31 protein-coding genes are annotated in these 40374 nt (G+C 44.0%); 12 read left to right on the forward strand and 19 right to left on the reverse strand.

All coding sequences use genetic code 11. The features are described from left to right. The coding region (locus AS194_RS05370) for a transposase (RefSeq protein WP_200960326.1) at positions 1-343 on the forward strand (343 nt) is incomplete at its 5' end. A gap of 75 nt (positions 344-418) precedes the next feature. Here the strand turns inward: AS194_RS05370 and AS194_RS05375 are convergent. Next, positions 419-3352: a valine--tRNA ligase gene (locus AS194_RS05375; protein ID WP_058024445.1), complete on the reverse strand. Its 2934-nt coding sequence runs from the start codon at positions 3350-3352 to the stop codon at positions 419-421. A gap of 290 nt (positions 3353-3642) precedes the next feature. On the opposite strand from AS194_RS05375, the gene AS194_RS05380 reads away from it, so the two are divergent. Next, on the forward strand, positions 3643-4794 hold the full coding sequence (locus tag AS194_RS05380; RefSeq protein ID WP_227511581.1) for a formate/nitrite transporter family protein: 1152 nt from the start codon (positions 3643-3645) through the stop codon (positions 4792-4794). A gap of 166 nt (positions 4795-4960) precedes the next feature. On the opposite strand, the gene AS194_RS05385 is transcribed toward AS194_RS05380, so the two are convergent. The 6 genes from AS194_RS05385 to AS194_RS05410 all read right to left on the reverse strand — a co-directional run bounded on the left by AS194_RS05385 (position 4961) and on the right by AS194_RS05410 (position 10043). Then, a complete protein-coding gene (locus AS194_RS05385; protein ID WP_058024446.1) occupies positions 4961-5884 on the reverse strand; it encodes a bile acid:sodium symporter family protein in 924 nt (307 codons plus the stop codon). A 312-nt stretch (positions 5885-6196) separates the two neighbouring features. After that, positions 6197-6730: a YbjQ family protein gene (locus tag AS194_RS05390; RefSeq protein WP_058024447.1), complete on the reverse strand. Its 534-nt coding sequence runs from the start codon at positions 6728-6730 to the stop codon at positions 6197-6199. Positions 6731-6808: 78 nt separating this feature from the next. Next, complete coding sequence (locus AS194_RS05395) at positions 6809-7246, reverse strand: YbjQ family protein (RefSeq protein WP_058024448.1); 438 nt, start codon at positions 7244-7246, stop codon at positions 6809-6811. Positions 7247-7354: 108 nt separating this feature from the next. Continuing rightward, positions 7355-7912 carry a UPF0149 family protein gene (locus AS194_RS05400; RefSeq protein ID WP_058024449.1) on the reverse strand — a complete coding sequence of 186 codons (558 nt, stop codon included), beginning with the start codon at positions 7910-7912 and terminating at the stop codon, positions 7355-7357. 248 nt (positions 7913-8160) lie between these two features. Next, entirely contained in the window at positions 8161-8397 is a 237-nt protein-coding gene (locus AS194_RS05405; RefSeq protein WP_057761656.1) for a PA3496 family putative envelope integrity protein, read from the reverse strand. Positions 8398-8582: 185 nt separating this feature from the next. Then, on the reverse strand, positions 8583-10043 hold the full coding sequence (locus AS194_RS05410) for a hypothetical protein (RefSeq protein WP_058024450.1): 1461 nt from the start codon (positions 10041-10043) through the stop codon (positions 8583-8585). A gap of 380 nt (positions 10044-10423) precedes the next feature. Between AS194_RS05410 and serB the strand changes: the two genes are divergently transcribed. From serB to hemJ, 6 genes are all read left to right on the forward strand, one after another. Beyond that, complete coding sequence (serB, locus tag AS194_RS05415; protein ID WP_058024451.1) at positions 10424-11614, forward strand: phosphoserine phosphatase SerB; 1191 nt, start codon at positions 10424-10426, stop codon at positions 11612-11614. Positions 11615-11796: 182 nt separating this feature from the next. Beyond that, positions 11797-12804, forward strand: a complete 1008-nt coding sequence (locus AS194_RS05420; protein ID WP_058024452.1) for a DUF368 domain-containing protein — start codon at positions 11797-11799, stop codon at positions 12802-12804. Positions 12805-13087: 283 nt separating this feature from the next. Then, on the forward strand, positions 13088-13480 hold the full coding sequence (aciT, locus tag AS194_RS05425; RefSeq protein WP_227511582.1) for an AciT family ciprofloxacin tolerance protein: 393 nt from the start codon (positions 13088-13090) through the stop codon (positions 13478-13480). Positions 13481-13668: 188 nt separating this feature from the next. Next, positions 13669-14175 carry an SCP2 sterol-binding domain-containing protein gene (locus tag AS194_RS05430; protein WP_058024453.1) on the forward strand — a complete coding sequence of 169 codons (507 nt, stop codon included), beginning with the start codon at positions 13669-13671 and terminating at the stop codon, positions 14173-14175. A 256-nt stretch (positions 14176-14431) separates the two neighbouring features. Next, positions 14432-15544, forward strand: coding sequence for a biotin synthase BioB (gene bioB / locus AS194_RS05435; protein ID WP_058024454.1), 1113 nt, complete (start codon positions 14432-14434; stop codon positions 15542-15544). A 75-nt stretch (positions 15545-15619) separates the two neighbouring features. Beyond that, complete coding sequence (hemJ, locus tag AS194_RS05440; protein ID WP_058024455.1) at positions 15620-16054, forward strand: protoporphyrinogen oxidase HemJ; 435 nt, start codon at positions 15620-15622, stop codon at positions 16052-16054. A gap of 114 nt (positions 16055-16168) precedes the next feature. Here hemJ and AS194_RS05445 read toward each other — a convergent pair whose 3' ends face one another. The 5 genes from AS194_RS05445 to AS194_RS05465 form a co-directional block, all read right to left on the reverse strand. After that, on the reverse strand, positions 16169-16960 hold the full coding sequence (locus AS194_RS05445) for a hypothetical protein (protein ID WP_058024456.1): 792 nt from the start codon (positions 16958-16960) through the stop codon (positions 16169-16171). 265 nt (positions 16961-17225) lie between these two features. Next, positions 17226-17717, reverse strand: a complete 492-nt coding sequence (locus AS194_RS05450; protein ID WP_058024457.1) for a hypothetical protein — start codon at positions 17715-17717, stop codon at positions 17226-17228. A 119-nt stretch (positions 17718-17836) separates the two neighbouring features. Then, positions 17837-18553 carry a ribonuclease PH gene (gene rph, locus AS194_RS05455; RefSeq protein ID WP_058024458.1) on the reverse strand — a complete coding sequence of 239 codons (717 nt, stop codon included), beginning with the start codon at positions 18551-18553 and terminating at the stop codon, positions 17837-17839. A 182-nt stretch (positions 18554-18735) separates the two neighbouring features. Further along, a complete protein-coding gene (locus AS194_RS05460) occupies positions 18736-20535 on the reverse strand; it encodes an AMP-binding protein (protein ID WP_083499607.1) in 1800 nt (599 codons plus the stop codon). Positions 20536-20985: 450 nt separating this feature from the next. Then, the gene (locus AS194_RS05465) at positions 20986-22713 is read right to left on the reverse strand and encodes an AMP-binding protein (RefSeq protein WP_058024459.1); all 1728 of its coding nucleotides are present in this window, start codon (positions 22711-22713) and stop codon (positions 20986-20988) included. 781 nt (positions 22714-23494) lie between these two features. Between AS194_RS05465 and parC the strand changes: the two genes are divergently transcribed. Both parC and AS194_RS05475 read left to right on the forward strand, forming a co-directional pair. Beyond that, entirely contained in the window at positions 23495-25801 is a 2307-nt protein-coding gene (parC, locus tag AS194_RS05470; RefSeq protein ID WP_058024460.1) for a DNA topoisomerase IV subunit A, read from the forward strand. 73 nt (positions 25802-25874) lie between these two features. Then, the gene (locus AS194_RS05475; RefSeq protein ID WP_058024461.1) at positions 25875-26387 is read left to right on the forward strand and encodes a hypothetical protein; all 513 of its coding nucleotides are present in this window, start codon (positions 25875-25877) and stop codon (positions 26385-26387) included. 159 nt (positions 26388-26546) lie between these two features. On the opposite strand, the gene AS194_RS05480 is transcribed toward AS194_RS05475, so the two are convergent. The 4 genes from AS194_RS05480 to AS194_RS05495 all read right to left on the reverse strand — a co-directional run bounded on the left by AS194_RS05480 (position 26547) and on the right by AS194_RS05495 (position 29071). Next, complete coding sequence (locus AS194_RS05480; protein WP_058024462.1) at positions 26547-27026, reverse strand: BLUF domain-containing protein; 480 nt, start codon at positions 27024-27026, stop codon at positions 26547-26549. Positions 27027-27192: 166 nt separating this feature from the next. After that, positions 27193-27684, reverse strand: a complete 492-nt coding sequence (locus AS194_RS05485; protein ID WP_058024463.1) for a BLUF domain-containing protein — start codon at positions 27682-27684, stop codon at positions 27193-27195. A 232-nt stretch (positions 27685-27916) separates the two neighbouring features. Then, complete coding sequence (locus AS194_RS05490; protein WP_058024464.1) at positions 27917-28225, reverse strand: BLUF domain-containing protein; 309 nt, start codon at positions 28223-28225, stop codon at positions 27917-27919. Between the two features lie 252 nt (positions 28226-28477). Beyond that, positions 28478-29071 carry a hemerythrin domain-containing protein gene (locus AS194_RS05495; RefSeq protein WP_083499608.1) on the reverse strand — a complete coding sequence of 198 codons (594 nt, stop codon included), beginning with the start codon at positions 29069-29071 and terminating at the stop codon, positions 28478-28480. Between the two features lie 396 nt (positions 29072-29467). On the opposite strand from AS194_RS05495, the gene AS194_RS05500 reads away from it, so the two are divergent. Then, complete coding sequence (locus tag AS194_RS05500) at positions 29468-30307, forward strand: Cof-type HAD-IIB family hydrolase (RefSeq protein ID WP_227511583.1); 840 nt, start codon at positions 29468-29470, stop codon at positions 30305-30307. A 483-nt stretch (positions 30308-30790) separates the two neighbouring features. Further along, positions 30791-31918 (forward strand): ABC transporter substrate-binding protein, encoded by a 1128-nt coding sequence (locus AS194_RS05505; protein WP_058024465.1) that lies wholly within the window; start codon positions 30791-30793, stop codon positions 31916-31918. An 83-nt stretch (positions 31919-32001) separates the two neighbouring features. Here AS194_RS05505 and AS194_RS05510 read toward each other — a convergent pair whose 3' ends face one another. From AS194_RS05510 to gltB, 3 genes are all read right to left on the reverse strand, one after another. After that, positions 32002-33213: an FUSC family protein gene (locus AS194_RS05510; protein ID WP_058024466.1), complete on the reverse strand. Its 1212-nt coding sequence runs from the start codon at positions 33211-33213 to the stop codon at positions 32002-32004. Positions 33214-33418: 205 nt separating this feature from the next. Next, positions 33419-34840, reverse strand: a complete 1422-nt coding sequence (locus AS194_RS05515; RefSeq protein WP_058024467.1) for a glutamate synthase subunit beta — start codon at positions 34838-34840, stop codon at positions 33419-33421. A 236-nt stretch (positions 34841-35076) separates the two neighbouring features. Further along, a complete protein-coding gene (gltB, locus tag AS194_RS05520; protein WP_058024468.1) occupies positions 35077-39540 on the reverse strand; it encodes a glutamate synthase large subunit in 4464 nt (1487 codons plus the stop codon). Positions 39541-40374 lie beyond the last annotated feature (834 nt).

Below are 40374 nucleotides of genomic sequence, written 5' to 3' on the forward strand. Positions count from 1 at the left end.
CATCGGAGCTCTCTATGAAAAGATGCTATTTGCGCTTGATTACGTTGAGCAGAATATCAATAGCACCATATTCTACGACTGGTGCAAACACACTTTAATTCCAAGTCTCAAGACTAAATGCGTGATTGTCATGGATAACGCTCGGTTTCATAAAAGCAAACGTATTCAAAAGCTACTCAACAGACATGGCCATCGTATTCTTTGGCTACCACCGTACAGCCCTGATCTGAACCCTATCGAGAAGAAGTGGGCACAGGCTAAGCTTCTACGCCAAGGATGGATGGAGAATAATCTACCTAAACTGTTTTATGATATGGGCTGTATCGATTTTATAAAGATTTAACTATAATTTATACCAAAAAAAACACCCCCATCATGGAGGCATTTTCTTCACTATCAGGTTATTAAAAGCGTTTCATCATAACGCCTTTAACTGCTCCATCTGCGCTGTCATCGCCGTCAACTGCCCTTCTAGCTCAGCCAGTTTCGCTTTCTCAGCATCGACCACTTCCGCAGGGGCTTTACTGACAAAGCCTTCATTACCTAGCTTGCGCGCGATACCGTCGGCTTGATCTTTCAACTTATCATATGACTTACCTAAACGTGCCAGCTCAGCCGTTGGATCGATCAGACCTTTCATCGGTACGAGTACCCGTAGCTGACCGACCATACTTGATGACGATAATGGTACGTCATCGCCTTCTTTGACGATCTCTAGGCTCTCGACTTTGGCAAGCGCTTTAAACTGGTTTTTGATACGGGATAGACGCGCTTCTTCATCGGCAGAGACGTTTTGTAGGAGTACTGGCAGACGTACGGCATTACCCAGTTTCATCTCACCACGAATGTTGCGGACGCTCGCGATTAGTTCTTGTAGCCATGCCATATCCGCCTCAGTCTGCTCGCTGATTTGGCTATCATCGGTTTGTGGATAGTCAGCGACCACGATGCTGTCGGTATTTTTGCGACCCAGTAGCGGCGCGATGGTCTGCCAGATTTGCTCAGTCAGATACGGCATGATTGGATGGGTGAAGCGTAGCGCCGTCTCTAATACGTGCAGTAGTACATAGCGGATTTGCGCTTTACGCGCATCCGTCACCGAGTCATCATTTAGGCTGGCTTTGGCAAGCTCAACGTACCAATCACAGTACTCGTTCCAGATAAACTCATAGATATCTTGGCTGACCATATCGAGACGATACTGAGCAAAATGCTGATGAATGTCTTTGATACTAGAGTTGAGGCGACTTATGATCCATTTTTCTGGTAATTCCCATACATCAGGATTTGCCGTTTGGTCGATAGGCTTGGCATTGCTGTCACCATCGACACAGTTCATGAGGACAAAACGGCTGGCGTTCCAGATTTTATTACAGAAGTTACGATAGCCCTCGACACGCTTGAGATCAAAGTTGATATCGCGACCCGTACTGGCTAATGAGGTAAAGGTAAAGCGCAGTGCGTCGGTGCCATACGCTGGGATGCCTTCTGGGAATTCTTTGCGCGTTTGCTTCTCAATCTTGGCCGCGTCTTTTGGATTCATCATGTTGCTGGTGCGTTTTTCGACCAGCGCTTCCAGCTCAATACCGTCGATGAGATCGATCGGATCTAAGACGTTACCTTTTGACTTTGACATTTTTTGACCATTACCATCACGTACCAGACCATGCACATAGACGGTCTTAAACGGTACTTGCGGCGTGCCATCTTCGTTTTTGACAAAATGCATGGTCAGCATAATCATGCGCGCTACCCAAAAAAAGATAATGTCAAAACCTGTCACCAGCACGCTGGTTGGGTGGAAAGTCTCCATCACGCGTGGATCGGCATTGACGTCTGCCCAGTCAAGCGTACTGAACGTCCATAGACCCGAGCTGAACCATGTATCGAGCACATCATCATCTTGGCGCAGTTTGACATCGTCGCTTAGGTTATATTTAGTGCGTACTTCCGCCTCATCACGTGCGACATAAATCTCACCTGTCGCATCGTCATACCATGCAGGGATACGATGTCCCCACCACAGCTGACGGCTGATACACCAGTCTTGTAGATCGGTCATCCACGCCATATACATGTTTTTGTACTGGGCAGGGACGAACTCGATGCTGCCGTCTTCTACCGCATCAATCGCAGGCTTGGCAAGCTCCTTGACCGCGACATACCACTGATCGGTCAACCATGGCTCAACGATCGTACCGCCACGCTCAGCACGTGGGGCTTTAAGTGCGTAGTCCTCGATGTCTTCTAGCCAGCCCTGATCGCCTGCTTGCTCAACCAAGAATTTACGCGCGGCAAAACGCTCAAGTCCGGCATACTCGCTAGGCGTAGTCTCTAGCTCTGGCTCACGCGTTTGCAGGTCAGGATAGACTTCCATCGCTGGCAAAATGTTGGCGCGCTCATCGAGAATATTAATCAATGGCAAGCTATGACGACGACCCAATTCATAATCGTTAAAATCATGCGCTGGGGTGATTTTGACACACCCTGTACCGAAGTCGCTCTCGACATAGTCATCAGCGACGATAGGCACGACGCGACCCGTAATCGGTAAAGTAATGGTTTTGCCGACCAAATGTGCATAACGCTCATCACTCGGATTGACCGCAACAGCAGTATCACCAAGGAGTGTCTCAGGACGCGTGGTGGCGACGACCAGATAGTTTTTGCCATCTTGAGTGGTCAGCTCTGTGTCCGTGAAATGGTAGCGGAAATGCCACAAGCTGCCTTTTTCATCGTGGTTTTCGACTTCAAGATCTGACAGCGCAGTTTGGAATTTTGGATCCCAGTTGACCAAACGCTTACCACGATAGATAAGACCATCGTCAAACAGGCGTACGAATACTTCTTTTACCGCGTTAGACAGACCATCATCCATGGTAAAGCGCTCACGCGACCAATCAACCGAGCTACCCAAACGACGAATTTGGCTAGTGATACTGCCGCCTGACTCTTCTTTCCATTCCCACACTTTATCGATGAAGTCTTCACGTGTCATATCACGGCGCTTGAGTCCTTGCGCCTCCAAGCGACGCTCAACAACCATTTGGGTTGCAATACCGGCATGATCCGTACCTGGTTGCCACAGCGTATTATCACCATCCATACGGTGATAACGTGTGAGCGCATCCATGATTGCATTGTTAAAACCGTGACCCATATGCAGAGAGCCGGTGACATTTGGCGGTGGTAGCGCGATAGAAAACGACTCGTCTTTATCAAATGTTGGGGCAAAATAACCGCTTTCTTCCCAGCCTTGATACATGCCTGCCTCGACTTGTGCAGGGTTATAGGCGTTTTCTAATTGATTGAGTGCCGCTTGAATAGAGGCAGTTAGGTTGTGGTTACTCATAATGGCATTATCTTTTATTGATTGAATGTGATCAAAGTTAATTGAATTAAAGAGAATATAAAAATTAGGAAAATAATGAATAGAGTGATTTTAACGCAGATAGGCAGATTTTGTTAGATGGTAAGGCAATTTATAAAGCCTGAAGGTCATTTTTCATGCCATTATCGAACAATTAATAACCCCAATTGGTTAAACACTCAACAGAACCTACCACAGTCATACGCTAAAATAGCATCGATAGCGTTGTATCAGCTCTATCCATATACCAGCCGACCAACAGTGAGTCACCCTTGTCCCAAAATAACACACCTAACCAAAGCCGTCGTCAGGATGCTCAGGATATCCTACCAGATAGCGCGCGCGTGAGTACCACCAGTCATTCATCTCAGGATGATGATGCAAGCGATCATCATAAAAAAGACAATATGACGCACAGTCATACGCTACAGCACAGCCACACTCCTGAAAACAACGATACAGATATTCATACGCATAGCCACGCAGATGATCATATAAAAGCCACCGAAGATTTAGACAATGATGATTTGCCAGAAGAGATCAGCGAAGAAGACAAGGAAACCATCAAAAAGGTCGCCGGTGATGATAATCTAAGTCAAGCAAAAAGCTACGCCAGTATCTTGGTCGAGCAAGTCATCCATGCCAAAGAAACTTTTGAACGCTCGCTTGGCTCACTGTTTACCAGCGCCTTTACGGCTGGGCTTGAGATTGGTATCAGCTTTTTTGTGATTTTATCGGCGTTTGCCTTACTTAATGATGTGCTGCCGAGTCGCTATGCGATGGTACTGTCCTCCCTGCTCTATCCGATCGGCTTTATTATCGTGGTGATTGGTCAGTCGTTATTATTCACTGAGCAGACCTCCCTACTCAGTCTACCTGTGCTAAACAAGATTGAACCACTGCATAAGCTGCTGCGTCTATGGGGCATCGTTATAGCTGGTAATATCGTCGGTGGCTGTTTGTTTGCTGCATTGATGATTGGCTTAGGGCTGCATATGCATCTGTTTACCGACCATGCTATCGATGCTTACGCTGAGCATATCTTAGGGTTTGAGTGGTGGGTCATCTTTGGTAGTGCGGTACTGGCAGGTTGGATGATGGGCGTGGCGGCATGGCTAGTCACATCTGCACGCGATACCCTTAGCCGTATTGTTTTGGTTTCTATTATCACTGGTAGTATCGGGTTTTTGGGCTTACACCACAGTATCGTTGGCAATATTGAAGTGTTTTCAGCATTGCTGTATGGCAATACGGTCAGCCTATGGCACTATTTGATATTTTTAGTCGTGGTCTTAGTGGGTAATACGGTAGGCGGCGTGGTATTTGTCGCGGTACTCAAAAACCGCACATTCTTGTTTGAAATTGAAAGAGTCAAAGAACAAGCAGCTGAGGCACGAGCAGAAGTAGATAGGCGCAGATTTTAGCGTTGAACAATGCTATCCGTATTGAATCAACCCACACACTTTAAGAAACTATGATAAATATAAAAGCCCACAATAACTCTCATCATAAAAAGTATATTGTGGGCTTATTTTATTGGGTCGTGCAATGCGTACTTAGCAATGCACTGCGGCTTACATTCTGATTAAACTACATTCTTCTTGCAGCCAACACGCTATTTTCTCTTTCTACTCTATTTGCTTTATTGTGTTGCGCGGTAAACACTCTGACCATGATACCTGCGGTTAAGAACATGATTAGCGTATAAATAGCTGGAGTCAACGACATCTTATAGTTAGCGAGCAGCGTCAATGCCATAAACATCGACAGCGTACTGTTTTGTAGCCCCACCTCCATCGTGATTGATCTTCTCTGCGCAGGATTTAGACCGAACCATTTACTGGTGTAATAACCAAGCGCCATCGTCGATACGTTCAATATGAGCGATACAGGGCCAGTGGCAATTAGGGCCTCTACGATGATGTCTCTTTGTACATAGCTCAAGAAAAGTACCAAGAAGCTCAAAAAAATCACCCCAAAACGGGATACCATTACCTGTGCTTTATCAGCAAAGTTAGGCTTATAGTTTTTGATGAGCATACCAATACTAACTGGCAGTATCGTCAGAGCAATCAAGCTGATCATGGTCTTGGCGACTGGCAACTGAAACTCACTACCGGCACCCATGAAGTACACGAGCGAAAAACTCAGCACGATAGGAATGGTAAATACGGTGATAACACTGGCGATCGCCGTCATCGTGACCGAAAGCGCGACATCCCCTTTTGCCAAATAAGTAAATAAGTTAGATGTCGTGCCACCAGGACACAGTACTAGCAGCATAACGCCAACGGCATACTCAGGCTCGAGTGACATGAAAGTTGCCAAGGCAAAACCGACCAATGGCAAGAATAGTAGCTGATTGGTCAATCCGATTGCGACTGCTTTGGGATATTTGACGACTCTTTTAAAGTCATTGGTAACTAAGGACAACCCCATTCCCATCATGATCAAAAAAATACTAATGGGAATGACTTTTGAATTGACAAACGTGACTAACTCCACACCTTCCATAACTACATCCTTGTAGATAGAACCCTTACACGGGCAGGTTTATGACAACGTTATGATGCTCAATCAGCCAATCCTGCTGATATCTTGGGTAAAAGCCACCGACATTGTCAGCGTTTTTATACGACACTTTGTACACAACACTTTTTGGAATCATCACTACTGACATACACCCAAAAAATGTCGAAACATTGAAAGTCAGTATATCGTTGTAAAAGTGTATGTATTTGATTTTTCTGACTACTGGTCAGTCAGCGTTGGGTTTTGTGCTGCGACAACCACAGAGGAGAATCTAAATAGCAGTGCTACGAGGTATTAAGAGATGCTAGGAAGTGCAGAAGGTACACGTGCAGGCGATGTGTGTGTAGCAGAAACGATAGGTATGTGATCAGTACTGATGACCGCCGTGCCATAAGCAATGGCTTCTACCATACTGCCCAATTGGTTGATGTTAGTGACTTCTAGACGTACGCCATAAATATGGGTGTAGCCTTTGGCTTTTGCTTGTGTACGCATACGGACGATTGCCTCACGGCGCGCGCGATCAAGCAGGGTCTCATAGGTCGTTAGGTTTTTGCCAAAGAGACTAAGCACGCGAGCAATAATCATCTTAAAGTAATCTTGAGCAATAACGACGCTGCCAAGAACTAGCGCGCCCTCACTACCGACAGCCAGCTCAGGACGGTAGAAACGCTCGCTTGAAACCGTAATATCCTCTAGCGCCTGCTCTGCTACTGTTAGCTGTGCCAAATGCTGACGCTCGTGACGCGACCCAAAAAACCAACCAGCGGCGAATAAAAAGATAAACGGCCCATAATTGATAAGCACTTGCGTGAGTGAGTCATTCATGGGACCTTTCTCATTATAAAAATCATTACGGTTTTTAGCATTGTTGTTTTTAGTGCTACAGCTTTTAAAGCGCTAAGATCAACCAAAAGGATTAAAACGCGGTAGATCCTCTGGCGCAGTCTGGACTTGAGGGTTGGGTGTTTGACCGGACGGATAGTGATTATCGCTTGGTGGGTTCTGGAGCTGTTGCGATACTGGTACCGCTTTGACCGCTGTCCCATAAACAAACAGCTCAGAAGCCCCTTGTGCAATACTAGAGGTAGAGAAACGCAAGCCGACGACAGCATCGGCACCAAGCGCTTCTGCCTTGACAATCATGCGATCGATCGCTTCTTGGCGTGACTCTTCTAACAGCTCGGTATAGGCGGTCAGCTCGCCGCCAACGATGTTTTTTAGCCCAGCAAACAAGTCTTTGCCCACATGCTTTGAGCGCACCGTACTGCCATACACCACATCTAAGCGCTCGGTAATTCGATAATTAGGTAAGTGTTCAAGATTGGAGAGTTGCACAGCCATAGTAAGACCTTATCGGTGACTTATAATGTATCTAAAAGAATGACCAGAGCGACTTAACGCAGCACCAATAAAAGACAGTACAATTAGTCGTACTGTCTTTTAGAATGACTAGTCATTGGTATGAAACAATAAAAACAGCTCGGTCAAATTGCCTTCGATGCTATTGGCCATTTGTACCATTTTGTCTTCATCGCGACGCATTGCTTCTAGCTCTGGATCTTCATCATCGATGCCGCTTAATACAATCATTGGCAAGGTCAATACAGCCACGTCTTCTGCTGTCTCTTCGTCTTCAAACCAATCACTTGCTTCATCGCCATACATGGCATCAACAAAACCAATCGACCAAGCCACGATATCTGACTCATCTGAAAAATCAACTGCCACTTCTTCGTCACCAGCATCTTCACCAAATGGCAGCTCAATCGGAGTCTCATTTTTTAGCTCAGCCATGATCGAGTCGCGCCAGCGCTGAATACCATCGATGACGTTTTCTGGAATCTCACTCACATGACCCTCAAAAAGCGCGTCCATCCAGTTAGGGAGTGGGCGACCAATGACCGTCGCTGTCAAAAACCCATGCGCGGCGACACTATCGAGCACGAACTGGCTCTCTTGGTTGTCCAAATAATCGAGCAGTTCATCAAAACTTAATTGGTTATTCATGGCTTAACAGTCCTTGAGAGATAGCCAACGTCAATCGCAGTGATCGATCGGTTAAAGGCAAAAGGGTTTTAAAACAAAGGCTGCTTGAATAGTGAAAAACAAGCAGCCTTTACAACGTAAATATCATTCAATAGAGCGGGTTACACACGTTTATAAAAAGTAATAAACATCTGGCAACCTATATGACTGATTAGATGATGGTCAATCATTAGAGGACTTTAGTCAGCTTAGACAATGATGCCAATGAATTAAAAATCGTCGTCATCCCAATCATCACCATCTTCATCAAAATTGTCTATATCATCTAGATCATCTTTTAATTCTTTAGCCAAACGCTTCTCTTCTAGCAAATTATCGATCAGTCGACGCTTCTCAAGACTACTTAAACGCGTACGTACACTTGTCTCAGCTTCTTCAACCATCTTTGCGTCATCATCGTCGACAAAATCATCATCAAAATCGTCGTCAATATCAGCGTCACTCATGACAAACTCCTATCATTTTTAGGCAAGGGTATTAAATATACATCAATATATATATGCCTTATAAAGTCTCTATTGAAAGTTGTCAATCCTTTTTCTTAATATGTCACATTTCAGCCTGAGTACCAAGACTATGATACCAGTTATATAATGGACAATTGTAGTATAAATTACCCATATTAATACTGCTATGTCGCTGACTCATCTTCGTCTTCAATCATGAGCACGGCATTACGAACATCTGCCAAACGCTGAATCATCGAGTCGTTCCCGCCATCGAATATCGCACACTCGCGCTCATAGACAGTGGTTGGACGCATGATGCTATGGACCTGTACATGGTTACTGATTTGTTTGAGACCAGCAGCTGGCAGCAATATCAACAGTTGCTCTTTTTTGCCGATGCTCTGTAGTAGATGCGTCATGGGCTCTGATTGCGCCTCATCACTCACGCCTGCTTTGGCTGGCAGTGCAAAGCGCGACAGCTCGATATGCTTGTCATGAATGATTTTGTTGAGCATCAAGTACAGCTTGGCAAGCATGACCCCAGCCAGTGCTACTTTGGCATGGCTGTTGTCCGCTTTTAGCACCACGCTTGCACCATCGTCCTCAAAGTGTGCCTCATTGGTCGCACTGACACCCAGTAGTAATGGCTGTTTGAGTAGTTCGGTCACCGCTTGATTGAGCAGCTGCGTGCATAGCGCTAGATAAGGCAGGCGCTGCGCCGGTGCAAGGCGCTCAAGCATATTGAATTCATCATGAAAGACGATTTGCACTCTCACGCTATCGACTGCGCGCGTGGCAGACAATTTAGACGTCTGACCACCAGATTGCGAACTATGACGCTTTGCAGTGCCAACAACCTTGTCTTCAATATCGCCTTCAGACGTAGCTGTTAGACTGCCAGTTTCGTCACCAGTCTCTTGGTTCTGCTGATTTCTAAGATACTCGTTGACTTCATTGTGTACATTGAATGTGCGTGCGTTCGTTACTTTATTCTCTGTAACGCTTTCAGAAGCACCACTAGATAGTCGAGCATCAGCTGGGTTGTTAACTGTGCCGCCTGTGCCGCGCTCAAGGTCACGGCTGTAGCCGCGCTGATCGCCCTGACTGTACTGCTCGCGATACAAGTCCTGAATATTACGGCTCAGCGCACTGATTTGCTCTTTGGTCGGACGAGCAAGATAACCGTAGATTAACCACAGTAATAAATGCAGCAACATAGTGCCAATCACAAACGGCCACTGCATCGCGATGATTTCACCTTTACTAACGTCTTTTAACGTCAGTGCAACGCTACCAATCACCGCATCGCCGTTGGTGGCGATTTGGCGAATCGTATCGCCTTGCTGCATTGGCGCGTTGCCCACAGGCACCAAAATATCGTCTTTATTGTCTTTAATCAGTATTCTTGTTACGTCCTGCTCGCTAGTATAGCGGTTAGCAATCACACTGAGACTGACACGGTCTTTATTTTCTAAAGACAACCTTGCTTCATCAATCAGCTGGGCGACCATTTGCTCGCCTTTTAACGCACGACTTTTGCTCAGCTGTTGATCGGTACTGATGACCAATAACAACGTCTGCAAACAAAAACTAACCAGAAGAATAATGGCAAACAACCCTTGCCGCGGCGCTAAATACGTCATGATATGTTAAACTTTTTTGGAGAAAAGAAATTAAAAAACGAGTCTATTGCTCATTTTTTGGCTAATTTTTGAACAATTGTAATGCGCGAATATTGATCGATATTTACGGAAAATATGACTCAGATAAATGCTGCTATTTTTGCCACAGCATTATTATCAAAGTGGTCCGTTTATCTCATCTACTATATCACCATAATAAGTCTTATAGCGTTAGTCGATTTATAAATTTATCATAATAACTTTGTTGTATTTCAGCAGATTTTAGGCGCTGATAAGCATTTTTGGACACCTATGATACTTTGCGCGTCATCTATAGGCGCTGCTCAGTAAAACTGTTATTATTCCCAATCTTATATGAGCATACAAGGGACAATTGAGCCATGCCAAAAAATACATCTTATTCGTTACCAAAAGACAGCAAAGCATGGCAACAAGCCGTCGACTCTATTGCAGAATTATTACCTGATGATACCAATCTGCGAGATTTTGATGCGCTACAGTCGCTGCCTGTTTTTGCGCTCATTGTCGTGCTGCCTACTCAAGTATCAGCGATGGACATTCATCAATATGTTCAGTCTTGGGTCGATGAACAGCCAAGTTGGCATTTGGTGACGGTCGCTGAGGATACTGAGGCAAGCTTTGTTAATATTACGGTCTCTGATACAGAGCCAACGGCAGCCGATGCACAGCGTCTACCCTTTACCAATGCTCAAGTATACCGCTATTTGTTGGTACCTGTGACCGATACGCTGATGCACCCTGGCAAAAAGACCGCCGCCGCTCACATCATTGACGATCAGCTGACCACTCGTCTGCGCCATGACTTGTCTGAAGAATACAACCGCACACGCAGTGCGGATAGTACAGGCAATCTAGACATCGTCGATTGTCACATCCTATCGGTCGGTCATATGCTACGTACTCACAAGCTTGCCTGTTTTGACATGGATTCGACGTTGATTGAACAAGAGGTGATTGTAGAGCTGGCAAAAACGGCTGGTATTGGTGAGCAAGTTGAAGCCATTACTGAGGCGGCGATGCGTGGTGAAATTGACTTTGATGAATCATTTGCTCAGCGCGTGGCCTTATTAAAAGGTATCTCTACCGATGTGCTTGATGATATTTGCAACCGCTTGACGTTATCGGTCGGTGCCCGTACCACCATCAGTGCGTTAAAAGCCTTGGGCTACCATACGGTACTGGTGTCAGGTGGCTTTACTTACTTTGCCCGCTATATCGCTGAGCAATTGGGCATTGACGAAGTCCATGCCAATGCCTTAGACATCGAAGAAGGAAAAGTGACCGGTCACATACAGCTGCCCATTATAAATGGTGCCAAAAAAGCCGCTATAGTCGAGCATACTGCTGAGCGCTTAGGTATGGAGATGTCTCAAGTGGTCTGTGTCGGTGATGGGGCTAATGACTTGCCGATGATGGCGCTTGCCGATTTAGGAGTGGCTTATCATGCCAAGCCCATCGTGCAAGCACGTGCTGATGCCGCGATCAATGTGACAGGACTTGAAGGGACGCTTTATGCACTTGGCTATCCAGCGCTCGCTCCTACTCAGTAATCGCTAAGTATTCTATATCATCCGTTAAGCTGGGTTAATGTCTGTCTCATTAAGCCAGCTTTTATGCGTTAGTACATGTTTCATAAAATGATGTTGCTTTAATTTTTAAGTACGTTTCGTTGTAATAACGCCAGATATTTATTTTTAGATAACATTTATTCTCAGATAATAAAGGACTGTTCATGACGGCACCACAATCCCCACGGCCAAACCAGCCGTCAGTAGCAGAGCCATTAGACACAAGCACGGTGCCTGTCTCTGTCCCTGTGCATACGGATAACCCAAAAGAGCTGCTAGGGGTGTATATCAAAGGGATGGCGATGGGTGCTGCTGATATCGTTCCTGGTGTCTCTGGTGGCACTATTGCATTGATTGCAGGGATTTATGAGCGCCTGATCAATGCACTCGGTAGCATTGGCCCCAACCTTTGGCAGATATTCCGACAAGACGGCGGAATCAAAGGACTGATTGCGGTTTGGCGACAGGTTGATGCGACATTTTTATTGTGTTTGATACTTGGTATTGCGACGAGTTTTGCCACCTTGGCTGGTATTATCAAATATTTGCTAGACAATCAACCACTGCTTATTTGGTCATTCTTTTTTGGATTGGTGGTCGCAACGGTATTTATCTTATTAAGTGAGATTAAGCGCTGGAATATAGGACGTGTGGCGCTGTTTGCTGCCGGACTCATTGCTGCTGTGGTCATTAGTAGTCTGCCATTACTCGCGGCGACACCTAGCTTACCATACTTATTTTTTGCAGGCGCGATTGCGATTTGCGCCATGATATTGCCTGGGGTCTCAGGGTCTTTTATATTGTTGTTGCTAGGTGCCTACGATACCGTATTGGAAGCCGTGCATACTCTTAACTTTACGGTACTATTAACTGTGATGGCGGGCATGGCAACTGGATTGTTATTATTTACCCGTGCTCTAAAATGGTTATTAGCCCGCTACTATCAAGCCACCTTGGCATTGCTGACCGGTTTTATTGCCGGCTCTTTGGTCAAGGTATGGCCGTGGAAAGTAGATGTATTAGGCGCTCTTAACAGCGAGGCGATCAATAACGTTATGCCATGGCAGTATCCTACTGGTCCCCACTGGCTGACCACAGTTGGTCTTATGCTACTCGGTGCTATTTTGGTGTCGTTACTATCTTGGTGGGGCAGACGGACCAATAAGGCTTAACTGTTGATCCTCCCTGTGTAAATATTTGATTAAAAAGCCTCTGTTTGAACCATTACAACGGCTCCTACCCTCCCCAATATAAGCGCCCTTTTTTGCGGCGCTTAGCCTACCAGCTAACGATTAAAAATCGTACAAGCTATCCAAAAAAAAGCAACCTTAATCTAAAAAATCAAACGTCAACGGTTGTCGCAAAGTAGCCTAGCGCCTCTTTAGCTTTGCTCAACAACCTTCCATAATAGTCTCATTGGAGTTCACCTTATGAATAGCGAGATGAATGATGGCAATGACTATTTTTTCTTTTATTGGCGTAGAGATGTGGAGCAGCTCAGCATGGCTAGGCTATAGCTTACTGGCAGGTATGATCGTGGCGCTCGCTCTATCATCGCAGCGTTGGCTGTTGCTATATCTATTTGGTGGTATGGTCTACTGGTTGGCTGTTGAGATGATACAGAATATCTTGGTAGGTCGTCCGATGCTGTCTGCGCTTTCGGAATGGCACCGTTACGTCATCGCGATGGGAATCAGCTGGTTACCTTTGGCCGGCTGGGTACTATACCGAGCACTACGCTACGAGGATGTGAGTCATGCAGTCAGTCGGCAGCGCGAGTTAGAAGCGGCTCGCTATGTCGAACATACGCCTGTTTACGATGATGATTATAAGCCACGCTTTCATTGATACTGCCATACTGATATGAATACCCTACCCATAACACTGATATTTAATGTTACAAGATACTTAACGCTTTCTACTTAACTCCTAAAGAGTTGAAATCACTCAGTAGGTTATAATCTAGTTATATATTTATCATAAAAACTGGTATAAAGTACGCTTTATTCTTATGCCCTACCTTTAGGAGTTCCACTATGTTTACTATTCCTGTATTAGATATCAAATCTGACCCATTAGATGCGCTGCTAGCCGTGGTTGGTTATCGTCTGTCCATGCTCGCTGATAGCGACAACGAAGACGTCAAAGCACTTTTTGCTGATCGTAATGTCACGATTGAGTTTGCCAGCACCGAATCTGATATCGCGCGTTCTTTTCGCTTTGATAATGGACAATTTAGTCAACAAAGTGGTCATGCAAAAGCAGCAGATTTGACCATTACTTTCAAAGATTCTATGACGGGCGTCAAGCTATTGACCAAAGGTAGCTTGCCTGCATTTATGACTGCCGTGCAAGAAGGCAAATTAAGCATCGAGGGTGACTATAGCCTAATGATGTGGTTCAACAAACTTGCTAAGCATATCGTGCCAGCTGTTCCAGAAGAGTGTAAACCCTACCTCCAAAAAGCCAAGCCTTATGCGTATAAAGCACAGAAGTTTGCTGAGCACTGGGTGGGTTTTGCTAAGCATAAATTGGGCAAGTAAATAGCTGATCCTTTCCTATAAATGAGTAATGCATTGCATGATATTCACTGGTAAAATGGCTGAAATAGGCTCAACTAGATAGTTGCTATTTATGTGCGCTATTGTGACAATTATACATGCTCTCTAGCAGTGTTCTGATTTTCTAAAAAGGTTGCGGTATACTATACGGCAACCTTTTTTATTACCTTATAAATGACAATAGACACATACATTGATATTACCTGATACCATTTAATTTTATAAAAGGATTTACCTTATGGCAGGACTGCTTAGCATCTCTGAACCAAACGCCGATAGCACAACTGACCTACTCAGCCAACCTGATACTCACAAAGCCGCTCACACATACAGTCGTGACGACATCGCTCAGTTGTTTGATTTGCCTTTGATGGACTTGTTGTTAAAAGCCCAGACCATTCATAGAGAGCACTTTGTCGCCAACGAAATACAAATCAGTACGCTACTGTCTATTAAGACGGGTAACTGTCCTGAGGATTGTGGCTATTGCTCACAATCAGGTCATCATCGCGATACGACGAAACTGCAGGCAGAAAAACGCATAGAAGTGGATAAAGTCATCGCCGCGGCCAAACGCGCCAAGGCAACCGGTTCATCTCGCTTCTGTATGGGTGCTGCATGGAAACACCCAAGCGCCAAAGACATGCCTTATGTGGTCGAGCTCATCAAAGAAGTGAAAGCGTTAGGACTTGAGACTTGCATGACGTTAGGTATGCTCGATACCAATCAAGCGACGCAACTCGCGGATGCAGGACTGGATTATTACAATCATAACCTAGACACCTCACGCAGCTATTACGAGCAAGTCGTCAGCACGCGTAGCTATGATGAGCGCTTAGATACCATCGAAAACGTACGCAACTCTGGTATCAATGTTTGTAGTGGTAACATCGTCGGTATGGGTGAGAGCCGTGATGACCGTATTGATTGGGTGCATGAGCTGCTAAAAATGCCTAAAGCCCCTGAATCGATTCCTGTTAACCTGCTAGTCCCGATTAAAGGCACACCGATTGGCGATAAAGTATTGGCAGAAGGCCAGTTATCAGTGCTAGAGTGGATTCGCACCATTGCTGTGGCACGTATTTGCTGCCCGACTAGTTATGTGCGTTTGTCTGCTGGCCGTGAAAGCTTATCAGATTCAGAGCAAGCCTTGGCATTTATGGCGGGTGCTAACTCCTTCTTTTATGGCGACAAGTTATTGACGACGGGGAATGCCAGTCAATCAGGCGACGACAGACTCATGCGTGAGCTTGGTCTCACCAAGCAGTTTGCCGCACCAAGAGCGCCCAAAGTATTGCCTGTGATGGATGCGATGAGCGGTCATCAATCGCAGATGGTATTGGCCGATTAGTTTGGCTGTGTGCGGCTAACAAAAATGTATGAAAACAAGCCTGATATTACACGGCTGATAATAAGAGATTAAGTAATGGCAGATTATTTTAACTGGATTAAAGCTGCACACATCATCTCGATGGTCTGCTGGTTTGCGGCGATATTTTATTTGCCGCGTCTGTTTGTCTATCATGCGATGAGTGACGATAGCATCAGCCATGAGCGCTTTGCCATTATGGAGCGCAAGCTGTATCGCGGTATTATGACGCCATCGATGATAGCGACATGGATATTCGGTCTATGGATGTTAGGACTGGGCTGGGATGTTTATAAAACCCAAGGCTGGCTACACGTCAAGCTATTATTGGTCGTACTGCTATCAGGCTATCATGGCGCTTGCGGATTTTATCGCAAAAAACTGATTGATAACCCTCATTATAAATCCCATAAGTTTTGGCGCTGGTTTAATGAGGTACCTGTTTTTGCCTTGGTGATTATCGTCATTTTAGTGGTTGTTAAACCATTCTAAAATCTAGTCGAAATGCTTATGACTGATGACCTACCAATAAAAAGCGTCCGCCACTTTCATAAGTGACGGACGCTTTTTTATTTGTTTTTTGGACTGTCTACCAAATATTATAGATCAAACACTAGGGCGCATGATTTGATAGACATTGCTCAAATCATAAACACGATAACGCGCCGGCTCACGGCGGTTTTCACCAGCATAGCTTAATATCAATGCTTGCTTAGCACGCTCATCGACCCAACCGACGAACAGTCCACTGTGCTCAATGCCATTGTAGCCATGATTGATATAGTAAAGCCAGTCACCTGCCTCAATCTCACTGCTACTAGCATAAGGCCCTTGCGCATACGTGCCTTTATGTATGGTATTACGCGAAACTCCCGCTCGATTAAACACCGCATTCAAATAATCCCAGCAGCCGCCTTTGATAATCGTCCGCTCATTCAGTGCCATTTTACGTGCCGTGCTGACCACTTCGCGGGCAGCCATACTGCTTTGCGTCTCCGCACTACTCAATAGCGGTAAATACTCGCTATCGACATTGTCATAACTCCCTGATAAAAATGCTGGCAACACGGTGGGTGACTGACGCTGAATTTCAGGGTAACGATAGGTGCTGTTCATCGTTGACTGATTGCCATCATTGCTCGTATTAGAGTAATTGTTATATGTTGGCGAAACTGCTGCATCGCTTCGAGATGAATTAGCACGTTGAATGGTAGAGTGTGTACTGACTTTGACGGAGGGAACTGCTGGATAAGAAGACATATAGCGCGCACTAGAGTCAGACTGGACGGACTTTTGAGCGATGAGTGCGCTCATACTATCTGCATGGGCTTGTATGCTACAAGTGAATAATAATAAACTGCACGACGCTGCGACTGACGACATAGGCAAACGCGACATGACTAACTCCTGATCAAAAAAGTATCAATGACAGTATGGATAATAGTGAAGATTGAATTTTGTAATCTTACTTATAAACCATTTAGACAGGCGTCTGCAAGAACTATTCACCTTAGATTGGCGATAGACGGTATAAAATTAATGACGAATGGTCATAATAAAGAAGAGCGCTTAGAAGGGTCAAAGAAGATAAAGCGCGGTGGTGTTAGATAGGATAGAGACTGGAGTGACTTTTGATGAATCAAGCGACTGGGGCTTAAAAATACTAGTCACTACTCATTTTGATATTTACGTGGCGTTTTGTCAATGCTTGCCCTTCTAATATGGCTTTAGTCACTTTCGCCTCTTGGGCACTCTCAAAACCAGTAATATGATATTTGCGTACCTCATTGCTATCGACAATCTGTAGCCCATCACCGATAAGCACAACTTTATCGTCGTCAGTCAAATGAATGTGTTCACGTTTGCCTAGATTGTCATGTACCAACTCAGCAGCTCGCACCCATAATGTACCGCTACTAATCATGCCACTCATGGTTTTTTTATGCTGCTGACGTTTTTTGTTAAAAATAAAACTACCGACGATAAGCAGTGCCAGCGCACCGATAGCCAATCGCTCAGACAATAAGCTCATTGCCATAGCAACTGCCACCGCCCCTATCAGTAATGCAGATCCAAACCAAAACATACCGTTGTCAGTATTATTCGGCTGACCCTGTAAGGTGATTTTGGCGCCATCATCAGTCAGCTTGAGCATGCATTGTTACCTATTGCGAAATATAAAAAATGTTTTTTATGAAAAAACTGCCTATCAGAAACCAACAGGCAGTTATCAAAACTAAAAATAAAGACAGCAAGTTTTATCTAAATACTAGACTACCAGCCAAGTGCAGTCTGCTGCATTTTAATCAATTCAGCAATACCTGTTTCAGCCAATGACAGCATCGCGTCTGCTTGAGCGCGAGTGAACGGCTTTTCTTCAGCAGTACCTTGAAGCTCAATAAACTCACCTTTTTGAGTCATAACGACGTTTAGGTCGGTATCACAGCTAGAGTCTTCTTCGTAGTTCAGATCCAGATAAGCTTCACCATCTTTCATACCAACAGAAACCGCAGCAACCAATCCAATCAGCGGATCAGCTTTGAGTTTTTTGCTCTTTTGGATAGTTTCTAACGCATCGATCAGTGCAACTGCCGCACCAGTGATACTGGCCGTACGAGTACCACCATCCGCTTGCAACACATCACAATCAAGATAGATGGTGTTTTCACCAAGCTTACTTAAGTCAATCATGGCACGTAAGCTACGACCAATCAGACGCTGGATTTCCTGCGTACGGCCTGACTGCTTGCCGCGAGCCGCTTCGCGTTGATTGCGAGTATTGGTTGCGCGTGGCAGCATACCGTATTCGGCGGTTATCCAACCTTTACCTTTACCTTTGAGCCAGCGCGGTACACCAGATTCGACACTGGCCGTACATAGCACTTTGGTATCGCCAAAACTGACCAATACTGACCCTTCAGCATGCTTAGTATAGTGGCGCTCAAAGCTGATAGAACGAAGTTGGTCAAGTTCACGATTGTCAATACGCATAAAAATTCCTAGTACAATATTATAAAAGCAGTGTCATAAAAGTACGCTATCAGTGGCTAATAAGCAGACCGACAGGTATCTGGTAGACTAAAATCTTAAGATATCCTAACGTGACAGCGGCGCAATGGCAAGATTCACGCCCGCCATTGCGCCGTCAGTTAGGCAATAATGGACGATAGAGGCTATTCTAAGCCTTCCATCTTACGCAATTCTTTACGTAGGATTTTGCCAACGTTCGACTTTGGTAATTCGTCAACGAACTGTATGTGACGCGGACGCTTGTAGCCAGTCAGTTGTTTTTTGCCGTACTCAAGCAGCTCTTTTTCGGTGACATCGCCTTTTTTGACCACAAATAGTTTTGGCTCTTCACCGCGCTCATCATTAGGAACGCCAATGGCACCGCACTCTACCACAGCTGGATGCTCACTCATGGCTTCTTCGATTTCATTTGGATACACGTTAAAACCAGATACCAAGATCATGTCTTTTTTGCGATCAACAATTTTGATAAAGCCTTTTTCGTCCATAATGCCAATGTCACCGGTTTTTAGGTAACCACTAGCGGTAAAGGACTCGGTTGTTTCTTTTGGACGGTTTTGATAACCAATCATTACCTGTGGACCTTTGACGCATATCTCACCGCGATCACTCAGCGCGACGACGTTTTCTTCTTCATCGATGAGCACGACATCGGTGCTAGGTGCAGGAATACCAATCTTGCCAGTAAACTCTGCGATGGTCATTGGGTTAAAAGCAACGACCGGTGACGTCTCAGATAATCCATAGCCTTCAACGATAGGTAGACCTGTGATTTTATGCCACTCTTTGGCAACGCTCGGCAATACGGACATACCACCGCCGATAGAGGCTTTTAGATTAGAGAAATCTAGGTCTGCAAAGCTGTCTTTGTGTACCAAGCCATTAAACAGCGTATTCACAGCTGGGATAAAAGAAGGTTTGTATTTACCCATCTCTTTGATAAGCCCATCGAGATCGCGCGGGTTAGGAATAAGCAAGCCTGTATAACCCTGGTACATGCTACATATACCGCATACCATAAATGAGAACACATGATACAACGGCAGTGCTGTCAAGATGACATCTCTGCTGTCTATATCATCTTCGAATGCACTATTCATCAGTGCACTAACCTGTAGCATATTGGCGACTAAGTTGCCATGAGATAGCATTGCCCCTTTCGCCACGCCTGTCGTCCCGCCTGTATATTGTAGTAATGCCACATCACTCAAGTTCAACTCAGGACGCTCATAATTACTGGCAGAGACTGCGCCCAATGCCTCCTTAAAGCTCACGCTATTTGGGATTCGATAAGGAGGAATCATTTTTTTGATATGACGAGCGACGAGGTTGACCACGACCCCTTTGACCGTACCCAGCATATCCCCAATCTTACAGACGACAACATGCTCAATCTGCCCTTTATCTTCGGCATCTTGATAGGTTTTCGCAAAATTCTCAACGATGAATAAGGCTTTGGCACCACTGTCATGGAGCTGATGGGACAATTCGCGACTGGTATATAAAGGGTTTACATTGACGAGTATCATGCCGGCGCGAATGACACCTAACGCGATGATCGGATACTGCAAGAGGTTGGGCATCATAACTCCAACCTTATCGCCTTTAACCAACCCTAGCGATTGCAAATAACTGGCAATCTGGCGGCTATATAGGTCCAATTGCTTAAAACTAATCGAGGCGCCCATGCAGATATAGGCCGTTTTTTGGCCATAACGGTTAAAATTACGCTCAAACACATCAAGTAAAGAGGTACTGTCCTCTGGCATCTCAATCGTAGCATCAATGCTATAACGCTCATAAGCGCTCAACCATGGACTGTCACTGGCGATAGTCGGCATAGTAGGGAATGCATTGTCTTGATAAATATACTCAGATGCATTGCCTTTATCACTGGTGCCAGCGTTATTATCTGTTGTCTCTTTATTGATATTGTCCGTCATAATTTTCCTTAAATATTACTGTTAAAAACATAGAATACTTTATATAAAAACTCTGTTTTTTTTGATGGTGTAATGTTTGATGCAGCATGGTGAAATCGTATTAAATGAGCTCACAGGTCAGCGTAGCTATATCATTTTTATAATAATCGCTTTGCAAGTCATATTGAGTAAAATCATCACTCTATTATAAATAAATGCAAAAACCTCTTGGCTGGCACTATAGCAGTTTTACTAAAAATTCTCTATCTATACTCCTTATGCCCCACTATTCACAACAGGCACAACAGGCACAAAGACAAAAAATGACAAGGCAGCACGAGACAACCTTATCATTTTGGTTATAACAATAACTAAATCTGGTTACTCAGCATATTACAAGTACCAATCAATCATAGAGGTACTTATAAATAGCCAGTGATAAAACCCTATCTAAAGATAAGCCTTCGTAGATTAACCGTGGTTTTTCTCTTCGAGTGCTCGTAAGTCTTTACGTAAGATTTTACCGACGTTCGATTTTGGCAGCTCGTCAATAAACTCAACATGGCGAGGACGTTTGTAGCCAGTTAAGTTTTCTTTACCGTAAGCGATGACTTCATCAGCAGTGAGACTGGCGTCACTACGTACCACGTAAATCTTCGGTACTTCACCGCTCTTCTCATCATCGATACCGATCACACCACATTCCAAAATCTTTGGATGTGTCGACATGGCGTCTTCTACTTCGTTTGGATAAACGTTAAAGCCAGATACCAAGATCATGTCTTTTTTGCGATCGACAATCTTAAAGTAACCGTCTTCATCCATCACGCCAATATCGCCAGTACGAAAGTAACCATCCGAAGTCATGACTTCAGCGGTCGCATCTTCACGCTTCCAGTAGCCTTTCATCACCTGCGGGCCACGGATACTAATCTCACCACGCTCACCCAAGGCCACTTCATTGCCTTCTTCATCCAAGATAGCCATATCAGTGGCAGGCATTGGCAAGCCGATGTTTCCTGAGAACTCACCCGTACCATGTGGGTTCGCTGAGGCAACTGGCGAGGTCTCTGACAGACCATAACCCTGAACGATGATATTGCCCGTTACCTGCTCCCATTTGGTCGCCGTGTCTTTGAGTACTGCCATACCGCCGCCCATAGACATCTCAAGCTTGCTATGATCTAGCGATTGGAATTCTTCGTTATTGGCAAGCGCAGTAAACAAAGTATTTACTGCTGGGAAAAACGCTGGTGGATAGTCTTTATATGCTTTGATAAGGCTTGGTAGATCACGTGGGTTTGGTACTAGCAGACCGATACAACCACGATATAGACCAAACATACCGCAGACCGTAAACGAGAAAATATGATATAGCGGCAGAGCCGTCATAATCACTGGCTGCTCATTACTCTTCTCAAACTTGTCAAAAGTATCGCCTAAATAAGTATCGCTTTGGATCAAGTTAGCCACCAAGTTACCATGCGTTAGCATAGCGCCTTTGGCCACCCCTGTCGTACCGCCCGTGTACTGAAGTACAGCGACATCATCGAGGCTGATATTGTTAGGACGTTTATAGCTTTTAGCAGAAAAAAGGTTCATTGCTTTTTTGAACTTGACGCTGCCTTTGATATGATAATCAGGCACCATTTTTTTGACGTGACGTACCACGGCATTGACAATAAAGCCCTTGAGCGGACTCATCATGTCACCCATTGAGGCAACTACGACATGATCGACTAAGCCTTGACCGATATCTTCATAAGTTTTGGCAAAGTTCTCAAGCAAAATCAAAACTTTGGTATCTGAATCTGTTAACTGATGTGACAGCTCTTTGGTGGTATAAAGTGGGTTGACGTTGACCAATGTCATACCAGCACGTAGCACCCCTAGCACCGCAACTGGTAGCTGCAAAATATTAGGCATCATTACTGCCACTTTATCGCCTTTTTGTAGCCCTAATGACTGAAGGTAAGCAGCAACTTGTTTACTATAGAGGTCCAACTCTTCGTAAGACAGCTTAACATCCATACAGACAAACGCCGTTTTGCCTGCATGATTGATAAAGTTTTGCTCAATGATATCAATCAATGAGGTGTTGGCTGGCGGCATATCAATATCATACTGAATGCCAAGTTTTTCGTATGTTTTGAGCCATACTTTGTCGTTGCGACGAATCAGGTTACCTTGATCTTCCATAATCTTTTCTCTCCTAGTAATAATACATTACCGTCAGCTCATGCAAATCACAGTGTGATAAACAGACGAAAAACCAGAGCGCAGTCTCACCATCATGATGACAAGCGAGGCTGCGATATAGTCGTAAGGTGATGAGCAAACAATGTAGTGGTAAATAGCCCTTTGTTCATTAACATACACACTTTATATAGACTACTCAATACAAAAGATTGTTATACGAGTTCTCAAACTGGCTTGACGGCTGATATTTTCATTAATATCAATTATTTATACCAACAAAAACTGGTCATGTCACTGAATTTTACCCACAGTACCTCTTTTATTTTAGACACAATATTTACATAATAAAACTGCCTTCGCGCATGCTCTCAAGGGCATCAGCTGGCCCAGTGAGCGGCGTAAAGTTACAGCAAGCTCCCTCTTTGTCACTGCCTGGTCGAGATATGCTAATTCTTGTCACTAATTCGGCACCGTCACTCTGGGATATTTATTAAAAATAAAAAATAAATGTTAGGTTTACTATACTTAACTTTATCTATAAAAGCCACGTACGGGGACATGGTAAGTAAAGTCTATAAAAGCCAGTATAAGCACGTCATGAGCTGTCGTATATTCTGATACATGTCTTTTTAATTGGATCAATATCCTTTACGATAGCACTATCTTATTTTTACGTGAATATCGCGCCGAACCTAAATGAGCATACGGTGCAGTTCACACCTATACTATGCCTAACTATATAAACCATACTAATTAAAAACTCATAAGCGAAGTCTATTTTATGTCTGATGTTATTGATCCTACTGTTGCCCCAATCATTCCTAATGAGCCGATGGATACTCGCTCAGTGGCAGAGTTCACTGAGCAGGCCTACCTCAATTATGCCATGTACGTCATCATGGATCGGGCGCTACCAAATATCGCTGACGGCCTAAAACCTGTTCAGCGCCGTATTGTCTACGCCATGAGCGAGCTTGGGCTAAAATCCTCTGCTAAGGCAAAAAAATCTGCACGTACGGTCGGTGATGTGCTCGGTAAATACCACCCACATGGTGACAGCGCGTGTTATGAAGCCATGGTGCTGATGGCACAGCCGTTCAGCTATCGCTATCCGCTTATCACGGGTCAAGGTAACTGGGGTAGCCCTGATGATCCTAAGTCCTTTGCGGCCATGCGTTATACCGAAGCCAAAATGTCTGCTTATGCCAACACCCTACTTGCAGAGTTGGGACAAGGCACGGTCGACTGGCAAGATAACTTTGACGGCACGATGGAAGAGCCAACCACTCTACCCGCCCGCCTGCCCAATATTTTATTAAACGGCACCACAGGAATCGCGGTTGGCATGGCAACTGACATTCCGCCGCATAACCTTAACGAAGTGGTACGCGCAGCGATTCGTTTATTAAAAAATCCTGAGCTGTCTGTTAAGCAGCTTACCCAGTCAATACCAGCACCAGATTTGCCAACGCCAGCTGAAATCATCACTAGCAAAAAAGACTTGCAGGCGATGTATGAAACAGGGCGTGGAAGTTACAAAATGCGCGCGACTTTTCATATCGACCCCAAAGAGAAGAATTTAGTCATTATTGACGCGCTGCCTTACCAAGTCTCAGGCAACAAAATCCAAGAGCAAATCGCCAAGCTCATGACGGATAAAAAACTGCCTTGGATTACCGATATTCATGATGAATCAGATCATGAGAACGCTTGTCGTATCGTATTAGAATTGCGCTCAACGCGCGTCGATGTCGATCGCGTTATGAGCCATCTGTTTGCTAGCACCGATCTTGAGAGCAACTACCGCGTCAATATGAACATGATTGGCCTCAATGGTAAGCCGCAGGTCAAAAATCTAAAAGAAATCTTAGAAGAATGGCTCATTTGTCGCCGCTCAGTGGTCAAGCGCCGTCTGCAATATCGTCTTGATAAAATCGATAAGCGCTTGCACATTCTTGCAGGTTTGCTAATTGCGTATCTCAATATCGATGAAGTGATACGCATCATTCGTGAAGAAGACGATCCAAAAGCGACCTTGATGCAGGACTATGACCTGACTGACATTCAGGCCAATGCCATCTTAGATATTCGTCTGCGTCAGTTGGCAAAGTTAGAGGAAATTGAGTTACGCCGCGAGCAAGACGAGTTGGCTGCCGAACGCGCCATTATTCAAGAGTACTTGGACAATCCAGATAGTCTGACCAATCTGATGATTGAAGAGCTCACCGCCGATATGAAAGAACACGGCAATGAGCGTGTGTCGCCATTAGCAGAACGCGAAGAAGCACAAGCATTAAAAGAGTCAGACCTCGTACCGAGCGAGCCGGTCACCGCTATCCTATCGAAAGCGGGCTGGATTCGCGCGGCCAAAGGCCATGATGTCGATGCCGCTGGTATGAGTTATCGCTCAGGGGACAGTTATCAAGCGCACGTGCGCGGCAAGTCCAATGAGAAAATTTACGTCCTCGATAGTACAGGACGTAGCTATAGTATCGATGCGCACAACCTTGCCTCCGCGCGTGGTCAAGGCGATCCGCTGACCAGTGTGTTAAAACCGCCAGCCGGTGCAAGCTTTGAGCAACTATTGACTGGTGCTGACGATCAACGCATCATTCTTGCCAGCTCGCAAGGTTATGGCTTTATCAACACCCTTGGTAATTTAGACAGCAATCAAAAGGCAGGCAAGAATGTCATTAACCTCGCTGCCGATAGTCGCCTGCTGTCTGTCGCTCGTATCGACGCGCCAGTAAAAATGGCGAATAACACTGACGACGAGACCACCAAGTTAGAGATAACGCCTGACCATGTCGCAGTGGTAACCAATGCCGGATATCTACTGATATTTGCCCTTGACGACTTGCCTGAGCAGGCTCGCGGTAAAGGAAACAAACTGATCAAGCTGAAAGATGATGAAGAAGTGCTGGCTATTACGCCACTCAGTTTACAAAACAGCCTCGTCATTACTGCTGGCAAACGCCATGTAACGCTAAAGCCAAATGACTTGGCTAACTATACGGGCAGTCGTGGTAATCGCGGTGGGCAGTTACCACGAGGCTTTCAGAATGTGACGAGTGTTGAGGTTGGGTAGACTTGAATCATTAATATTTTTTTCAGAGATCTAACTCATGACTCTAGTCCAAAGTTACCAATAGGTTGATAGCATGGAAATAATACCAATTTTGTCTATGGTCGTTTCAGTAATAAGTGTATTTATCGCTGGACTCATTTATATAAATTCAAAAAAGTCTGTTGAGAATACAAATGCAGCACTGAACAATGCCAAAGAAGCTCTTAAACAGTCTCAAGATAAATATCTATATGAATTGCGACTTAACGCTCTAAAGTCTACTAAGAATGTAGAAGCAACTTGGCAAAATGCGCTCAATAGTGTTTACCATGAAAAGGAACGTATTAAAGATTTTGATAGTGATTCGGGTTCCACTATCAAAGAAATGTTCAATGACCATGAGTCTGGACTTTTAAAACCGAGTTTCGAAAATATCAGTAATTTTAGTAAAAATCTAGAAAAGAAATTCGATGAAATAACAGAGGAAGAAGCCAAACTCGTAATAAGAAATATGGAGACAATGAATATAAACCTAAAACAGACTCAGGAAGAATCTATAAAGCGGTTTGAATTACTTTATAATAAATTGAAAGAAATTCAACCATAGTCTGGAATTTCAATACAGCGAATCATTGTAAATAACTATGCTTTATATCGTAAATAAATCGTATCCTACAAATGCTTATTTCATGTAATTACAACAAGAAAAGCCGCCTAAACAAACGTATAGGCGGCTTTTTTACGCTAATCAAAATAGACAACTTACTTAAGACTTATTAAATTCGGTATCTTCAAAGATCGTTTTTAGGAAGCTTGTAATCTGAGTACTTTTCATGAGGTAAGGATTGAAGTCAGCACCTGCTGAGAAGCTTTTTAAGGTATATTCCTCATCTTCAGCACTTGATGTTAAATATTTGATCAAAAACCCATTCCATCTCCGTACCTTTATCTCCTCAACTCCAATGATATGAGGCAATAGATGAGGATAGTCCTTAATCAATATTGCTAAGACTTCATTGATAATAGGCCTTGAGCCTTCAATATTTTGAATTAAATAATTATCATTAATAATAAGTGCAGAGGTTATATCACTTTTCTCATTGTTTCTGCGCCATCGCTCAAGAATTCGAGTCAACTCAATTCCGTTATTTTTTTCGCTATTTCTTCCAATATAAGTGAGACTGAGAAGAATATGCTCGCCATTTCTATTATTATTTTTTGAAGCATGGCTCGTCGTTATATGCATAAGCAACCTTATTTGAAAAACACTTTTCTAAACTAGAACAAATTTTAAACTCAAAATATTAATCTCCAAATTTTACTGATCGATCAAAATTACGACAACAGCTCACTCACATCAATTAAGTGCTTGCTCTATTGCTTAACAAGCTCTTAATTACAGAAAATCGAAGTTAAATAACATCATGAATTCGTGGTTTTTTCTCATCAAAAATTACTTTCAGAAAATTTTCAATCTGCGCACTTGTCATTAGATATGGATTATAATCAGAACCTGCTGAGAAGCTCTTCAAAGTATACTCTTCGTCTTCAGCGCTTGAGGTGAGATGTTTGATCAAAAAACCATCCCATTGGCGTGATTCTATTTCCTCTATATTAACGATATTGGGAAAAATAGTTGAATGCTCGTCAAATATCTTTGCCAAGGCAGTATTGATAGCAGGCCTTGTCCCTTGAAAACTTTGAACAAAATACCCCTCACTAATAACTAAAGCTGAAACGATATCGTTTTCTTCAAAATATCTGCGCCAATACTCAAGTGCGCGAGTCAGCTCGATTCCTGAATTTAGCTCGACATTTTTGGCGATATATGTCATGTGAATAAGAATATGCTCGCCATTTCTTTTCTTATTTTCTGGAGTATGGCTTGTCGTTATAATATTCATAAGGAACCCTATTTGCAAAATACTTATCTAAATTAAGATACACTTTATTATAAAATATAATCAATGAAATTGTTACGTTTTGACCGAATTTTTACCATCTATTATTATTTTTTTAAATTATGACATGAACTTTTTGATGAGATAGGACGCCAATATTTACTGTCGCGAATTTTACTACAAATGTTGGTAAAAACTGTGTGATTGTATTATTCTAATAGCTCAAAAGCCTAATCTATATTTGACTATAATTACTATTGTTTAATCCCAAAATAACAATAACAAAACTTTCCTTGATCGAAAATCTCGAGTTTTCAATGTTTTGAATAAAATAATGATCCTTAATGACAAGCGCTGAAGTGATATTGCTTTTTTCGTTATTTTTTCGTGCTGTCTCAAAGGTACGGGTCAGCTTTATGCCATTATCTTTCTCACGATTTTTACCGATATATGTGAGGCTAACCAGAATATCTGCACCGTCTTTATCTCCCTCCTCCAAAACTTCAGTACCAGATTCTGAGATGTCATCAATAACGTTGTGCATAAAGAATTTCAATGGTCAAAAGCCACTTTAAATTAAGATACCCTTTACTCTAAAGTACAATCAACAACATTTTGTATTTTTTAGTAGGTTTTTACCCGTTATTACTATTTTCTAGAGAGCCAACGTTGCAGTTTCAATAAGATAGCGTACTCCCACTCCTATCGCTACATCGTAGTACTACAGATTTTGATACATTCAGTGCGGTAGTCTTGTCTAATAAAAAATAAAGCTGAACTATTTTTCCCTATAACACTAATTCAGCCCCAAAATAGGAATCACCAAATCTTCTTCATCAGTGAGGTGTTGCGACAGTAGCTCACTTGCATCCATTAAGCGCTGATGCAATAGCTCAACCAGCGCTTTATCTTCAGTATTGCTTGATGCTAGCCTGCTATTTAGCACTTGCAGCTCATTAAGCAGTGTATCTAAATGCACATGATCACGATCTAATATCTCAAAACCTGCTTTTAGTTGAGGGTACATGCGCATGAACTGCGGAAAGTAGCCTGTATCTTCAATATTATGGTGCTGATGTAATTTAAAAATATATTGATTAATCCGTGGTGAGATTTGTGAGCGGTATTCTAACCATTCAATATCACCCGAACGATAGGCATCACTGATTTGGATAAGAACGTGTTGGCGTTTACGTATGTCAGCGTGAATACTTAGCCAAAACGATGTCTTATAAACATAGTCTGCACTGAGCCATTGATTAGGCGGTAGCTTCTCGTACAAAAACAGCCAATCAGCCTCTAACCGACTGTCAGGATGACGTGGAGTCGGAGCAAGTAGCCCCTCATCTGCTCTATTTTGAGCGTTTGAGTTTTGAGTGGAAGCAGTCATAATATTGTCCCTATAAATTATTTTGCTTATTCAGTTTTCTCTATAAGTGCTTGAGTCCTATAAGTGCTTGAGTCGTTATCAATAAACCCTCTTTAAAAAACTTAGCTTAGAAAACGACATAGTAATTTATTAGATGAACTAAAAAATATTTAATTTAAGTGTAGTCTATATATATTCTAAACATAGAAGATCAACGGTATCTTCGCTAATACGTTAGCAATTTTATGAATCATCAAAGTGAATAGCGTAAGACCCATGCGTTACACAACCTAGTCAAAACCATCCTCATTTTTGGCTAATGAGGCTGTAGGATAAGACGAATAATAAAGTCGCTCAGGCATTAGTAATCAGCTACTATTACCTTTAGTAGCAGCGCTTAAAATGTAAAGGATCATCATGTTTATCGAAGATAAAATTGCTCAAGAAAGTATGAATACCAAATTTTCTACACCTAAAATCATCTTTTTCGATATCGATGATACCTTGAGTCGCAGCGGCGTCATTGCCGAACATAATAAAGCAACCCTTGAGCAACTGGCAGACACTGATATCAAGCTGGTGATTTCAACTGGGCGCTCCAAGGCCATATTGCCTGAGGATATCTTAGCATTGCTTGATGCAGATATATTGGATGCCATTATTTGTATGAATGGACAGTATAGCTTTGATAAAAAGGGCCGAATCAGCCACTATCCATTGTCAGATGAGCAAACAGATAAAATCGTGCGTCTTTGCCAGCAGAGCGACTTGATTCATAAGTTTGACTCTGCTACTCATATCGCATGGTCAGATGAAAACGACCGTTTGCGTGCATTCAATGCTATCACACCCAACTCTATTCTTGACCCTGAGTATTACAAGTCAAATATCGTCTATCAATGCTCAGTATTTTTTAATAATCAACAAGAAAAAATGCAAGATATCGACTTTGCGCAGTATGATTTAAAGCTGGTACATTGGCATCAAATCGGTGCAGATATATTGCCAATAGAGGCATCAAAAGCTCGCGGTATCAAAGATGTCTGCGAATACTATGCGGTAGATGTTAGCGAGTGTATGGCGTTTGGCGATGGTATGAATGATTTAGAAATGTTTGATTTGGTGGGGTTTGCGGTTGCGATGGGGGATGCGCAGCCTGATCTGATAGCGCGTGCTGATTTCGTCACTGGTACGATCGAAGAGTACGGCATACAGACAGTGCTTGAGCAGTTCTACGCCACCTCGTCAACCAAATAAAATCTTATTTGAGCATGTATTGCGTACCTATCAATATCCTGTCAAAGCATCGTTGAACTACCATCAACAGTCATTGAATCTTCGATAATAGTGGCGCTCAGTCATTGCGTCGCATCCTTTGCTGTTCTGGTGTAGCTAATTATTATGTTAAGTTCTAAGGGCTTAGCGCTATTTGACGCTTGAACCTTCGCTTATCCTTATACTTGTAATAGCATAGGTCTATACGGCCATTATTTGTCTCATCCTTGGCAATACTCTAGAAAACCCACTCAGCATCGACTGTCTTTAAACCAATCTTCACTACTCATTTGATTAGTATTATTAGCGACCTTTATTAGCATAACTAAGCATCGTCTTAACAATAGCCCTTTAAATTGTACAAAGTAATAACCATAATAGTTTTATTAGCGACATGCAGCATTGACTGCCTGATTATTTTTATCAACTTTTTGATTTGTATTATATTTATTTAGGAGAAGTATTTTGACCCATTTATCATCGTCCCGTCCAGACAATCCGGCTCGTATCGGGCGTATAGTACCAAAGGCATTATTAGCGGCAGCTATTGGCTTGACATTATCCAGCTGTAGTAATTCTGACAATGCGGCAGATGCTAGCGCTGCGGCGAGCACTGAGGCGCTCAATTTGTATAACTGGTCAGAATACATGCCACAAGAGATTTTGGATGGTTTTGAAGAAGAAACTGGCATCGCGGTCAATTACACGACGTTTGATTCAAACGAAGCGATGTACGCCAAGCTCAAACTGCTCGATGATTCTAGCCAGTATGATTTAGCCATTCCATCGACTTATTATGTCGAAAAAATGGCCAAAGAAGGATTACTGCAAGAGTTAGATAAGTCTAAATTAAGTAACTTTAAAAACCTCGATACGTCATTTACCAACACCAAAGTCGACCCTGACAATAAATACTCTATACCGTACATGTGGGGCAGCACCGGTCTTGCAATTAATGGTGATAGTGTCGATCCTGCAACTGTAAATAGCTGGAACGACCTGTGGGATCCTAAGTACAAAGGTCAGGTGATGCTTACCAACGATGTGCGTGAAGTGTTCGGTATGGCATTACTGACGTTAGGCTACTCGGGCAACAGTAGCAATCCTGATGAAATCAAAGCGGCTTACGACAAGCTTACGACGTTAATGCCGAACGTCAAAACGTTCAACTCTGATGCCACACGTATGCCGTACATCGAAGGTGAGACGTCTCTTGGCATGACGTGGAATGGCGAAGCAGTCATGGCGAATGACGAAGGTCTAACGAGCCTAGCTTATAAATACCCAACTGAAGGCGCTATCCTGTGGATGGACAACTTTGTCATTCCAAAAAATGCCAAACAAGTTGATGCAGCACACAAATTTATTGATTACTTATTGCGTCCTGAAAACGCCAAAATCGTGAGTGAAGAAATTGGTTATGCCTCACCAAACCAGGCAGCAAGAGAGCTGATGGATGAAAGCGTTCGCAACAATCCAACGATTTACCCATCTAAAGACGTGTTAGCCAAAGCGGAATTCCAAGAAGATGTGGGCGATGAAGCACTACAAGTGTATCAACAATACTGGGATAAGCTAAAAACGGGGCGCTAATAGCCATGGTTTATTACCTTTAAAATAAAGTAAATCTTTAAGAAAAAACGCTGATCCTAAATGGTCAGCGTTTTTTTTGTGCGTTATAAATGCAAATCTGTCTCGCCGCCCTGCTCTTTCATCCGGCGCTGCTCACGGCGCTGATAACCCAGCCCAGATGCAGCAAACCAGTGTAGCTTAGAGGTTTGTAACAGATCACTCAATTGCTGCAACTGGGTTTGCAACGTCTGTGTTAACCAAAAATACCCCTGCCACTCAAATGCTAAGTGCTGCACACTTGGATATTCTGACACAGCAATACGAGTAATCGGGCGAAACACTTCATCGCTTGGACTTCGGAGTACCGCCGCCATATGCTGCATGGCTTGCGTCAATTCGTGCTGATAATGTATCAGTAACACATGGTTTTCTTCATCAATTTCGATATTCGCCAAACGCGGAGCAGCGCTTAATAATAAATCAATCGTTCCGATAATATTACGATGGGTACGCTGAATGGTCTCTAGCGTCTCTTTTTCGATTCCTGACTCACTTGCTGTTGCAGCGATATGTGGACGCACAGCCAGCAGGCGTTTGTTGATCTGCTGTAGCGCTGTTACCAACTTCCTATCAACGGGTACTTCTTTAATAGGAAAGGCGATTGGGTTTGATTTTTGAGTAGCATTGTCCATTACCCCATCCGCTGCATCAATATGATGACCCACGCCAGCATAGAGACTGCTACAAGCGTCAAGATTACTACTCAATAAAAACCGCCACATCAACGTTGATTTGAGCGGTAAAATCAGCGTCACTGCTACCGAAACACCTGTACCCAGTAAGATATTTAGCGCGCGGTAGATGCCATCTTGACCGATGCTGTTGTGACCCAAGTCAGAGACAATCATCAACATAGTGATACCTGTTAGCAGCCCTGTATATCCGAGCTTTCTGACGGCTAAATAGCCAATGATGCCGCTTAATATACCGATAAGTGCATAATCGATCCATAGCCATGCACCTGCATTTTGAATGAACCACAGCACCCCAAGGGCCGTACCTATGCCTAATAGAGTACCCAAGACACGCTCTTTGGCTTTGGTATAGATAGCGCCTTGATACTGCAATAATCCCAAGATAATAAAAACCGTAATGGTGGTCCACTCACCATGCGGCAGGTTGGTGAGTTTATTGGCCAGTAGCGCCAGTATGACAGCCGTTCCTAAGCGAATGGCGTGCAAGACGTCGGCATGTTGATAGCGAACATAAGGCTCAGTAAATGGAGCAGTAATAAGCTGGTAAAGGGTTGATTTCACGCAAGGCTACTCTTTTTAGTGAATAAACGAGTTTTAGTGGATAAATGAGGTAAACGATAAAGCATATAGGGTACGCAAAAACATGCTAGCAGTCGAGCCTCGATTTACCAAGTATCACTCAAAAAAAACGCCTTTTGTCTGATAAAAGACAAAAGACGTTTACATCACAAACCACTAATAAATCGTGGAATCTAAATCGAGGTAATTATACTTCTAAAAAGTCTAGTATACCTTCTGCTGCTTCGCGGCCTTCCCAAATAGCCGTCACGACCAAATCAGAGCCACGTACCATATCACCACCTGCAAAAATTTTGGGATTCTGCGTTTGGAATTTAAAGGTTTGTTTTTCTGCAGCCAACACTCGACCAGAGCTGTCCATTGCCACTTGCTGCGACTCGAACCAATCAGCAGGACTTGGTCTAAAGCCAAATGCCATAATCACGGCATCACATGGGATAATCTCTTCAGAATTAGGAATCGGCTCAGGACGCTGACGTCCGCGGTTATCTGGCGCACCCAAGTGCGTCGTGACTACTTTTACCCCATTGACCTTGCCGTTTAAGCCAATGATTTCAGTAGGCTGGCGGTTGAATAAAAACTCAACCCCTTCCTCACGAGCATTGACTACTTCGCGGCGTGAGCCAGGCATATTTTCTTCATCACGGCGATAAGCACAGACGACTTTTTCAGCACCTTGACGAATACTGGTACGGTTACAGTCCATCGCTGTGTCACCACCTCCTAGTACGACAACTCTTTTGCCTTTAAGGTCGATGTACTCTTCGGCATCTTTTTCCCAGTCATTACAACGGTTGACGTTGGCAATCAGGTAATCTAGCGCATCGTAGACGCCTGTCAACTCTTCACCAGCGAAGCCGCCACGCATATAGGTGTATGTACCCATACCCATAAAGACCGCGTCATACTCAGCCAATAGCTCATCAATGGTGACGTCTGTACCTATCTCTGTCTCTAAGCGAAATTCCATACCCATGTCTTCAAAGATGACACGGCGGTTACGCATGACGTCTTTTTCCATTTTGAACTCAGGAATACCAAAAGTTAATAAGCCACCAATTTCAGGACGTTTGTCAAAGACGACAGGCTTGACACCATTTCTGACCAAGATATCTGCGCAACCAAGACCTGCTGGTCCTGCGCCAATGATAGCAACTTTTTTGTCTGTCCAAACAACTTCAGACATATCTGGGCGCCAGCCAAGTGCAAACGCGGTATCGTTGATATATTTCTCGACATTACCAATGGTCACTGCCCCAAAGCCATCGTTCAATGTACAAGCGCCTTCACACAAACGGTCTTGCGGGCAAACTCGTCCGCATACTTCAGGCAAGGTATTGGTGCGATGGCATAACTCAGCGGCTTGGAATATCTGTCCTTCTGTGGCCAGTTTTAGCCAGTTAGGGATATAGTTGTGTACTGGGCATTTCCACTCGCAGTACGGGTTACCACACTCAAGACAACGATGCGCTTGCTGGGCAACAGCTTCGTTTTCAAAAGGTTTATAAATCTCAACAAACTCTGTTGAGCGCGTTGCAATGTCTTTTTTGGTTGGATCAAATCTCGGTACATCTAAAAACTGGAAGTTATTTTCTAAGCGTTTTGCCATGGTGCTATCTCTTTTATATAAGGCTCTTTTGCAGTGGGTGGCGACAGTCAAGCGATGTGTTGTTTGTCTAAAATCTAAGACATATATCGCTGCTGTCACGTACCTGCTGAAAACCTGTGAGTTAAAACGTCTCTAAAAACGGAACGCTGGCTACCCTAATTAAAGTCATTGTCGATTCCTCAATACGATCTCTCAAGACAATTCATTGACTGACACGACCGACAATGACAAATCGGCTATTGTGGGTCGGCCATGGTAGTTTTAAGAAGACTTGCAATGTTCGCCGCTTTTGGCTTCACCAAATAGAATTTACGAACATAGTGCTCAAAGTCGTCCAATATCGTCTGACCCCACGCACTGCCTGTTTTATCTACATGAGCTTCAATCACTTGTTGTAAGTGAATGCGATGCTCTTCTGTTTGCTCGCTTGAGATACGGTTGAGATCGATCAGTTCATGATTGCAACGATCAAAGAAGTCACCTTCCATGTCGAGTACATAAGCAAAACCACCCGTCATACCAGCGCCGAAGTTGAGTCCAGTACGGCCAAGAATCGTGACGATACCGCCAGTCATATATTCACAGCAATGGTCACCTGTACCCTCGATGACTGCATGCGCACCAGAGTTACGGACGCCAAAACGCTCACCTGCGGTCCCAGCAGCATATAACTTACCGCCCGTTGCACCATATAGACAAGTATTACCGATGATGGCGGTTTCTTGTGCCGTAAAGTTTGAGTCTTTAGGTGGATAAATGACAATCTCACCGCCAGCCATGCCTTTACCCACATAGTCATTGGCATCGCCTTCAAGCTCAATATTTAGGCCGCCAGCATTCCACACGCCTAAACTTTGCCCTGCAGTACCTGTCAGGCGAAGCTTGATCGGCATATCGCTCATGCCAAGGTTGCCCCATACTTGCGCAATCTCACCAGAGATACGAGCACCAATAGAGCGGTCACAGTTGCCAACGAAATAGCTATAATCGCCGCCTGAGCCTTGGCGAATATTGACGAGCATATCGCGAATCATCTGCTCAGCGAGCAAGCCTTTATCAAACGGCTCGTTACGCTCCACCTGACACGTTTGAGCTTTGCCCACACTGGCTGGGTGACTAAATAGCAATGGCGTTAAATCAAGATGACGCTGCTTGTCCGTATTACCTTCTAAGATATCTAGCAAGTCAGTACGACCGACCAGCTCTTCCATACTACGAACACCTAGCGCTGCTAACCATTCACGTGTTTCAGTCGCCACAAATTTAAAGAAGTTAATCAGCATTTCTGCTTCACCAATGAAATGCTCATCACGCAGCTTGGCTTTTTGGGTAGCAACCCCTGTTGGACAATTATTTAAATGACAGATACGAAGGTACTTACAACCAACCGCAATCATCGGCGTAGTACCAAAGCCAAAGCTCTCTGCACCAAGAATGGCAGCCTTGACGACATCCAATCCTGTTTTTAAACCACCATCGGTCTGAACACGTACCTTATCACGTAATCCATTCACTCGTAGGGACTGATGGGTTTCAGCCAGACCTAGCTCCCATGGCGAGCCTGCATGATGGATAGACGATAGCGGAGATGCTGCTGTACCACCATCATAACCTGAGATCGTAATCAAATCGGCATAGGCTTTTGCAACGCCTGTCGCGATCGTACCAACACCCGGACGCGACACCAATTTAACGGATACCAATGCATCTGGATTGACTTGCTTCAAATCAAAAATCAGCTGCGCCAGATCTTCGATAGAGTAAATATCATGATGCGGCGGCGGTGAAATCAAGGTCACGCCTGGCACCGAATAACGCAAGCGCGCAATCAGCGCATTCACTTTACCACCAGGAAGCTGACCACCTTCGCCCGGTTTTGCACCTTGAGCGACCTTAATCTGCATCACTTCTGCTGAGCGCAGATATGCAGGTGTCACCCCAAAACGACCAGAGGCCACTTGCTTGATCTTTGAGTTGCGCAATGTGCCATAACGCGCAGGATCTTCACCGCCCTCACCAGAGTTTGAACGTCCACCGATAGTATTCATCGCCATTGCAATCGATTCATGCGCCTCAGGAGACAGCGCGCCTAACGACATGCCTGCTGAGTCAAAACGCGTCAAAATCTCAGAGATATCTTCAACATCATCGACATCGATACTGTTGTCAGTCTTTAGTTGCAACAAGTCACGTAAGGTCGCCACTGGGCGGCTATTGACTAGATTGGCATAATTCTGATAATTCTCATAATCGCCCGTACGTACTGCCGTATGCAGGCTGTTGATCACGTCAGGGTTAAAGGCATGGTACTCTTTATTGAAGACAAATTTGAGCAAACCGCCCTGATCTAGTGGCGCACGACGCTTAAATGCGTTGGCAGCCAGTTGCGCTTGGTCAGCGGCAAGATCTGCAAAGGTAGCGCCTTTGATACGGCTTTGTACACCTTTAAAACATAGGCTCACGACCTCTTCAGACAGACCAACTGCTTCAAACAGCTGCGCACCGCGATACGACACAATGGTAGAGATACCCATTTTTGATAAGATTTTTAGCAAACCTTTATCCAAGCCTTTGCGGAAATTAACGCGAGCTTGAATCGGGTCACCAAGCAACTCACCAGTCGCCACCAAATCATCGATCACATCATATGCCAGATATGGATACACACAAGTTGCACCAAACCCGATCAATACCGCGACTTGATGCGAATCGCGCGCAAGACCTGTCTCAATCACCAAGTTAGCATCGGTACGGATACCTTCTGCAATCAGGTAATGGTGCACGGCTCCTGTGACTAGGATGGCATTGGCAGGTACTTTTTCTGCATCGATCTCTTTATCAGACAGTACGATCAAGGTATTGCCCGAACGGATTTTATCTGCCACTTCTTCGCAAATAGCAACGATAGCATCAGATAACTCTAAAGTACGGTCATAGTTCAGATCGATACGAGCCATCTTGAATGCTGGATCATCCAAGGTTTCAAGCTGCTGCATCTTGCTGGCTGACAAGACTGGTGATGACAAAATAATACGATGAGCATCTCTTGCTGATGGCGCAAACACATTGGTTTCAGCGCCTAGGCAAGTTTGTAGTGACATCACAATGGATTCACGTAGTGGATCAATTGGCGGGTTCGTCACTTGCGCGAACTGCTGCCGGAAAAAATCACCCACATGACGTATCTGCTGCGATAGTACAGCCATCGGCGTATCATCACCCATAGAGCCGACGGGCTCTTGGCCGTTCTCAGCATTAGGACGGATGATCTCTGTACGCTCTTCATTGGTGATGTGATACATCTTTTGTAAAGCTTTTAGCTTGTCGCCACGGCACGCTTGCGCTGCTAAGGTTTCTTCTAAGCGCTCATCATCACGGACACGTGTCGCTTCTTCACGCAGCCACTTTCGATACGGATGCGCATTTTTCAGCAACGTTGCAACAGCAGTCGTATCCATCACTTGACCTGTCAACGTATCAATGACCAGCATTTGACCTGGGCCGACACGACCTTTCGCCAACACATCTTGTGGTGAGTAGTCCCAAACACCAACCTCTGATGCGACGGTGATATAACCGTTCTTGGTGGTCACCCAACGTGACGGACGCAGACCGTTTCTATCGAGCATACAGACGGCATAGCGTCCATCTTGGATCACAAGCCCTGCAGGACCATCCCACGCTTCCATATGCTGCGAATAAAACTCATAAAACGCTCGCAAATCCATATCCATGCTATCGACGTTCTGCCACGCTGGTGGAACCAAAATCGACATCGCATGGAACAAATTCATACCACCAGACATTAGCACTTCAAGCATGTTATCTAGGCTTGATGAATCAGAACCTGTACTGTTTACAAGCGGCATCAATTCATTCAAGTTCGGCAGTTTGTCTGATTTGAGCTTTGGCGTGCGTGCTTTAGACCAGTTGCGGTTACCTGTAATGGTATTCAATTCACCATTATGAGCCAGATAACGGAACGGCTGTGCCAAAGGCCAACGCGGCAAAGTATTGGTGGAGAAACGCTGATGGAAAACCACGATATGTGACGCCAAGCGCTCGTCTTGAAGATCCAAGAAAAATGCTGGCAGGTCTGATGGCATGACCAGACCTTTATAAATAATGGTCTGGCAGCTTAATGAACATACATAAAACAGCTCGTCATCTGTCAGGCGCTGCTCTGCTTTTTTGCGTGCAACAAATAGCTTACGGTTGAAATCTTCAGCAGCCAAGTCATCTGGCGCATTGACAAATACCTGCTTAAAATCTGGTAATGTCTCACGGCCGATCTCACCCACAATACTCAAATCAAGTGGCACATCACGCCAGCCAGCGACTTCTAATCCTTGAGCGGTAATCTCATCGCTCAATACTTGCTGGCTATGCTTGGCTTTATCATCATCCAAATTGACGAACACCATACCAACGGCAAAGTTGTCTGTGATTGCGAATTGCTGCTCATCAGCGATCTGTTTAAAGAAGTCGGTAGGCGTCGCTAATAGTAGACCGCAACCATCACCAGTTCTACCATCTGCCGCCACACCACCACGATGTGTCATGCAACTTAAACTATGAATGGCGGTTTTTACCAAATTATGGCTGGCTTCACCCTTAATATGAGCAATTAGACCAAAACCGCAATTATCAGAAAAATCATCTGGCGTGGCCAGGTGTGTTTGCGAGGAAATCATTGACATAGCTTGTCCTTTTAAGTAGACGGGCAACTTACATCTCCAATGCGGAGCATAAGCTGGTACCCGTAAGCAGAACGGGCTGATAGTGGATATTCGGATAGTTGAATTAGTAAATGGCGCGAGGCTCAATCAACATCATGCTATAAAAGCAAGTAAACCTTTGACCATCTTGGTCATTAGGTAATGTCGTGACATATGCGTCGTATATTAAAGACAGTGAATGGCAGCCCTTTGAAACAGAGTAATTTATACCCCTAAATGCCAATTGCCCAATCAGTAATACGTTATGTCGTTCGTTTAAGCATCGTGTGTTATGTCGTTATATCTAGCAATGAGAGCTGGACATCCAACCATTTAATAACCGTGCATGTGGTTCGTCTTGAATATCTGACGCTCTGTATTCAAGCGCCTTATTCACTCTAAAAAGAGTGACAATAAGAGAGGTTGCGTCACTTACAAGCACTTTAACATAGTCAGTAAGTAGCCGCGCTTGAGACAACAAACCCTAGTAACACACCTTACAAATCATTGATTTGCTACTAAATGCTTGTTTAATAATAGTTTTTTACGATAACTATACAGAACGTCGCCCACAGTTATATTAGTTAATGATTCACAAAAAATCTAGTCTTTTCTATCGATTCATCAGCCATAATTTGTATAAGGTCTCATTACTATTGGTTATAGGACGATTAAAAACCTATTAGAAATATAATATAAAGCGCCTATGTTAGGGTTACCTGAGGCAATGGATGATATCTGTCTACCTTGAATACTTTGCCCCAAAATAGCGACAGTAGCCACTAATATATTAAAAAAACGAAGTATAAAAAACCC

It is taken from the genome of Psychrobacter piscatorii (assembly GCF_001444505.1).
GTDB classification, from domain to species: domain Bacteria; phylum Pseudomonadota; class Gammaproteobacteria; order Pseudomonadales; family Moraxellaceae; genus Psychrobacter; species Psychrobacter piscatorii_B.

What these genes read in the sequence shown, in the direction of transcription:
- gltB (WP_058024468.1), bottom strand. Translation starts at nt 39,540, where the DNA reads ATGTCAATGATTTCCTCGCAAACACACCTGGCCACGCCAGATGATTTT.
- AS194_RS05495 (WP_083499608.1), bottom strand. Translation starts at nt 29,071, where the DNA reads ATGACTGCTTCCACTCAAAACTCAAACGCTCAAAATAGAGCAGATGAG.
- AS194_RS05485 (WP_058024463.1), bottom strand. Translation starts at nt 27,684, where the DNA reads ATGAATATTATAACGACAAGCCATACTCCAGAAAATAAGAAAAGAAAT.
- AS194_RS05475 (WP_058024461.1), top strand. Translation starts at nt 25,875, where the DNA reads ATGGAAATAATACCAATTTTGTCTATGGTCGTTTCAGTAATAAGTGTA.
- AS194_RS05390 (WP_058024447.1), bottom strand. Translation starts at nt 6,730, where the DNA reads ATGAATGACTCACTCACGCAAGTGCTTATCAATTATGGGCCGTTTATC.
- AS194_RS05385 (WP_058024446.1), bottom strand. Translation starts at nt 5,884, where the DNA reads ATGGAAGGTGTGGAGTTAGTCACGTTTGTCAATTCAAAAGTCATTCCC.
- hemJ (WP_058024455.1), top strand. Translation starts at nt 15,620, where the DNA reads ATGGCAGATTATTTTAACTGGATTAAAGCTGCACACATCATCTCGATG.
- AS194_RS05405 (WP_057761656.1), bottom strand. Translation starts at nt 8,397, where the DNA reads ATGAGTGACGCTGATATTGACGACGATTTTGATGATGATTTTGTCGAC.
- AS194_RS05395 (WP_058024448.1), bottom strand. Translation starts at nt 7,246, where the DNA reads ATGGCTGTGCAACTCTCCAATCTTGAACACTTACCTAATTATCGAATT.
- AS194_RS05430 (WP_058024453.1), top strand. Translation starts at nt 13,669, where the DNA reads ATGTTTACTATTCCTGTATTAGATATCAAATCTGACCCATTAGATGCG.
- AS194_RS05515 (WP_058024467.1), bottom strand. Translation starts at nt 34,840, where the DNA reads ATGGCAAAACGCTTAGAAAATAACTTCCAGTTTTTAGATGTACCGAGA.
- AS194_RS05445 (WP_058024456.1), bottom strand. Translation starts at nt 16,960, where the DNA reads ATGTCGCGTTTGCCTATGTCGTCAGTCGCAGCGTCGTGCAGTTTATTA.
- aciT (WP_227511582.1), top strand. Translation starts at nt 13,088, where the DNA reads ATGACTATTTTTTCTTTTATTGGCGTAGAGATGTGGAGCAGCTCAGCA.
- AS194_RS05460 (WP_083499607.1), bottom strand. Translation starts at nt 20,535, where the DNA reads ATGACGGACAATATCAATAAAGAGACAACAGATAATAACGCTGGCACC.
- AS194_RS05375 (WP_058024445.1), bottom strand. Translation starts at nt 3,352, where the DNA reads ATGAGTAACCACAACCTAACTGCCTCTATTCAAGCGGCACTCAATCAA.
- bioB (WP_058024454.1), top strand. Translation starts at nt 14,432, where the DNA reads ATGGCAGGACTGCTTAGCATCTCTGAACCAAACGCCGATAGCACAACT.
- AS194_RS05410 (WP_058024450.1), bottom strand. Translation starts at nt 10,043, where the DNA reads ATGACGTATTTAGCGCCGCGGCAAGGGTTGTTTGCCATTATTCTTCTG.
- AS194_RS05490 (WP_058024464.1), bottom strand. Translation starts at nt 28,225, where the DNA reads ATGCACAACGTTATTGATGACATCTCAGAATCTGGTACTGAAGTTTTG.
- AS194_RS05450 (WP_058024457.1), bottom strand. Translation starts at nt 17,717, where the DNA reads ATGCTCAAGCTGACTGATGATGGCGCCAAAATCACCTTACAGGGTCAG.
- AS194_RS05420 (WP_058024452.1), top strand. Translation starts at nt 11,797, where the DNA reads ATGACGGCACCACAATCCCCACGGCCAAACCAGCCGTCAGTAGCAGAG.
- AS194_RS05500 (WP_227511583.1), top strand. Translation starts at nt 29,468, where the DNA reads ATGTTTATCGAAGATAAAATTGCTCAAGAAAGTATGAATACCAAATTT.
- rph (WP_058024458.1), bottom strand. Translation starts at nt 18,553, where the DNA reads ATGCGTATTGACAATCGTGAACTTGACCAACTTCGTTCTATCAGCTTT.
- serB (WP_058024451.1), top strand. Translation starts at nt 10,424, where the DNA reads ATGCCAAAAAATACATCTTATTCGTTACCAAAAGACAGCAAAGCATGG.
- AS194_RS05400 (WP_058024449.1), bottom strand. Translation starts at nt 7,912, where the DNA reads ATGAATAACCAATTAAGTTTTGATGAACTGCTCGATTATTTGGACAAC.
- parC (WP_058024460.1), top strand. Translation starts at nt 23,495, where the DNA reads ATGTCTGATGTTATTGATCCTACTGTTGCCCCAATCATTCCTAATGAG.
- AS194_RS05465 (WP_058024459.1), bottom strand. Translation starts at nt 22,713, where the DNA reads ATGGAAGATCAAGGTAACCTGATTCGTCGCAACGACAAAGTATGGCTC.
- AS194_RS05480 (WP_058024462.1), bottom strand. Translation starts at nt 27,026, where the DNA reads ATGCATATAACGACGAGCCATGCTTCAAAAAATAATAATAGAAATGGC.